The 57,671-nt window shown below is 44.7% G+C and carries 54 protein-coding genes (2 of these 54 running past the window's edge); 23 read left to right on the forward strand and 31 right to left on the reverse strand.

Annotated elements, in window-relative coordinates; genetic code table 11:
* The 7 genes from G6R11_RS08145 to G6R11_RS08175 form a co-directional block, all read right to left on the reverse strand.
* On the reverse strand, positions 1-810 hold the 5' portion of the coding sequence (locus tag G6R11_RS08145) for a hypothetical protein (RefSeq protein ID WP_163132583.1). The gene continues 534 nt to the left of window position 1, outside the view; the window shows 810 of its 1,344 coding nt (coding positions 1-810); it begins with the start codon at positions 808-810; the stop codon falls past the left edge of the window.
* Positions 811-1,259: 449 nt separating this feature from the next.
* Positions 1,260-2,219 (reverse strand): sensor domain-containing diguanylate cyclase, encoded by a 960-nt coding sequence (locus G6R11_RS08150; RefSeq protein ID WP_163132584.1) that lies wholly within the window; start codon positions 2,217-2,219, stop codon positions 1,260-1,262.
* Between the two features lie 219 nt (positions 2,220-2,438).
* Positions 2,439-3,374 carry an alpha/beta fold hydrolase gene (locus G6R11_RS08155; protein WP_163132585.1) on the reverse strand — a complete coding sequence of 312 codons (936 nt, stop codon included), beginning with the start codon at positions 3,372-3,374 and terminating at the stop codon, positions 2,439-2,441.
* Between the two features lie 160 nt (positions 3,375-3,534).
* Positions 3,535-4,218: a tetratricopeptide repeat protein gene (locus G6R11_RS08160; RefSeq protein WP_163132586.1), complete on the reverse strand. Its 684-nt coding sequence runs from the start codon at positions 4,216-4,218 to the stop codon at positions 3,535-3,537.
* Between the two features lie 202 nt (positions 4,219-4,420).
* The gene (locus G6R11_RS08165) at positions 4,421-5,593 is read right to left on the reverse strand and encodes a glycerophosphodiester phosphodiesterase family protein (protein WP_163132587.1); all 1,173 of its coding nucleotides are present in this window, start codon (positions 5,591-5,593) and stop codon (positions 4,421-4,423) included.
* Between the two features lie 182 nt (positions 5,594-5,775).
* Positions 5,776-6,417 carry a tetratricopeptide repeat protein gene (locus G6R11_RS08170; protein ID WP_163132588.1) on the reverse strand — a complete coding sequence of 214 codons (642 nt, stop codon included), beginning with the start codon at positions 6,415-6,417 and terminating at the stop codon, positions 5,776-5,778.
* Positions 6,418-6,629: 212 nt separating this feature from the next.
* Positions 6,630-7,625, reverse strand: a complete 996-nt coding sequence (locus tag G6R11_RS08175) for an AraC family transcriptional regulator (protein ID WP_163132589.1) — start codon at positions 7,623-7,625, stop codon at positions 6,630-6,632.
* A gap of 165 nt (positions 7,626-7,790) precedes the next feature.
* Between G6R11_RS08175 and G6R11_RS08180 the strand changes: the two genes are divergently transcribed.
* The gene (locus G6R11_RS08180; protein WP_163132590.1) at positions 7,791-8,360 is read left to right on the forward strand and encodes a YSC84-related protein; all 570 of its coding nucleotides are present in this window, start codon (positions 7,791-7,793) and stop codon (positions 8,358-8,360) included.
* Between the two features lie 232 nt (positions 8,361-8,592).
* Here G6R11_RS08180 and G6R11_RS08185 read toward each other — a convergent pair whose 3' ends face one another.
* From G6R11_RS08185 to G6R11_RS08195, 3 genes are all read right to left on the reverse strand, one after another.
* Positions 8,593-9,018, reverse strand: a complete 426-nt coding sequence (locus G6R11_RS08185; protein WP_163132591.1) for an N-acetyltransferase — start codon at positions 9,016-9,018, stop codon at positions 8,593-8,595.
* 160 nt (positions 9,019-9,178) lie between these two features.
* Positions 9,179-9,859 (reverse strand): YafY family protein, encoded by a 681-nt coding sequence (locus G6R11_RS08190; protein ID WP_163132592.1) that lies wholly within the window; start codon positions 9,857-9,859, stop codon positions 9,179-9,181.
* Positions 9,860-9,946: 87 nt separating this feature from the next.
* Complete coding sequence (locus tag G6R11_RS08195; protein WP_163132593.1) at positions 9,947-10,330, reverse strand: VOC family protein; 384 nt, start codon at positions 10,328-10,330, stop codon at positions 9,947-9,949.
* Positions 10,331-10,579: 249 nt separating this feature from the next.
* Here G6R11_RS08195 and G6R11_RS08200 point away from each other — a divergent pair, with 249 nt between their 5' ends.
* The 4 genes from G6R11_RS08200 to G6R11_RS08215 all read left to right on the forward strand — a co-directional run bounded on the left by G6R11_RS08200 (position 10,580) and on the right by G6R11_RS08215 (position 15,017).
* Positions 10,580-12,985 (forward strand): M48 family metallopeptidase, encoded by a 2,406-nt coding sequence (locus G6R11_RS08200; RefSeq protein WP_163132594.1) that lies wholly within the window; start codon positions 10,580-10,582, stop codon positions 12,983-12,985.
* Positions 12,986-13,140: 155 nt separating this feature from the next.
* On the forward strand, positions 13,141-13,965 hold the full coding sequence (locus G6R11_RS08205; RefSeq protein WP_163132595.1) for an AraC family transcriptional regulator: 825 nt from the start codon (positions 13,141-13,143) through the stop codon (positions 13,963-13,965).
* Positions 13,966-13,995: 30 nt separating this feature from the next.
* Positions 13,996-14,718, forward strand: a complete 723-nt coding sequence (locus tag G6R11_RS08210; protein WP_163132596.1) for an AzlC family ABC transporter permease — start codon at positions 13,996-13,998, stop codon at positions 14,716-14,718.
* Entirely contained in the window at positions 14,715-15,017 is a 303-nt protein-coding gene (locus G6R11_RS08215; RefSeq protein ID WP_163132597.1) for an AzlD domain-containing protein, read from the forward strand. The genes G6R11_RS08210 and G6R11_RS08215 overlap by 4 nt, the downstream gene beginning before the upstream one ends.
* On the opposite strand, the gene G6R11_RS08220 is transcribed toward G6R11_RS08215, so the two are convergent.
* Positions 15,014-15,394: an STAS/SEC14 domain-containing protein gene (locus G6R11_RS08220; protein WP_163132598.1), complete on the reverse strand. Its 381-nt coding sequence runs from the start codon at positions 15,392-15,394 to the stop codon at positions 15,014-15,016. The two genes, G6R11_RS08215 and G6R11_RS08220, sit on opposite strands and share 4 nt — an antisense overlap.
* A gap of 121 nt (positions 15,395-15,515) precedes the next feature.
* Between G6R11_RS08220 and G6R11_RS08225 the strand changes: the two genes are divergently transcribed.
* The gene (locus G6R11_RS08225; RefSeq protein WP_205472708.1) at positions 15,516-15,920 is read left to right on the forward strand and encodes a ribosome recycling factor family protein; all 405 of its coding nucleotides are present in this window, start codon (positions 15,516-15,518) and stop codon (positions 15,918-15,920) included.
* Positions 15,921-15,981: 61 nt separating this feature from the next.
* Here G6R11_RS08225 and G6R11_RS08230 read toward each other — a convergent pair whose 3' ends face one another.
* From G6R11_RS08230 to G6R11_RS08245, 4 genes are all read right to left on the reverse strand, one after another.
* Positions 15,982-18,939 carry a carbohydrate-binding protein gene (locus G6R11_RS08230; protein ID WP_163132599.1) on the reverse strand — a complete coding sequence of 986 codons (2,958 nt, stop codon included), beginning with the start codon at positions 18,937-18,939 and terminating at the stop codon, positions 15,982-15,984.
* 442 nt (positions 18,940-19,381) lie between these two features.
* On the reverse strand, positions 19,382-21,331 hold the full coding sequence (locus G6R11_RS08235; protein WP_163132600.1) for an ATP-dependent DNA helicase RecQ: 1,950 nt from the start codon (positions 21,329-21,331) through the stop codon (positions 19,382-19,384).
* 33 nt (positions 21,332-21,364) lie between these two features.
* On the reverse strand, positions 21,365-22,105 hold the full coding sequence (locus G6R11_RS08240; protein ID WP_163132601.1) for a hypothetical protein: 741 nt from the start codon (positions 22,103-22,105) through the stop codon (positions 21,365-21,367).
* Positions 22,077-22,739, reverse strand: coding sequence for a hypothetical protein (locus G6R11_RS08245; RefSeq protein ID WP_163132602.1), 663 nt, complete (start codon positions 22,737-22,739; stop codon positions 22,077-22,079). The genes G6R11_RS08240 and G6R11_RS08245 overlap by 29 nt, the downstream gene beginning before the upstream one ends.
* A 576-nt stretch (positions 22,740-23,315) precedes the next feature.
* Between G6R11_RS08245 and G6R11_RS08250 the strand changes: the two genes are divergently transcribed.
* The 4 genes from G6R11_RS08250 to G6R11_RS08265 all read left to right on the forward strand — a co-directional run bounded on the left by G6R11_RS08250 (position 23,316) and on the right by G6R11_RS08265 (position 29,270).
* A complete protein-coding gene (locus G6R11_RS08250; protein WP_240352427.1) occupies positions 23,316-24,773 on the forward strand; it encodes a polysaccharide lyase family 7 protein in 1,458 nt (485 codons plus the stop codon).
* Positions 24,774-25,246: 473 nt separating this feature from the next.
* Entirely contained in the window at positions 25,247-27,640 is a 2,394-nt protein-coding gene (locus G6R11_RS08255; RefSeq protein WP_163132603.1) for a hypothetical protein, read from the forward strand.
* A gap of 2 nt (positions 27,641-27,642) precedes the next feature.
* Positions 27,643-28,449, forward strand: a complete 807-nt coding sequence (locus G6R11_RS08260) for a MotA/TolQ/ExbB proton channel family protein (RefSeq protein WP_163132604.1) — start codon at positions 27,643-27,645, stop codon at positions 28,447-28,449.
* The gene (locus G6R11_RS08265) at positions 28,446-29,270 is read left to right on the forward strand and encodes a vWA domain-containing protein (RefSeq protein WP_163132605.1); all 825 of its coding nucleotides are present in this window, start codon (positions 28,446-28,448) and stop codon (positions 29,268-29,270) included. Before G6R11_RS08260 ends, G6R11_RS08265 begins: the two co-directional genes overlap by 4 nt.
* A 179-nt stretch (positions 29,271-29,449) precedes the next feature.
* Here the strand turns inward: G6R11_RS08265 and G6R11_RS08270 are convergent, their stop codons facing one another.
* From G6R11_RS08270 to G6R11_RS08290, 5 genes are all read right to left on the reverse strand, one after another.
* Positions 29,450-30,658, reverse strand: coding sequence for an MFS transporter (locus G6R11_RS08270; RefSeq protein WP_163132606.1), 1,209 nt, complete (start codon positions 30,656-30,658; stop codon positions 29,450-29,452).
* A gap of 399 nt (positions 30,659-31,057) precedes the next feature.
* The gene (locus G6R11_RS08275) at positions 31,058-32,551 is read right to left on the reverse strand and encodes a cell wall metabolism sensor histidine kinase WalK (RefSeq protein WP_163132607.1); all 1,494 of its coding nucleotides are present in this window, start codon (positions 32,549-32,551) and stop codon (positions 31,058-31,060) included.
* Positions 32,541-33,242: a response regulator transcription factor gene (locus G6R11_RS08280; protein ID WP_163132608.1), complete on the reverse strand. Its 702-nt coding sequence runs from the start codon at positions 33,240-33,242 to the stop codon at positions 32,541-32,543. The genes G6R11_RS08275 and G6R11_RS08280 overlap by 11 nt, the downstream gene beginning before the upstream one ends.
* A gap of 83 nt (positions 33,243-33,325) precedes the next feature.
* Positions 33,326-34,033, reverse strand: coding sequence for a spondin domain-containing protein (locus G6R11_RS08285; RefSeq protein ID WP_163132609.1), 708 nt, complete (start codon positions 34,031-34,033; stop codon positions 33,326-33,328).
* 13 nt (positions 34,034-34,046) lie between these two features.
* Entirely contained in the window at positions 34,047-34,745 is a 699-nt protein-coding gene (locus G6R11_RS08290) for a spondin domain-containing protein (protein WP_163132610.1), read from the reverse strand.
* Between the two features lie 437 nt (positions 34,746-35,182).
* Between G6R11_RS08290 and G6R11_RS08295 the strand changes: the two genes are divergently transcribed.
* The 7 genes from G6R11_RS08295 (at position 35,183) to G6R11_RS08325 (ending at position 40,532) form a co-directional block, all read left to right on the forward strand.
* On the forward strand, positions 35,183-35,971 hold the full coding sequence (locus G6R11_RS08295; protein ID WP_163132611.1) for a transporter substrate-binding domain-containing protein: 789 nt from the start codon (positions 35,183-35,185) through the stop codon (positions 35,969-35,971).
* Positions 35,972-35,982: 11 nt separating this feature from the next.
* Positions 35,983-36,651: an amino acid ABC transporter permease gene (locus G6R11_RS08300; RefSeq protein WP_163132612.1), complete on the forward strand. Its 669-nt coding sequence runs from the start codon at positions 35,983-35,985 to the stop codon at positions 36,649-36,651.
* A gap of 12 nt (positions 36,652-36,663) precedes the next feature.
* Positions 36,664-37,314, forward strand: coding sequence for an amino acid ABC transporter permease (locus tag G6R11_RS08305; protein ID WP_163132613.1), 651 nt, complete (start codon positions 36,664-36,666; stop codon positions 37,312-37,314).
* Positions 37,301-38,029: an amino acid ABC transporter ATP-binding protein gene (locus G6R11_RS08310; protein ID WP_163132614.1), complete on the forward strand. Its 729-nt coding sequence runs from the start codon at positions 37,301-37,303 to the stop codon at positions 38,027-38,029. Before G6R11_RS08305 ends, G6R11_RS08310 begins: the two co-directional genes overlap by 14 nt.
* Before the next feature lie 40 nt (positions 38,030-38,069).
* Positions 38,070-38,897: a MurR/RpiR family transcriptional regulator gene (locus G6R11_RS08315; RefSeq protein ID WP_163132615.1), complete on the forward strand. Its 828-nt coding sequence runs from the start codon at positions 38,070-38,072 to the stop codon at positions 38,895-38,897.
* A gap of 126 nt (positions 38,898-39,023) precedes the next feature.
* The gene (gene alc, locus G6R11_RS08320; protein ID WP_163132616.1) at positions 39,024-40,031 is read left to right on the forward strand and encodes an allantoicase; all 1,008 of its coding nucleotides are present in this window, start codon (positions 39,024-39,026) and stop codon (positions 40,029-40,031) included.
* A 9-nt stretch (positions 40,032-40,040) separates the two neighbouring features.
* The gene (locus tag G6R11_RS08325) at positions 40,041-40,532 is read left to right on the forward strand and encodes an ureidoglycolate lyase (RefSeq protein WP_163132617.1); all 492 of its coding nucleotides are present in this window, start codon (positions 40,041-40,043) and stop codon (positions 40,530-40,532) included.
* On the opposite strand, the gene G6R11_RS08330 is transcribed toward G6R11_RS08325, so the two are convergent.
* Positions 40,524-41,408, reverse strand: a complete 885-nt coding sequence (locus G6R11_RS08330; RefSeq protein ID WP_163132618.1) for a LysR family transcriptional regulator — start codon at positions 41,406-41,408, stop codon at positions 40,524-40,526. The genes G6R11_RS08325 and G6R11_RS08330 overlap by 9 nt on opposite strands.
* A 106-nt stretch (positions 41,409-41,514) precedes the next feature.
* Here G6R11_RS08330 and G6R11_RS08335 point away from each other — a divergent pair, with 106 nt between their 5' ends.
* The gene (locus G6R11_RS08335) at positions 41,515-42,129 is read left to right on the forward strand and encodes a class I SAM-dependent methyltransferase (RefSeq protein ID WP_163132619.1); all 615 of its coding nucleotides are present in this window, start codon (positions 41,515-41,517) and stop codon (positions 42,127-42,129) included.
* Here the strand turns inward: G6R11_RS08335 and G6R11_RS08340 are convergent.
* The 3 genes from G6R11_RS08340 to G6R11_RS08350 all read right to left on the reverse strand — a co-directional run bounded on the left by G6R11_RS08340 (position 42,126) and on the right by G6R11_RS08350 (position 44,649).
* On the reverse strand, positions 42,126-42,668 hold the full coding sequence (locus G6R11_RS08340) for an NUDIX hydrolase (protein WP_163132620.1): 543 nt from the start codon (positions 42,666-42,668) through the stop codon (positions 42,126-42,128). The genes G6R11_RS08335 and G6R11_RS08340 overlap by 4 nt on opposite strands.
* Positions 42,669-42,840: 172 nt before the next feature.
* Positions 42,841-43,929: an alkene reductase gene (locus G6R11_RS08345; RefSeq protein WP_163132621.1), complete on the reverse strand. Its 1,089-nt coding sequence runs from the start codon at positions 43,927-43,929 to the stop codon at positions 42,841-42,843.
* Between the two features lie 48 nt (positions 43,930-43,977).
* Positions 43,978-44,649 carry a glutathione S-transferase family protein gene (locus G6R11_RS08350; RefSeq protein ID WP_163132622.1) on the reverse strand — a complete coding sequence of 224 codons (672 nt, stop codon included), beginning with the start codon at positions 44,647-44,649 and terminating at the stop codon, positions 43,978-43,980.
* A 157-nt stretch (positions 44,650-44,806) separates the two neighbouring features.
* Between G6R11_RS08350 and G6R11_RS08355 the strand changes: the two genes are divergently transcribed.
* A complete protein-coding gene (locus tag G6R11_RS08355; protein ID WP_152779493.1) occupies positions 44,807-45,175 on the forward strand; it encodes a helix-turn-helix domain-containing protein in 369 nt (122 codons plus the stop codon).
* Between the two features lies 1 nt (position 45,176).
* Here G6R11_RS08355 and G6R11_RS08360 read toward each other — a convergent pair whose 3' ends face one another.
* Both G6R11_RS08360 and G6R11_RS08365 read right to left on the reverse strand, forming a co-directional pair.
* Positions 45,177-46,541, reverse strand: a complete 1,365-nt coding sequence (locus G6R11_RS08360) for a PLP-dependent aminotransferase family protein (protein WP_163132623.1) — start codon at positions 46,539-46,541, stop codon at positions 45,177-45,179.
* Between the two features lie 81 nt (positions 46,542-46,622).
* The gene (locus G6R11_RS08365) at positions 46,623-47,105 is read right to left on the reverse strand and encodes a pyrimidine dimer DNA glycosylase/endonuclease V (protein WP_163132624.1); all 483 of its coding nucleotides are present in this window, start codon (positions 47,103-47,105) and stop codon (positions 46,623-46,625) included.
* Between the two features lie 267 nt (positions 47,106-47,372).
* Here G6R11_RS08365 and G6R11_RS08370 point away from each other — a divergent pair, with 267 nt between their 5' ends.
* Entirely contained in the window at positions 47,373-48,263 is an 891-nt protein-coding gene (locus G6R11_RS08370) for an NAD(P)-dependent oxidoreductase (RefSeq protein WP_163132625.1), read from the forward strand.
* Between the two features lie 459 nt (positions 48,264-48,722).
* Positions 48,723-49,100, forward strand: coding sequence for a hypothetical protein (locus G6R11_RS08375; protein ID WP_163132626.1), 378 nt, complete (start codon positions 48,723-48,725; stop codon positions 49,098-49,100).
* An 82-nt stretch (positions 49,101-49,182) separates the two neighbouring features.
* Here G6R11_RS08375 and G6R11_RS08380 read toward each other — a convergent pair whose 3' ends face one another.
* The 3 genes from G6R11_RS08380 to G6R11_RS08390 all read right to left on the reverse strand — a co-directional run bounded on the left by G6R11_RS08380 (position 49,183) and on the right by G6R11_RS08390 (position 51,097).
* Positions 49,183-49,845, reverse strand: a complete 663-nt coding sequence (locus G6R11_RS08380) for a cation transporter (protein WP_163132627.1) — start codon at positions 49,843-49,845, stop codon at positions 49,183-49,185.
* 149 nt (positions 49,846-49,994) lie between these two features.
* Positions 49,995-50,213 (reverse strand): DUF6500 family protein, encoded by a 219-nt coding sequence (locus G6R11_RS08385; protein WP_163132628.1) that lies wholly within the window; start codon positions 50,211-50,213, stop codon positions 49,995-49,997.
* 8 nt (positions 50,214-50,221) lie between these two features.
* The gene (locus tag G6R11_RS08390; protein WP_163132629.1) at positions 50,222-51,097 is read right to left on the reverse strand and encodes a WYL domain-containing protein; all 876 of its coding nucleotides are present in this window, start codon (positions 51,095-51,097) and stop codon (positions 50,222-50,224) included.
* Positions 51,098-51,491: 394 nt separating this feature from the next.
* Here G6R11_RS08390 and G6R11_RS08395 point away from each other — a divergent pair, with 394 nt between their 5' ends.
* Complete coding sequence (locus G6R11_RS08395) at positions 51,492-52,871, forward strand: glycosyl hydrolase family 8 (protein WP_163132630.1); 1,380 nt, start codon at positions 51,492-51,494, stop codon at positions 52,869-52,871.
* 47 nt (positions 52,872-52,918) lie between these two features.
* On the opposite strand, the gene G6R11_RS08400 is transcribed toward G6R11_RS08395, so the two are convergent.
* Together G6R11_RS08400 and G6R11_RS08405 are read right to left on the reverse strand one after the other, a co-directional pair.
* A complete protein-coding gene (locus tag G6R11_RS08400) occupies positions 52,919-53,929 on the reverse strand; it encodes an MBL fold metallo-hydrolase (protein WP_163132631.1) in 1,011 nt (336 codons plus the stop codon).
* A 125-nt stretch (positions 53,930-54,054) separates the two neighbouring features.
* Positions 54,055-57,255, reverse strand: a complete 3,201-nt coding sequence (locus tag G6R11_RS08405) for a diguanylate cyclase (RefSeq protein WP_163132632.1) — start codon at positions 57,253-57,255, stop codon at positions 54,055-54,057.
* 273 nt (positions 57,256-57,528) lie between these two features.
* On the opposite strand from G6R11_RS08405, the gene G6R11_RS08410 reads away from it, so the two are divergent.
* Positions 57,529-57,671: the 5' end (the start) of a phosphotransferase gene (locus G6R11_RS08410; RefSeq protein ID WP_163132633.1), read on the forward strand. It continues 856 nt past the right edge of the window; 143 of the gene's 999 nt are visible here — the first part of the coding sequence; it begins with the start codon at positions 57,529-57,531; its stop codon lies beyond the right edge, outside the window.

Below are 57,671 nucleotides of genomic sequence, written 5' to 3' on the forward strand. Positions count from 1 at the left end.
CAACGCGATACCAAACTCGTTAGCCCCTTCAACGGTGTTTGAGTTAACCTGTGAACCATTGGCAAATACCACCGGCTTATCACTAAACTGGGCACGGGCTGCAGCGTCAAAAAACGGAATATTAGTGAAGCTTGGTGGCACATATACGCCATCGTTACCGGCATCTACCGAAATCCCCAAACGAACCCGGTTACCACGAATTCGGTTATTAGAAATATTTAAAGTGCCACCATTAAGTACCACATTATTGGCACTTACATTCCACACGTTGTAAACACGGCCTACGTCGCGCAATAGCTCTACACTGCGGTTTACTTTGATAAAGTCATTATTGGTGATAGTAAAATTACGCGGAATTAGGCCTGAAGATGCAATTCCAACGGCGGTATTTTCGAAGGTATTGTTGTCGATAGTGATATTAGCGATTTGATTGTAAGCGTCTTCGTAAGGGATGTTGATTAAACGGGCATTGGAGTGATCGTTGCCGGCTTCACTAGCCACTTGTGTATTGGTATTTTGGCCTAGTTGATCAATCAGCAACAAGTTGCGGATCGTTACATTTGAACTTTGAATATTAAACAAGGGTTGGAAACCGTCGTTTGAGGTGCGGATTACTCGGCTGGTACGAAACCCAGCAGCACCTTGAATAGTTACCGGCGTTTGAATATCGATTTGCTGATCGGTAAAAATGCTTCCTTGGATGGTGATTACATCTACGCTAGAGCCATTGTTTGCCGCATCTTGTAAGCGTGCACTTAGCTGTGCTGCATTACTGGCGGTAAAGTTGGCCGCGTGAACACTGCTTGCCATAGCAACGCTTGCAAGTACCGCAAGTGTGGCAGGCTTTAACAAAGCAACAAATTTTGATGAAGCTTTCCTTGAAGTGTGGTGGCACGTAAACATGAATTACATCTCCTTTGGTTAAATTCGAAGCAACGCTAACACCACACATCAACAAATAAAACACAATTGGATTACCAATTTGATCTTTTGTTAACCTATCTGCATATATTTTTATTTGTCTGTTGTATTTATAAATTTGAGAAGCCTATCACTATATAAATCTAGAATAGAGATATAGGGAAGGCACTAGCAGTAGGATAAACCTAGAGACCATCACTAGGCGATTGATAATACTTTAGGTTTTATCGAGGCAACGCAAAAAACCTAAGCAATAGCTCAAGTAAAAGACATGAAATCGCACTTTATTTGTGGACTTATTAGCTCAGAAACAGAGCTCTAAAATGGTTAACCAAAACTTAACGTTGGCAACTTTTGTTTTGATACATCAACTGATCAGCTTGCTCTAAGGCGCTGTCGATAGACTTAAATTGCTTAAAATCTACCTCGAGTAGCCCATAGCTAAAACACAAGGGGTAAGCTAATTGATGTTGCTTAGCGGCGGCAGCTAACTCTTTTGCAAAGCGCTGCAGTATGTCGGTAGCATCGGCGACATTAGTGTCGGTAAACAACACCACAAACTCATCTCCGCCCATGCGAGCAAATAAATCAGATTCTCTAAAAGTACTGCGCATTTGTTCGGCAAACAGCTGCAGGGCTTTGTCACCTTCGGCATGACCGTGTTCGTCGTTAATCGGCTTAAACTGGTCTAAATCCATGTAGGCAATGGCCAAGGAGATATTCTGCCTATGGCACATGGCGTAGGAATAGTTTGCCAGCTTCATAAAACCACGACGGTTAGAAATGCCAGTAAGCTCGTCGGTACTGGCCAACTGCAAGGCTGCTAGCTCTTGCTCTACCATTACCGCTAAATCATCAAGCGCGATTAAATCATCTTGGCTAAGGCTTTTTGGCTTAGTATCGATAATGCACAAAGTACCTATCTTTTCACCCTCTGGGGTAACGAGTGGGTGGCCTGCATAAAAGCGAATATGTGGGTAACCAGTGACCAATGGGTTGTCGGCAAAACGAGGGTCATTAAGGGCATCTTCAATTTGAAAGGTGTCGTCACCTAGTATGGCGTGACCGCAAAAAGAGATGTCGCGAGGGGTTTCGCTGGCATCTACACCAAAACAGGATTTAAACCACTGACGATTCTCATCCACCAAACTCACCAAGGCAATGGGTACATCAAATAGCCGTTTGGCCATTCGAGTGATGCGATCAAAGCGCTCTTCTGGCTGAGTATCCAGAATATCGAGATCTTTTAGTGCTTTAAGGCGACTTGCCTCGCCAATAGGTGTACTTGGTGCTTGCATAGATAACTTATAGTGGGGCTACAAACTTAACTATAGTTCGAAAAATCAACACTCTAGAAACTTTGTCGCCGTTAACAATCATTCAAATTTAGTATCTACGGCAACTCTGGAAATGGCAAGTTGATTAATAACAAATATATTTTTATTCGATAACAAAAGTATAAGGAAAGGCGCGTTAACATCGCCTCCCCGTTGCTAACAAGCTGCGAGAACCTGTGCTTAACTCACCTTTGAGCTAGAAGCTAAAAAGCTTGCGATGTGCTGGTTAACTTGCTCGCTGTATTCATACTGCAAAGCATGGCCTGCACCCTCAATAGTTTGTAACTGACAATGCTCGCCTAAGGCTTTTTGAACTCCCTGCGCTTGGCTATAGGGCAATATTTTGTCGGCACTGCCCCACAATACTAGGCTGGGAATATTAAGCTTTGCCACCGCCAAATAAGCATCTAGCATTGGCTCTTGCATTAAAGCTCTTACCGTTGCCAGCATTGCTTTTCGATAACCCTTGTAGCGAAGTTGCGGCTCAAACTGTGCCACCCAATCTAGAGCAAGCTCAGGGGCAGATAAATCCTCTAGCTGGCGCTTTGGCAAACTAGGGATCACAAAGCTGTAGGCAAAGTACTCGCCAATAATGGGTACAGGCAGCGGCGCAATTTTAGGGGTGCTACTTAACGGAGCCAGCAAGATAAGCCCGGCGACCCGTTCTGGATAGGTTTCGGCAAAGCGAACACTAATGGCCCCACCCATGGATAAGCCAGCCAGATACACCGGCTCATCAATTTGCTGGTCATCTAACAGCTCTTTTATTTGTTCTACAAACAGCTGTCTGGTGTAAGCAACATTGGGCCTTGCAGAATACCCGCGCCCATAAAGATCGAGGCTAATCACTTGGTAACCTTGGGCGAGTAAGCTATTTACGTTTCGTTCCCACACATAAGAAAACGCCGAGAAGCCATGAATTAACACAACAGTAGGCGCAGTGCTTTGTCCATCGCGATGAAAGTGAACCAAACCATGGCTAAGTTGAACATGTTGTCCGGGGAGATCGTCGGTATCAATATCGGCAATCTCAAAGGCTTCTTGATTGCGATAAAACGGTAAGGCAAGGGCTGCCAATAGCAGTAAAAATAACAAAAACTCTATTAAATATAGCATCGTCATTCCTCCACTTAAGGGGTAGTTCAACTATACAATAAAGCGCGCTAAAAAGGAGTTAGTATTGTCGAATGTTTGACCGACGTAACCTTCAATCAATACCAACTCATTATTAATGGGATGAAAGCAAATTCATCTAAGGTTTAGTAGCGATTTACGCCTACCAAGGTACCTCGATACCCATTTCTTTTATTAAACGATCGACTTCTTTCCAAGCCGCTTTTTTCTGCGTCATGTCTAGCTCTTCGCCAATCAAGAAGTCGCGATCGCCAGGTGCATTACCGTGGCCCAGTAGCGCAGCAATCGACATCCACACATAGGCTTGCTCTGGATCTTCATCCATGTTTTCGCCTTCGAAGTAATACAAACCTAATAGGTAAGCAGCTTCTTTGTGTTTGTTTAATGCAGCTTGGTTGTACCAAAACTCAGCTTGACCAAAGTCTTGCTCGGTGCCCACGCCATTCCAAAAGTTTTCGGCTAATAGAAATTGCGCTTCTGCATCTTGCTGTTTAGCGGCAACCATTAGCCACTCAACTGCTAGCTCAGGCTTCGCGCCTTGGCTAGTTAAACCGTCTTGGTATAACACTGCAGCTTGCGTCATGGCAGCTACATTGCCTGCTTTGGCAGCTTTTAAGTATTCTGCCAAGGCGGCATCGTAGTTTTGCTCTACGCTGTCACCGTGGTGTAGTTGCTGAGCACGAGTAAACTCTTGCTCACCACACACGCCATCACATACGATTGCTGGCGCTTCGATACCATTGGTATTTGTTTCACCAGTACTGCTACAACCCACGATAAACGCGGCTGCAATACAACTTGCTAAACAATAAACTGTTTTTTTCATTATTATTCCTTTGTTGACCACTGCCTAATGACCAAAGAAGGCAGCGGCAGCAACGCTACCACACAATGGCTCGAAGAAAATAGTGAATAATTATTTTGTTGCGATTAATCAATTGCAGGAGAAATACAGAAAAAAGTGCTATTGCGATCCCAAAGTTGCTGCTAATAGCCTTAGCAGCAACTGAATTAGTGAATAAACAAGCTTATTTGATGCAGTTATCGAAGAAGGTAACGGTGGCAGGCCAATCAGAAAACACGCCTACTAACGCAAGGTCTTTCTTAAGCACATTAAGCACTTCAAACTCGTGCATGTCGGTGTACTTGCGCTCAATGGTCCAGGTGATCAAATCTAAGCCAGCGTCTTTTAATTGCATGGCATAGTCGGTAGCCACTACTGCTCCGTTTTGCTCTTCCACAAGAGCGGTGTATATCGGAGCAACAATGTTGATGTTTTTAGCGGCAATTTCGGTAGGGCTAGGCACGCCATCAAGCAAGTAGATAAGGTAAACCGCTTGCTCGCCAAGCTCAGGCGTATTCGCAACCCAATACTCTACATCGTCAATTGAGAAAGATTGCGCATAAACATCGCTAGGCTCAATACCCGCTTCAATGTATTCATCAATCATCTTTTGGGCAAATTCTTGTTGGGTAATGCCTGCGGCTGCTAAATCTTGAGCTGCTGGTGTTTTAAGCTCTGGCGTCATCTTTACGCCTAGCTCTTTAAACAAGGCGATGCTTTCTTTATGCGACATTAAAGTGCCCGATGTTGCATAAAGGTCAGTACGAAAACTTGGCGTTGCATCCATGTATTCTTCAACGGTTGTGGCTTGTTTATTTGCCGCGTCCATTTTACCGGTTAATGATTTGTACTCCGCTAAGGTGAAATCTGAAGTACGACATTCGGCCGTCGCTTCTACACCATTGGCAGTGTCTGCCGGAGTGAATGGAACAGAGCACTTGGCGGCTAGCTCTGGCACTGCCAATACGTTGGTTGTGGTGTGTAAATCTGCATGTGAGTGGCGGCAAACTAATTCGCCATCTTTAGTGAAAGCAACATCACACTCCAGTACACCTGCACCCATGCGAGCTGCGGCTAAGTAACTCTCTTTAGTATGCTCTGGAAACATTAATGGCGCGCCACGGTGGCCAATAGAAAAGTCGCTAACACTGTAGGTACTCATGTCATCTACACAGGCCTGCAGGCTGGTTTTTAACTCGCCATCGGCCAGTTGATCAACCAAGAATGCAGGGCGTGGCCCTAACTGTACTTTTGAGATAGCACCAGCGTTGGCTGCTTGAATAGGATTGTCGTCGTCGCTACAGGCGCTTAAGAGTACAAGTGGGCAGAGCAATAGCCCTAAGTGAGAGAATTTCATTGGTTAACATCCTTTTTGTTAGTGAATAACATCGATTTAAGAGCTAACCAGTAAAGATTTCTCGGGTGACATTGTGATGAAAAATTGATGTTAGATTTATGTCACAAAGATGAACGATTGGTAAAAGCAACAAAGCCAGCGGTAACTCCGCTGGCTTTGTTAATTTTAGTCAATTGTAATTGCTATCGGTAGTCGGGAATGGCTCGATTCCAAGTCACTAGCTTTTTATCATTGGCTTTATTGCGCCAATAACTGGCTAAGCGCGGATTAGGCTCGGTGGCCAAACCAACTTTATAGTAGTAAGCCAAGGTGCTGGCTGCTGGTTTAGAGCCTTTATCGGCAGCTAAGCTAAACAATTCAAAGGCTTTGTTGTAGTTTTGCTCAACCCCACGGCCGTAATGGTACATACGAGCCAATGCCCAAATAGCTTGTGGGTTACCCTGCTCAATGGCTTGCTCAAATAAAAGCTGGGCTTTTTCGAAATCTCGCTCACCACTCACTCCGTGGTAATAAAGCAAACCTAGTTCACGGCTAGCTGCTGGGTGCATCTCTTGGCTGGCTACTTGGTAATAGGCTAAAGCCTTATTTAAATCGGCGGCCTCAAATACTCCACTTGCAGTGGCTTTACCTAACCAGTAAGCCGACTCTGGCCTGCCTTGCTCGGCTAACTGTTGGTGTAAGTTATAACATCCCTGCTGTTTTTTAAGCTGGGTGCACCAAGCACTTAAACGCTGATCTTCATTAGTAGTACTTGATTTAGCATAGGCCAAAAAGCTACTACTTAAGGCTAGTCCTGCTACACACCAAATAAGCAATTTTTTCATGATGTTCATCCTTGGCTTGTTACGACAACTCTGAAGTGACAACTTAATCACTTGTGATCTACGTCGCACTTTGTGTGCCAAATATAAAAGTCATATATTTCAAAGCAATGACAGGATGTAACTTCTTAATCAAACCAAAATAAAGCAATAATCACCAATATGAGTCACCAAATTGGTAATTATGAAAAACAATAATAGTAAAAATGGATTAGCTAATTAGCTTTTGCCGTTTTACGCCATTGCAAGGGAGTTTGCTTAAACCACTTTTTAAAGCTTCGAATAAAAATAGCCGGCTCTTGAAAACCCAACTGCAAAGAAATGTCGGCAATCGACAGCTGACTATCTAGCAGATAATCAACAGCCATGGTTTTTCTGGCTCCCTCTAACAAGTTTGAGTATGAGGTTCCTTTTGCCTTCAAACGCTTTTGCAATACACGAACATGAACCCCAAATAAAGCAGCTACATGCTCGATGCTAGTATTACCGTCGTAAATTAAGGCGGGCAAAATTTGATAAATAAGATCGTCAATATTCTCTAAGCGCTGCAAAGTCTCGCTACTTTGTTTTCGCAAAGCCTCTGCAGGAAATACTTGAGCACCAGTAACATGTGCCCAACGTTGTTCAAATACCAAGGCGTTATTCGGCTTATCGCAAAGTACTGGGCAGCCTATTAGTTGCGAGAGCTCTTTGGTGCAAGCAAAGGAATGGTCTAACCATACTTCCGTAGCTTGCCATTGCTCACCAAATAAGGTTTTAAAGGTGCCGAACAAATTAGTGACCATTGCCCGATGCATAGAGTCGCAATTAAGTTGGTCTGCAAAACGCAGGCTAAACTCGGCCCTAAGCAGCTCCCCGTGTTTCACCAACTCCAACTCGGTGCCACTAGACTGGGCATTTAAAAAGGCCTTAAGCATGTGAATCATCGCTTCTAAATTGGGCATGCTTTGCACTGCAATTGCCAACACCCCTTGTTTACGCAATGGCATCCCTAGGCCGCACAAGGCACTAGCCATGGGCTTTTCACTGTATTGATCGGCAACATCCAGTAACTTGGCCATCTTCACTTGGCTGATAAGCCCGCTTTCTGCATACAATTGACTGGGTGAAATACCTGCTGCGGCCAATACTCGGTGCTTGTCTAGACCTTGCTGCACTAATAGCTCTACCACGGTTTTTAGCGCGGGTAGCTGAAACTGATATTCCTGCACTGCTCACTTCCTTATGTGGCTACTTATCATGATTGTGGCTATTGTTCGCAAAATGTCAATTTAATCCCAAAGCTTGGTTAAAATAGCACCAAGTTGAAAGGCCGAGCAGTATTTCAGATTGTTAATTTTTGGCTGTCCATACACAGCGCATACTTAGGAACAATAATGACTAAATCTCTTAAAGCTATTTTCGCTATCGCACTGTTAAACATGACTATTAGCATGCCTGCATTCAGTAAAAGTGCAGCCGAAGAACGTGCCGAATCAGACCAAATGGTTCAAGAAAGCTTGGTCGACTTTAAAAAAGAAAACAGCGATATCGCCGGTAAAATAAACAACGCTGTGGGTTACGCTGTATTTAGCAACGCTGGCATCAACCTATTTGTTATTTCTGCAGGCGGCGGCCATGGTGTTGCCATAGATAATGCTTCTGGCAAGCGCACTTACATGAACATGGGTGAAGCGGGCGTAGGTTTTGGCGCAGGCGTTAAAGATTTTAGAGCCTTAATGGTGTTTAATACTCGCGAGTCTTACGACAAGTTTGTTGAGTCTGGCTGGTTATTTGGCGCTCAAGCTGATGCCTCTGCTAAAGCGGGTGACAAAGGTGGCTCGGCTGAAGGTGAAGGTGCTATTGGTGACGTAGACATCTACCAAATGACTGAAGCAGGTTTATCGCTAGAAGCTACCGTAAAAGGTACTAAGTTTTGGAAAGATAAAGACTTAAACCAAAGCTAGACTTAAACAAGTAACAAGAATAACAAAAAAGCTTGGCGCAATTGGCCAAGCTTTTTGCGTTCTACGGTGTTATACCAATCACACTAAGTAAGTGATCAGAAATAGCGCAGGAAAAACACTCGAGAATAAGGCGGAATTTTTCGATAAGTAGTTATTCTACAATCAAAAATTCTAACGCAGTTATCGAGTGTTTTAACCAGATAGAATGAACAGCTATTTAGTACGATTGGTATTAAATCCCCGTACTCATGGTGTACTCAGGCAGACCGGTATGTGGGTCTATTTGCTCTTTCACTAAACTAAAACCCTGTGACAAATAGAACTGATAGCTAGCAGTGTTCTGTTTGTAGACCGACAAAGTTAATACACTACGCTGCTGTTTAGCATGGGCAATTAACTGCTTACCAACGCCCAGCCCTTGCGAATTTGGCTCAACAAAAATGGCAGCGATATGCTTGTCATCCAGCGAATAAAACCCCACTACTTTACCTTCTTGCTGAAACACATAGGTTTCGGCATTCGGTAAATACTGAGTGCGCATTTTGTCTACTTGCGAATGCCAAAAGCTAGGGGCTACAAAGTCGTGCGCTTTTATCGAAGCGGCCAGCCATATAGCTAATACTGTTTCAGTATCACCAGATTGATAAGCTCGGATCATTGTGAATACACGTTTAGTAACAAGTTAAACAATGATACCGCAATCACCCAGAGAAAGGGCATGTCAGCAAAGTGATAGTTTGATGAAGATTAAGCTAAGTACGAATAATTTGAATCGAGCTAAAGTATATTGAGAGTCGAATGAACAATAAGGCATAAATCTAATGCCCCTCCCGCTCCATTTTCTCTACAAAGTCATCAAGCTCTTTACCGGGGCTGTGGCTAAATACCCGTTCTTGGTGATGCAGTTCGCTAATGCGATCCACTCGAAAGCTGCGAAAATCCTCTCGTAGCTCGCACCATGCTAGTAGTGTCCATGTGCCTCGCCAGAAGTAAATGGCTAAGGGACGAATTTCTCGTTTGGTGCAATCGGCCTTGGCATCTTGATAACAGATTTCTAGGAATTCTCGCTGCTGAGAGGCAACACGCAGTGGGTCTAAATATTTGAATTGGTCACTGTCGATATAAAAATCGGGAGCAAACATTAAAGATTGGTAGGCTTGCAGGCGCTGTGGCAATACCGCTTCTACTTTTATCATTGCTTGTTTGGCAGCAGAAGACAGCTCTTTACCTGCCCAGGTTTGTACCATGCGCATGCCAATTTGAATGGCTTCTAGCTCTACTTCATTAAACATTAGTGGCGGTACACTAACTTCTTGGCGAAGCAAATAGCCCACGCCGGCCTCCCCTTCAATAGGAATGCCGCTTAAACACAGATCTTGAACGTCGCGATAAATAGTGCGAGTAGACACCTCTAAACGCTCGGCTAACTCTTGGGCAGTGGTGAGTCGCCGCATACGCAGAATTTGTACAATCTGAAAAAGTCTGTCTGCCCGTCTCATAAACCATCCCTGCCTAAGTGCAGAGCAAACACTAGCCCAGCTTGAAAGGCTGAGCTAGCTAAATTTGCTTGCATAACTACTTCGATATTACTGGAACTTAGACCACAGACCTATTTTGTTACCCTCGCTGTCAACAATTAGCGAGAAATAACCATGCTCACCGTCTTTAATGCCAGTGACAGGCATTAAGATTTGCACGCCTGATTGAGTAATTTTATCCACCAAAGGGCTCAACTTTTCGCTTAAGTGCAGATAAATAGTGCAGCCGTCCATGCTTGGCTTCATCATTTCATGCTGACATAAACCAAAGCTGGCAGCCTCTGGATCTTCGGTTTCTAAAATGGCCATATCCATATCGCCCATATTCTCGCGGCGAAAGGTTAGATCAAAGTGCTCGGTGTAAAACGCCAATGCGCGGTCCATATTGGCTACGGCGATTTCGGCCCATACTAAGGGTGCTACTGCTAACATAACTATCTCCTTGCTGTTACCGGTTAGCCCCCATGGCCAGCCAGTGAGTTAACTATAATCCCCTGCTACTGACACCTACCTGTCAGTAGGGTTTCAGTAGTTGAAATTAATTTACTCAAATAAAGCTTGCTCTAGTTCCAAGAGTTTACAAGTAGTGGCGCATCCTTAGCACCAAGCTATTGAATATGATTAGCTTATTTGCAAAAATTCTGGCGACAAATTTATCACTATAAACACAAGGAAATGTGAGTGGCTAAATATGAACTAGTGAGTTTAGGCGCTCAAAATGGCAATAACCGCGACAACCATGTGGTAACGAATCTTTGTAAAGCCTTAGAGATCACCCCTGCAGCTGCTCAAAAATACTTAGTTGAAGGCCATGTTCTAAAAGAAGGCCTGTCCTTAAGTTTGGCTAAAAGCCTTGCCGAAGTATTTGGCGAACATGGCCTGCGCGTTGAACTTAGAGAAATGGCAGTGCTTGAAGTAAATTCTGCAGCCCCCGCTAGCTCACATGCCAAGGCTCAACAAAATAGCTCACCCAAGTTAAAAGCCGATTTCACTAAGCTACTCAGTGGAGAATTCCCACGCTCTAGTGTCAGCCGAGAGTACCGAATAGGCATGATATACACGCTGCTAATTAGCTTAATTGCGCCGCTTATTTACTCCCTGATGTTAGTGAGCTTAATCAGTTTTTCAGTATTTTATTTCTCGGTGCTAGTTGAAAACATCGGTGATTTCTCTGGTGGCGTTGTTAAGCAGTTACTCCTCATTGTTCCTTATTTTATTGTTGCTGTGCTATTTGTGTTTTTACTAAAACCCCTCTTTGCCAGCTACCAACAGCCTCAGCTATATCGCCTGCAGAAAAAAAGAGCACCGGCATTATTCAACCTAGTTTATGTAATGTGCGACAAACTAGAGGTTCCTCGCCCAACAGAAATTTGCCTAGATACAGAAGTAAACGCCTCTGCCGGAGGCCTAGACGGTTTGCTTAGCCTGCGTAAAGGCGAGTTGCGCCTAACTATTGGCATGCCCTTATTAACCGGCATGAATATGCGCCAGCTAAGTGGCATTTTAGCCCACGAGTTTGGCCACTTTGCCCAAGCTCAGGCCATGCAAACCCGCTACATTGTGCAAACCATTAACCACTGGTTTTATAGCCGAGCCTACGAGGCCGATGAATGGGATTTACGCCTACAAAACTGGGCTAAACAAGAACACCTGCCCTTTGTAATGAACATTGCGATTATTGCGGCTCAGCTTTCAATTGGCCTCACGCGATTGATATTTAAAGGCTTGTTTAAACTCAATTTTAGGCTCACTCAATATATGTCTCGAGCAATGGAGTTTGATGCCGACAGCTACGAAAGCCGCTTTGTGGGCAGTGAGCAGTTTGAGAACACCGCCATCGAACTACGTAAACTGGCTTTAGCCGCGCAAAAAGTAACTGACATCAATAAACTGGCATGGAATGACAACAAACTACTGGCGAATATACCGCTAGCGGTGGCTAATTTAGCCAAGCAAACCAGTAAAGCGCAAATGAGTAAAATAGAACAGCAAATGCAGCGCAGTGACAGCTCCACCTGGGATAGTCACCCAGCGGATAAAGACCGCATTGCCTTTGTTACCTCGCGAGGCGACCAAGGTATTTTTAAGTCTGAATTAGCTGCTGCCACGCTAATTGGTGACATTGACACCTTAAGTGAGTCGGTAAGTGCTTTTTTCTATACGCTGCAAGGCATTAAGCAGCCAAGTAAATTTATGGTGAGTAACGACAGCTTAATTGAGAATGAACAGCAAAAACAACAAACTGCCGAGTACCTAAAACAGTTTTTTGGTGAGATCTACAGCGGACGTTTTTTCCACCTTTCAAACCTAGTAGACAATAAGCCCAGTGGTTTAAGTGATTGCATTACGCAGATTAATGCTCAGCATAAACAGATTCAAGATCAAGAACAGCACTACTTTAAGCAACTAGACACCTTGCGCGTCGCTTCCTTGGTAAAGCTTTACTACGAAGCCAACCTAAACATAGAACCCGAAGATTTTGACTTGCCCGCCAACAATCGGGTTGATGTAGGTAATTTAATCACCGAATCTACGGCGGCAATAAAGCAACATCAAAACGAGTTTAAGCCTTTTGATAAGCTGCTACATCACCGTATTTTTCTGTGTCGCTCGTTAATGTCTAGCCAACAAACAGCCCGTTTAGATAGCCTGTTAAACGCCCTTCAAGGCATGGCTAAGTTAGAACCTATTATCAATAACCTAGAGCGCTTTCACTTTATTCTCGATACGCTGATAAACCTAGACGATGAGTGGCAAGCCAAGATTCATTCTCGGCTATTAGCGCAAACTAACTTATGTGCCTTAGAAACCAAGCGACTAGCCATTGAAGCCAAAAACATTAGCCTGCCAGATCCCAAATACCCTAACTTGGCTGAGTTTATCGAAGGCTGGAATGGCGGCGTACTGGACTTCTCACCTACCATTCAACCTTCGCAATATATGTTCATTTGTGAACAAAGTTATAAGGCTGCAAAGTACAAACACTATTGGTTATGTGCCGAACTAAGCCAGTTGTGTATGGAAGTTGAGAGCAGTATAGATACGCAAGCTCAGAGTGAACCCGCCGATGAGCCCGCCTTGGTATAGTCCAGTATTTCGCCTAGAACATATATTTCCACGACTTGCTGAGTAGCTAGCACTTACTCAGCAAATTAAGCTGCAAGTGAACAATTTTGTACAAAACCTTCTGCTAATTCTGCGCTATGATGACAGCATACTTAGGCCAGTAAGGAGGCAAGCCAATGGCAATAGAACAAGCACGTTATCAGCTTGCCGACGAGTTAGGCGGTATAGAAATACTGAATGCCCGTTACCAACACCAAAACTTTTCGCGCCATAGCCACGAAGGCTACACCATTGGCGTAATTGAAAGCGGCGCCCAACAATTTTACCGCACCGGCGGTAACCATATCGCTCCACAAGACAGTATTATTTTGGTGAATGCCGATGAAGTGCATACCGGATGCTCGGCCTCGGAAGGCGGCTGGTCTTATCAAGCCATGTACCCTACTCCTGACCAATTTGAACAACTAAGCCAAGAACTAGGCATTAAACAACAAGGCGCGCCTTACTTTGACCAAGCGGTGGTACAAGATGCTGTGGTAGCTAACTCACTGCGTGCGACCCTTGCTTTACTTGCTAGCTCTAATAACCGCTTACAACGAGAAAGCATGGTTTACGCAAGTTTGAGTTTATTAATGACTCGTCATGCTAAAACTGCGCCCAAGGCTAAGACACAAGCTGATGCAAGTAAGCAGCTAGGCTTAGTGAAACAGTTTTTGGATGAACAGCCGCAAGCTAATGTGTCGCTCAGCGAACTGGCTAATCTGGTTAATCTAAGCCCTTGTTATTTAGTAAAACAGTTTGTAAAACACTACGGTATTCCGCCACATGCTTACCAAATTCAAGCTAGATTACGCTTAGCCAAACAGCTACTGCGCCAAGGTAATAAGCAGTTGGATGTTGCCTTAGATTGTGGCTTTCATGATCAAAGCCATTTTAGCCGCCACTTTAAACGGGCTTTGGGTGTCTCGCCTGGCCGTTATGCTAAAGAGCTTGCTGCTTAAGCCTGCCATTTAACCCTCTCAAGGAAGACTGTGAACAGTATTAACACCATTAATCATGTGACTTGGTCGAGCAAACTGGCCGCCTTTGCGAAAGGCACGTTAGCGGTACTACCGCTTACTATTGCCGTGGTGCCTTGGGGCATATTAGCTGGCTCTTATGCCATGGAAGCGGGCCTTAGTCCTTTGCAAAGCCAAGCTATGTCGGCCATTTTATTTGCCGGCTCTGCCCAATTGGTGGCAACAGGCATGTTTAAGCTAGGTGCTGGTTTACTAAGCATGTTAGTCACTACTGTTCTGATCACCTCTCGCCACTTTTTGTACAGTATGGCGATGCGTCCAAAAATCAGCGGATTACCGCTTAAATGGCGACTACTACTGGGCTATTTACTTACCGATGAATTGTTTGCCATTGCTAATCAAAATAAGGCTGAACACTTTGATCGCTGGTATGCCTTAGGCGGAGGACTAAGCTTTTACCTTGGTTGGAACATTGCCTCGGCAGTAGGCATTGTAGCTGGTGCTAACATCGAAAACCTCGACAGCTGGGGCTTAGATTTTGCCATTGCAGCCACCTTCATCGCGATTGTGGTGCCTAACATAAAACATGGTTCGAGCTTGTTATGTGTACTAATCGCCTTGGTTAGCTCTGTAGCCTGCGAGTTATTTGCAGTGCCTGGTGGCCTGCTCATCTCAGCCTTACTGGCAATGGGTTTAGCCACCGCTTATGCCAAGTGGCGAGGAGGAGAACAATGATCTGGTTTACTATTTTCGCCATGGCCGCCATTGTATTTGCTAGCCGTTACTTGTTCTTAGAACCAAAGATTCCGCTGCGCTTAAACAAAACCACCTTGCAGTTTTTGAGCTACTCGGCGCCTGCGGTTCTCACTGCGATATTTGCTCCAATTGTTTTCATTCGCGATAAACAATTAGATCTATCCTTCGAGAATCCCTATCTGCTCGCCGCCCTGCTAGCCGCCCTGTTAGCCTACTTCACCCGCAACGCGCTGATTACTACAGTGGTGAGCATGGCAGTATTCTTCTTGATTCATTAATCTTCTAACCAAGCTAAGGCGCTTTGCTCATCTTCAAATACTTGCACTTCGCCAGCAATAAACCAATTGCCCACTTTAGAGGCCCACTCTAGCCATTGTTGATGGCCTAAAATAGCTACTTTCTCAAAGTCTTGGCCATGCTTTAAACCTAGCTTTAAGTCGTCCCACGCAGCTCTTAGCTCCCAGCCTTCTAATTCGCTAGCATCAAAAAACCCGCGAATTTGCGGGTGCTCAACCTCAGCTAAGGCTGATTCAATGATAGGTGTAATGGTTTGATAATCTTGATGAGTGAGTGTGCCGCAGGCTTTAAATGAAACCAATAAGCGGGTTTCTACTCGCTCAATGCCCACCGTAATGCCATGTCTGCGAATTGCCATACTGAGTTCCTTGTTAATTCAAACTTGCCCTACCAGTATGGTCGAGATTTGCTCACTCACAAGCTTAATTAAACACAATTCAATCTACCCTCATTTGGCGATTGTATTTAAGCTAGTTTGAATGCAAAATTCGCCTATGAAAGACTCAGAAATCATTACTCCCCTGCCTTCATTGATTCGCCGTATTGGTGGTGACAATGCCAAGCAAGCTAAACAATTAGCGTTAGAATCGGGTTGCCAACTAAAGCGAATTCGCCGTTCTAGAAACTGGCAATTGGTGGGAGAATTGGCAGACTTAAACGGCTTATTACAAGACTTAAAAAATCTAGAATCAGAGGACTTCAGGTATCTAACCACTAAGCTGGAACAAGGCTTAAGCCACTATCAAGATCTACTAGAACCTAAAGCACAACGCTTAAGCCGGATCTTAAAAGACAAACCAAATGCCACCTTAGCAGAGCTTATCGCCCTAACCGATTGCACCATGGCAGAAGCTCGCCAAGCGCGATTCGACGCAGAGATTTAATATGAAACAACAAAAAAGCCATAGCGTAATGCTATGGCTTAGTAACTAACAGGTATTTAGCTTATTGCTTGCTTAAGCTAAATTTATCGGCATTCCACTGCCAAGAGCCTTCCTCTCCCACTCCCATGATGCGAATAGTATGCTGCCCCTCACTCAAGGTAATACTGTCACTGATTGTATTGCTAGCAAATACATTCCATGAGCCAGTATTGCTGATGGCAGCACGAGCTTGCGACTGACCATCAACCAGTACTTCAATACCGGTATTGGCCATCGTTGTTGCTGCATCAATACTCATGGTGTAACTACCCGCTTGTTCAATGCTAACAACATAATCGGCGTAGTCACCAGCTTGGTTAAAGTTGATTGCAGAGCCACCATTAATCGAATAAACCTGAAAGCCATCGAAGATGCCACCAGTGCTAGCAAAGTTTTCTGCCTCAACATTAATAATCACCTCATCAGGGTTCGGTGTGGTATCAGGATTTCCGCTATCCGAATTTGGGGTAAATACCACTTTATCGGCATTCCATTGCCAAGCATTATCTGCCCCCACACTGATTAAGCGTAAGGCTTGCTCACCACCAGCAGTTACCACTAAGTTAGCGGTAATTAAATGGCTTTGGAAATTATCCCATCCACCTGTCGGACTAATACTGCTTACCGCAATAGATTCACCATTTAGTATTAGCTCTACTCCAGCATCATTCATAGGCGTAGCAACGTACATGCTTACGGTATAGCTACCGGCTGCAAGATTTACCGTATAATCGGCATAATCACCAGTTTGGTTAAAGTTAATGCCTTGCCCACCGGTAATATCATAAACTTCAAAACCACCATTGGCTCCGCCGGTAGCAACAAAGCTTTGAGCTTGTAGCGTTACAAGCGTTGGGTTGGTGCTGCCGTCACCTGGATCTGTACCGCCATCACCGGGGTCTGTACCGCCATCACCTGGATTGGTGCTGCCGTCACCTGGGTCTGTACCGCCGTCACCTGGGTCTGTGCCGCCGTCACCTGGGTCTGTACCGCCGTCACCTGGGTCTGTGTCGCCGTCACCTGGGTCTGTACCGCCGTCGCCTGGGTCTACGTCACCTTCTAATACTTGAACAAAGTGAGCTCGCGCTCCATTCCATTGCCAACCAGAACTGCCTGAACTCATGATACGCACAGTATGAGTACCCGGTTCTACTTCAAAAGAGCCCGCTAAATCAGTGCGTTTATTCACGTTCCAGTTTCCTGAAGCAGCAATATCACCACTGAGCACCTCAACACCATCAATGAAGATTGTTGCCCCGATCCCGCTGGCAATATCAGTACCGGCAGAAACGCCAGCAAGGTAAGTACCGCCGCTGCCAAAATCTACCTCGAAGAAATCGCCATAATCGCCACGTGTATTGAAGGTAATTACACCATTACCAACTCCCCAACCATAAACATTGTCATTCTCGACCTCTTCCCCCTCTTTACCAGTAGCGCCGTAATTAACCAACTCTAGGTCAAAGCGCTTACCAATTTGCAGAATGTCGGCAGAAACACTGATGGTTTTACTTGGAAGATCTGGATGTGAACCGCTAAACGTTACACTACCAGCTGCTTTCGCACTTACCATGCCAGAACGATTAATATCAGCGATGCTTGGGTCACTTGATACCCAGTTCATTTGCTTATTAGTAACATTACTCGGAGTAAACTCAGGCACCAATACATAAGGAACGTCGCTTTGTATTTCAATATGGCTTTGTTTGGCTGCAATATCTTGCAGAGTTACAAGCTCTGGCGAGCCACTAATCGGGTTCCCCCATTTCTCACGATACGCTTCGCTACCGCCATACTCCGCCGCCACCCGGTTTTCACCCGGTTTCCCATTAAGGCCATCTCCGGTTTTAATGGTTGGATCCATGAAGTAGCGACCTCGCCAGTTTTGCTCAGTCTCGTCATTGGTCCACACTCTCACGTATTCAATTTGGTGGGCAAAATCCAGTTCATTGGTACTTGGCATACCAAACCAATCGGGCATGGTTTCGGTATCAAGCAATAAGTAAAGGGGGGTATGGTAGTAACGGTTTTTCATCGAGCGGATTGGTTGCCCGTCAAAGTACCAAATAATTTCTTCTGGTCCCCAATAAAAACCGTAAACGTGGAATTCATCGGCAAAGTCGATATCAGCCTTCCAGTGACCACCGTTTTGATAAGCGGTGTATTCATTACCCTCTTCATTCACGTAGGACATTTCTTCACCTTGATGAATAAATACCCATGAGTTCATGTTGTAATACGGTGCCCACTCAGAGCGACGACCAGACTGCTCATAAACATCTAACTCAAGTTTACTTTTAACGTGGCCTGGTTCATTAAATTGAGATAAGTATTCTTTATCCTCTAAGGTTTCAGCGTATAACCAGAAACCGCTTGAGCCAATACCTACCTTAGACTTAACTTCAAAATAGCCATAGCGAATCGGGTTTACGTTTTGCACGCTGGCTGAGGTCCATCCGTAATACCACTCATTCCAAAAGCCATGCGGAGTATAAGACTCGTCATTATTAATGCTTAAATGAAGCTTGCCACCCTCTTGCTTAACGTTTTTAGGCGCAAAGACAGCTGGGGCACGTCCTCCCCAAATGTGGTTATTGGGTAGCCATTTACCACTTTCCTTGCCCATTAGGTTGTATTCGTTAAACTGCGGGCTATCAAACTCATCACTGAGCTCTTCTACCATTGTCCAACCGCCTTGGTTAGACAAATCTGACAATGGAAAATTTTGATGCTCTGGGCTAGTACGCTTAATAGCATCTGCTGGATCCCAAGGAGATAACCCATTTCCAGGCACTTGCTCAGGCTCTGGATAGGCTTCTTCAATGAGTTGCCCATCCGCATCGTGGTAACTGTCTGGGTACTGATGGAAAGAACCTTCCCATGGAGTATAAATTGCCTGTGCCGGAACACTGCCAAAGGCCAGCGCTAACGCACTCGACATTGCCAGAGCAATTGGCGATTTAGGCCATTTTGTAGACATGATTTTCGTCCTTAAATATCACCGCTTCTTTTATGCGGTATAAATGAATAGTGCACACTTACGCAGCACCGATTAGCTCACCACTAGAGTGAGATCAGTTAGCACTAAACCAGCAGCTCAAAGGGTAGCCGCCGAAGAACGTTTACTTAGGAAGAACTATGCAAATGCGGTGAATATTCACACGCCTTGAAATACTAGTTGACCCATTACTGTTATATTTTTGTTTTGGTTGTGGCTTATGGTTACGCTAAAAAGCAAGTTTGAAATCGCTACCAAAAAGCTACACTGCCCTTTTTATCAACAAATATTTATTTTACGAACAAAAATATTAATAGCAACTTTTAGAATAAATATTCAAATATAATATTAAATTAGCAGGATATATATGATGAGAATATGGCAATAAGCTATTGCCATATTTTATATGTTGAACTTGGGCCGCTTAGTTCAACTCAGGCCACAGCCGCTCTACTTGTTGCAGCGTATTTGCGTATGGCTGTTTTTCACATCGGGCAAAGCCAGCCAACTGGCGAAGTTTTAACTTGGTAGACCAAGGGCTGGTTACCCCAGTTAGAAATCGGCACGCCATTATTGGGCTTAACTGGACTTGCTGACTGGCCGACAAATGCTGCTTAAGCTCTTGCAGATATACGGCAATATCCTCGTCAGCTAAAGGCTTAGGTGGAGCGGAATAACTCAGCTTAGCTACTTGGCCGCGACATACGCTACAGTGGCCACATTGCTGGGGGGCATTTTGGTCATCAAAATAGCGGGCCAGTTGGAAACTTAAGCAGCTATCTAACTCAAAAAAGCGCACCAACTGAGCTGTTCGCTTAATCTCTTTAGTTTGGTTTTGGTTAAAGTAGTCACTTAAACGGCTTGCTAGTTGCGGGTCAGCTAAGGCCTGAGCATCAACTTGATACACTTCGGTAATCTTTTTGGTTTCCAGCTCTATGCAGCCTTGCTCGGCAAGATACTCTAGGGCCGCAACTACCCTAGAGCGCTCGGCTTGGTATTGCTGATACAGGCTATCGAAGTTAAGGCTGCCCCATATTTTTTTCATTTGAGTATGGGAGAAAATCGCTTCGATAAAGTGTAATCGTTCACCAGAAAAACGCGCGAGCACGGCGCTTTTATCTTCTAGGAACTTATATTTAAAATCAGCGTAATAGGCATATAGCGGCTTAATTAGGCCTTGGATCTCTAACTGCACTAACAAGGTTTTAAGCGGTAGCTGGCGAATGTTAGTGAGACTAGACAAGCTGTTGATTTGCACTTCCCATTGCTCGCCCTGGCGCTCCTCTTGAATGTTCGCCAATAAGGTTTGAATGCCACTTTGCTCTGGGGTATCACCATAGACGAAGTTTTCGACCGTGGTTAAGCCGTCTAAGTTAGCGAGGGTTAAGCATTGCGAAGGCTGGCCATCTCGCCCTGCCCGGCCAATCTCTTGGCTATAATTTTCTATGGATTTGGGTAAATCAAAATGCACAACGAAGCGAATATCACTTTTATCGACGCCCATGCCAAAGGCAATGGTGGCCACCACCACTTGCAGCTTACTCTGCATAAAATCATCTTGAGTTTGCTGGCGCTGCTCATTGGCAAAACCTGCATGGTAGGCACGCGCATTAATGCCTTGCTGTTGAAGAAACTCGGCCACCTGTTCAGCGCTGTTTTGCAAGGTGACATAAACAATGCCGGCACCATTTTGCTGGCGAATAAAGTCTAACAAAGCTTGCTGCTTATGGTCGCTGCTGCAGGCTTGCACACCTAAATCGAGGTTAGAACGGTAGAATCCAGTTTGTACAATATCGTCTTCGGCAATGTTAAAGCGCGCCGCCATGTCTAATTTTACTTTTTTGGTGGCCGTGGCAGTTAATAACAGCACTAAAGGAATGTTAAGTTCTTGACGATATTGCGGTAGCTTTAGGTAGTCGGGGCGAAAATTGTGGCCCCATTCTGAAATACAGTGGGCTTCGTCGACCACCAGCATTGATACCGGAACAGATTGAATAAACTGGCGAAAACGTTCGTTCTTAAAACGCTCTACCGAGACCATCAAAATTTTGGTTTTGCCGCTGCGCACCTCACCCATTACTTGCTTGCTTTGCTCGGCGTTAAGGGTTGAATCTAAACTGGCCGCTGCAATGCCTTTGGCCTGCAAGAACATCAGTTGATCTTTAATTAACGCTAATAGCGGCGATACCACCAAGGTAAGGTGCGGCAGCTGTAAAGCAGTAAACTGATAACACAGTGATTTTCCCGAGCCCGTTGGGAAAATCGCCAAACAAGAACGCTGCGCTAATAAACGCTCAACTACCGGAGCTTGGCCCTGACGAAAGCCGTCAAATCCAAAGCGTTGTTTTAATTGAGCAGATAAGTCTTGAGGCATGTAATTGGGCTCTTAGTGGTTGAATAAATTGATTTAAAGGGCGTGATATAAAGCATGTGCAGCTAAGCCAATAAAGACGCTGGCGGCAACACTTAACAACGTGCCAAGCATTACATATTCGGTGAGCTTGCGATCGCTATGATCTTTTAAATCACCAAAACGGAAAATAGATTTTGCCGTCACAATAAAACCAATAGCGGCAAATTGATGCAGCAGCACGCAAGTGAGCACTAAACTGCGCTCAACCATGCCAATGGCTTGGCCAGCCATGGGTAAGTTTTGTTTTGGCTGTTCAGTAAGTGGGCTCCAGCGCTGCAAGATTAATCCAAGTACCTTTGAACAAGGCCCCCAAATAAGAATGTAAGCCAATATAATCACTAATACTTTGGCTTGCATAACTTGCTCAACGAGCACACTCACCAGTGGCCAAGCTTGACTTAGTTCCACGACCAATAACATTAATACCGCCAGCTGGGCGAGTTGCTGACCCAGGTAATAACGGCCGCTATCGGGCAAGTAAGCACTTACCCCAGAAATTAACACACTGGCGATAAACAGTGCCGCTATTGCCACCAACAATGGCCCAAGAGCTGGCACAAACAACAAACTTATTCCTGCAAACAGCACCGTGATAAGCAGGGCGCGAAAATACAAACCCGCAGCGGCAAACTTACTTTGCCGAATAGCCACTAGCCAAGAGTTTGGTAAACAATAAAACTCTAGCAACAGATAAACTAAGCCAATACTAAGAGCGAATTGCGCCAGTGTTTCCATAATAAAACTCTTCCATAAGTTGTATAAAAAACAGTTTATATTCTTCTAGTAATTGATACTGAGACTGGTTGAGCAACTTGGTGGCATTAACCCGCGAGCTATTAAGTTGCTTAGCCAACGCTGCATGGCTTGGCTCAACAAGTCGCCAGTATATAGACAAAGCTTGGGCTTGTTTAATAGTAAGCTCTTGCACTTGATGATCGGCAAACTTGGTTAACAAACCAATACGTTGAGTAAATTGGCTATCATGGCTAAATATGCCTAGGAAGTGTCGCTTAAGGCTATCTAAGCCTCGCCCAGATAGGATGAAAGCTTCGCCATTTGAGCGTGACACAAATTCAGCCAAGGGATCGATCTCACCAATACCAATGCCAATACGTGCATCAAAGGCTAAGCTTTTGTCACCAGAGGCTTTTAGATCCAAACGAATGGCTAAGGCACATTCAAGTGCTTGACGAGGGTCGTTGAGCACCAACTGAAAAGCGTCTCCGCGAAAAATTTCGTAGCGGCATTGGTAACGCTCGCTGGCTAAAGCCAAACTGGCACTCAATCGCTGCAAAATTCTTGCAAAATCTTGGCTATTTAACTCACTTGAGCCAACTAAGTCTCCAGTAAGAACCGCTACTTGCTGCATAGTATTATCCTCTTCATCAGAAAAGGTAACTCAAATTAGTTACTATGTAAAATGTAACCTAATTTAGTTACATGTGACAAAGTAACTCACTTGTAAGCCACTCACCGCTTTGAATAGTTTCTAACGCCCTTAAATCATAAATAAGTCATACAATTTTAACATTTAGCATAAGCGATGCGTATTTCGCTAATTCACGAAAAACGCCAAATATGGCCAATAAAGGCTTAAAATCCACCAAATTCGGGAAAAATAGATCAAACACGCTTTAGCTCAAAAAACAACCAAAGCAACATTTAATTTCATATTTGTATGACCAGTTCACAAAATAACAACAATTGTATTATAAAAACACATTATTGCAGTGCGTCGCTGATTTTTTCATCTTCAACAACGCTAACATCAAATTTCATAAACAAATTATCAAGTTTATGAATGCTGTTGGCCATTCACTTTTAAGCAGTTGGTAAGCCGTGGCCTACAGAAGGCTGAGCAAACTAAGGATAAACCCGCTCGTCTTAGGTTGCCTCAATGTAATTTCACAATAGCAACAAGGTTTTACAAGTAAGGAAATGAGTAATGAAACCTATTGATAAACGCACTAATTCGAACAAGACTCTGGTTAATAATGCACTGAAGAAATCGGCTTTCGGTGTTGTTCTGGCCCTATCTTCTTCGTTAGCCACTGCTGCAACTTTCAACATGCAAAAGAATGAAACGGGCTATTCAATTGATGGTAACGGCGGCGCGGTTGAGGGACAGCAACTTTATCTGTGGACCACCAAAACCACCAATACTAACCAAAACTGGGTGCAGATTAGCCATGGAGATGGTTACTACTCCTACAAAAAAGAAGGCACTAGCCTATGTTGGGATGGCGGCTCAGGTGGTGCTAAGCGTCAAGCGGTTACCTTAGAGGTATGCGATTCAAGCAACTACGATCAACACTGGAAGAAAGTTAAAGTTACCAGTGGCACCGAGATTTACCGTATCGAAAAACGTAACGCGCCAGGCTACTCAATTGATGGCAATAGCGGTGCAGAATTGCGCCAATCGCTATACCTTTGGACATCAAGCAGCAGCAACATTAACCAGCAATGGGAGCTAACCAGAACCGATGATACATCTGGCGGAGGCTCAGGTGGCGGCACTGGTGGTGGTGACCACAACCTAGATGCTTCTAAAGCACCTTCTGGCAATTTTGACCTATTGGATTGGTACTTAAGCATTCCGGTAGATGAAGGCGACGGTTACGCAACTTCGGTAAAAGAAGTGGAGCTAGCGGCAAGTTATGAAGATAACTATTTCTACACCGGTAGTGACGGCGGCATGGTCTTCTATACACCCGTTAAAGGGGTAACCACCTCGAGCGGTACCAAATATGTACGCACCGAATTACGCGAAATGTTACGCCGCGGAAATACCTCGTATTCAACCAGCGGTAAAGACAACAACTGGGCGTTTTCAAGCATTCCAAGCAGTAGCCAAAGCGCCTTTGGCGGGATTGATGGTGTACTAGATGCCACCTTAGCGGTAAATCACGTAACCACAACAAGCTCAAACAACGAGCAAGTTGGTCGAATAGTAATTGGCCAAATTCATGCTGAAGGCAATGAACCTATCCGCCTTTACTACCACAAACTACCGGGTAACAGTAATGGTGCTCTTTACTTTGCCCACGAAACGTCGAAGTCAGACGGTGGTAACGAAACTTGGTACAACCTACTGGGTAGCATGGTGAGTTCAAACGGTGATTTAAGCAGCACCTCTAACCCATCTAACGGTATAGCCTTGAACGAAGAGTTCTCTTACACCATTACGGTGAATGGCGACTCACTTACTGCAAAAATTAGTCAAAATGGTAGCCAGTTGGCGAGCAAAACTATCAACATGTCTGGCAGCGGTTACGATGATTCCAGTAACTACATGTACTTTAAAGCCGGCATCTACCTGCAAGATAACAGCAGTAATGATAGCGACTACGCAAAAGTGACGTTCTACAAGTTGACCAATACCCACGATAACTACAACCCGTAAGTTGCATAATCAGGGTATTTAGTTAACCAACCAAAGGCCGCTGACTAAGCGGCCTTTTTAGTATCGGCGTATATTTTCGAGGAACAATGAAGCTTGATTGACCAATTTGCTTAAATGTTTTTGCCTCAACGCTAGTTAAACTAGCTCTCCAGATTGTCGGGGCATAGACTTTCTTATAGACGCGAGAATGCGACTCCGCCCCCATCCTCTTTGTTAACAGTTTTTCGTCAACAATTTCGATGACTCAACGCAGTTTTGGAAGTGGCTCAGCCATGTCAAAATCTTGATCTGGCTCTGTTTTTCCTTCAACCTGCTTACTATATGATTGTTGTACGTTTTTTGATACTTGCTGGTGTGGCGATACAAAGTCAACTGCTAGCTTGTAAGGTAGGCTAAGCTTGCAAGGACGCAATCCATAAATATTATCTTAACTAATTCAATAACTAAGCCAATTTAGGGGGCCCATGGTTAGCATGGAAAGTGCAGCAACGCCCGCTGCTTTAACTTTTGATACTGAAATCGCCAATTACCGTATTAAGCAATGCCTGGGTCGTTTTAGTTGTGGTTTCTACTACTGGGCAACCAACCAATTGGATCAAAAAGTTTACCTTATATTGGAATGGTGCCCTGAATATACCCAAAGGCAGAGTGACCAAAGTTTAATAGTGTCTAGTGAACATCAGCACAGCTTTAGTCAGAAAATTGTTGAGCTAAGTAAACCTGCGTTAATCAATGGATATTTGCAAACTCTTGCTGTGTTGAGTCATTTTAATACGGTGTATCAGGTTTACAGTGTTGAACAAATTGAGTCAAAAGTTGAAACCGCTGTAGAGTTAAAAGCGCTTTTAAAGGGGCTGACAATAGTCCCAAACCTTCACCAAGATATCGTTGATGGCTTTAGCTTTTATAGTCCATCCAAGGGCTGGCAGTTTATTCACCCTTGGAGTGTAAATAAGGGGGAATGTTTAAGTAAAAAACAACTATTACTCAGCCAACTATGCCGTAATAAGCAAGTTCGTGAGCAGTGGCCCCAATTTGACACCGAGCGACGTCAACAAGAGCTGGGTGCAATGGAGCCTGCATTGGTTGAACTAATTGCTGAAGCCGATGATGATTTACTAAGCTTATTTAAGTACTTCCAAATAGCGACTAGAAAGCGCAACAAATCGAAGTTGTGGCTCTGGGTGCTAGTACTTGGTGCAGTGATCGCAGCAGCGAGTTATTTTGCAATTAAACCGCAGCCCCTCCCCTGTATGGCTGATAACTCCTGCCCACCGCAAATTCAAAAGTTGGATGTCGCTGAGCAGTTATCGATTGCTACTGAATATCGTCAACAGTATTTGTTTTTACGCCAACAAATGCAGGCACTCACGAAGCAAATAGGTGAAGTGGACCTTCACTCTGAGGTGGAAGCGCTATTTATTGCCTTAAATTATCAAGTGAGACTAGATCAAGTGGCTGAACTGGAAAAACAAGCCACTCAAAAATTCCAACGAGATCAATATCAGCAAGCATTAAATCTATTTCATCGAGCAACTGCCCAATTGCAGCAAATGTTTGCTGAATTACAAGCATTGCCAGAGCTAAGCTCGCTCAAACAGCAAACCACTAACGCCAATACTTTGCTCGGCAATATTGATGCCCTTTACATGCCTAAAGGTTTGCTTGAGCTTGAAACCTATAATCAGCAGGCTTGGCAAAAATTAGAGAAGAACCCGGCCAGTTGGCTGGAACAATATCAAGCTCAGTTGCAGCAATATATTGCTGGGGTTGATACAATGAACGAGATTGTAAGTGCTAATCAAGTTATTAGAAATAGTTATGAACAAGCCTCAGCCTTACCTAAGGCTGCTACAAAAGACCTCATGGCGATAACTGAACTTAAAGCCCTAGAGGTTAGTATTAAGCAAACTTCGTCCATAGATAAATTAAAGGACTATGCACTACAGCTAGCTAAGCAAGCTGCACAATATCAAGATTTACTGGCTTTAACTCAAGGTGCTAAAGAGGCAACAAAGAAACTAAAGAACTCCGAGCAGGATTTAATAGTTGCTTTAAAACCACTAAAAATTAAAGAGTATAACAGCCAGTACCAAGCAGACTTAAAGTCGCTTTGGGATGATGGAAGCATTAATGCCTTTATCGAACACTCCGATAAATATACAGATGAAAATAGGCAGCTAACAAAACTGGCTAAGCAGCACTATAGCCATCAACAAAGCGTTAATTCTAAGCTTGAAGCGCTAAAAATGTGGCACCAGAAGGGCAAGCTCAGCAGTGCTGACTTTGAGCAATACCAACAAAATAGCCGTCGCCTCTATGCTAAAAAGGTGATTGACTTAGCTGGCTCAACACCAAAATTAAAAGTCATGTTAAAGACCATTACCGATAAGCTATTTTCCTTAGATAATCAGTATCAAGCCTATCAATTAGACTACCAAAATTGGTTGCTTGCTGTAGAGGCTAAGGAATTAGAATTAGAGTCTTTACAACGAGATATAGATGATGTCGTAGATGAATTAAGGGGAGTGGGCAGTACTGACTTTGATACATGCAAGCAAGGAGTTTGGTCAATGTTAGGGGATGCGGTGGAAATGGTTGCCTGTGATACCCAGTGTACTCGAACTGTGTATGTTTCAGGCTTCCCCTACCAACAAGTAGATCAATATTGTAAAAATCGTTGTGTATCTCAAGCTAAAGCTAAGCAGGCCAAGGCAGAGCGTCAGCGGCAAGCCTGCAACGATAAAGCGTCGAAAAACCAGCAGCAGGAATGGGAATTAGAAGAACGTTTAGAACAACTGCGCGATGAAAAACAGCGGGCTAAGACGCGTCTAAAAACATTACAGCAACAGCAACCGACTTGGTAAATATGGATATTAATAAAACAGAAAGGCAAATACTTATAAGTGCATTAGCAATTGCTGTCGTCATTGTTATTGCAGTAATAGTTTGGTTAGGGCAATTGCAACTAGCTTTAGTGTCTAAAACAGGGCTGTTAGCCATAGCTTTTGATGTTCATAGTCATGCATTCCCTTTTACTATCCAGAGCTTTATGTGGTGTGTGTTTGCTATTGCTTGTGGGCAAATTATCGCCCGAGCATGGCGAGCAAATCAGGAACGCCATGCCTGTGAAACCTCTATTTTAAGTGCTAATAATCAACAGCTTTATAGTACTGAGCATATTAACCAATTACGCCAAGAGATAGAGATGAGTCCATTGGCAAAGTCGTTGATGCTCTATCGACTGCTTGACGCCTTAGTATTGCAGTTACAAATTAATAAGCAGGCCAACAACGCCAATCAAATTCTTAACAGTAATTTGGAACTGATGCAGCATGAATTAGATTTAAAATATAATTTGTTAAAATATTGGTTATGGTTGCTGCCCACTCTAGGGTTTATTGGTACTGTTATTGGAGTAGCGAATGCCTTAGCCCAAGGGGCAAAAATGCCAGAGGTTTCAGATTCTACGGGCATGCAGCTATGGCTTGCGAATATTACCGATGAGCTGAGTTTAGCCTTTAATACCACATTGCTCGCCTTAGTTTTGGCGGCGGTGTTAATGTTGCTCATGCATATTGTACAAGGGATTGAAGAGAAAGCCTTAAATCGAGCGGGGTCGTACTGTTTAAACCGTTTGATCAATAAGCTGCTATTGCCGCCAGAGCGCCCATGAAGCGACGTAATAATAATGTAGAAGTTTTTTCAGTAGCGGCAATAGACCTATTTGCCTCGGCCATGGGCGCATTTATGTTATTGATGCTGATTTCTATTCCCTATTTTGGCAACTTATCAACTAATCCCATAAAAGAGTGCCCAGTGCAGCAAGTATGTCCGGTTTGCCCAGAGGTTCCTGCTTGTCCTGAACTACCCGATCCCAGCCCGCCAACACAGCCGCAATTAACAAAAATCCCTACCTTAGACTTGGTGTTAGTGCTCGACATTACAGGCTCTATGGGGAATGAAATTGAAGAATTAAAAAGTGAGATTATTGCTATCTCAAAGTTACTGGTGGAGTTAGCCGAGTCGCCAGCTATTGGTCTGGTAGTGTTTGGAGATGACGGTTTTACTAGGCCTACGAGAAGTTTTCCTATTCAGCCTTTAAATCAACTGCCTAAAATTTTAGCAAACTTCAGACGAATCGAGATTAATATGGGCATGGGTGAAGGAGAGAATAAATTCGATGGCGAGTCTGTTTATAAGGGATTTATAGCGGCGACTAAGTTAAATTGGCGAGCGGATGCAAAACAAAAAATGATTTTACTGATTGCTGATGATGTTCCTCATACCTCACAGCGCCAGCCCTTTTATGATGCAGTCAAAGATTTTAGTGACGCTGATGATCAGCTTTTTGCGGTATTAGTGCCCGAAGAAAAAGATTTGCAGCAATACTATGGCCGTATTACCAACTCTAAACGAAGAGTGCTGTTGACCGATTCGGATCACATACCGCTCAGCTCACAGGTAATTCTGGCGCTATTAAAAGGGCAAAATTAGAGTCGGTTGGCCTTTCATGTTTACTTTATGTGAACCTACGGACAGCTGTCGAAAGACAACAATGGTAAGGCCTGAGAACCCTAGATACTTTCTAGGTTCTCAATATACAGTTCACCCCTAACTTGAAATTGTCCAGATACATGTTTAAGCATGCCCATATTCTGTTGCTCCAGATAGGCTTAACTCGCAGTGGCTAAACGCATTACCGGTTTGTCATTTATCGGTAAATGAATCAGTGCTGCGATAAAGGCAAGCGCCACGGTAGACCACCAAATAGGCTCATAAGAGCCGTAATAATCATAAATACGCCCACCGACCCAAGCACCTAAAAAGCTACCAATTTGGTGAGTGAAAAATACCAAACCATACAAGGTAGATAAGTAGCGAGCACCAAATATTTGCCTAACTAAACCAGAGGTAAGCGGCACTGTGCCTAACCAACAAAAGCCAATTGCGCCACCAAACAATGCTGCGGTACTCTCGGTCACCGGCAAACTCACAAAACCTGCGATAACAACAGTTCTCATAAGATATAAGGCTGACATAACATGGCGCTTGCTATATTTGTCGCCCATTACGCCCCAAAAATACGAGCCAAAAATATTAAAGATCCCAACATAGGCCAAGGCCATGGCTCCGGTTGCGGCACTTAAGTTTTTATCAGCGAGGTAACTAGGCAGGTGAGTGGCAATAAACATCACATGAAATCCACACACAAAAAATCCGGCATGAATAAGCCAATAACCTTTATGAGAAAACGCCTCTTGTAGGGACTGCTTTAAGCTTTGCGAATCGTCGACTGAAGATGAGACATCCGCTTTTGGTTTTGCGGTTTTCATAAACATCGCAAACGCCACCATTAGCGCACATAGCAAAGCAAAAGCTTGCAGGGTTTGTTGCCAGCCCACTTGGCTTAGCATAAGTTGCGCGCCTGGAATCATCGCAAACATACCAAACGAGCCTGCCGCAGTAGTTAAACCAAAGGCCTTTGCGGCATGTTTCGCAGGCACTACTTTAGCAACAGCGCCTAATACAATTACATAGCTCGTGGCACTAAGCCCAAGCCCTACCAGTGCGCCTAAAGATAGATACAGCATGCTAGGCAGCGTGGCGATTGAGCTTAAATATAAACCCAGTGCATAAGCTAACGCGCCCAACACTATCACGCGCTTTGCGCCCCACTTATCCGCAGCCATACCCACAAAAGGCTGGAACACGCCAAACAGTAGGTTTTGCAAGGCAATGGCAAAGCTAAAAAACTCTCTGCCTAACTGAAAGTGCTCTGATACCGGCATCATGAAAATACCGAAAGATTGGCGAATGCCAAGCGAGATAACCAAAATGCCGATGCCTAGCCAAACCAATGCAGGAAAGCGAAAAATGCTCATGTAAGCCTCTTACTTAATGATGAGAATGGTGGTGAGAGTGATGCTGCGAAGCATCATCATTGATTTGATGACAGCCGCTATTCATAGCTTGTTCAGCCAACAGCTTTAATAAGCCTGGAGAGTGATGCACAACAAGCAGTGTTAAGCTCAATAACACCAGTATTCTCAGCATTTGAGCCAGAATAGATTGCGAAAACATAGGGTAATTTATTTGCTGGTAACCAAAAGAAGCGCGGAGTGTACGCAGTTCTTGTTCCGCAAACTAATGAATTTAACTCAGGAAATATATGCACAGAACGCATAGCTTTAAGAGGATAACAAAGCTTGCTAGGAGTAATGGCTGAGCCTAGTTACTCACTGGGCTAAACCGATAACAGCAAGCCCAGTGATAAACGTAGCTTACATGGGTTTATCTAAGGTAAAACAAAAGCGGGTGCCTTCGCCTAAGGTGGACTCAACGCTAATAGAAGAGCGATGCAGTTGAACAATACGCTTGGCAATGGCTAAACCTAAGCCGCCATGCGAGCTTTTATCTTTCGCTCGATTGGCTGCCCGATAATGAGCATCGAAGATATGTGGTAAGTCATCGCTGGGGATCCCAGTGCCGGTATCACTCACAGTAATAGCCAGCTTGCTACCCTGCTCCGCTTGGTCGATTGTTACTTTAATTTCATCGCCTTCGCTGCAGTGGCGAATTGAGTTCTCTAACAAGTTAGTAAATACCCGTTCAATTCGTTGAATATCGGCGCAAGCAACTAAGGAAGGATCTTGCGGCTCCACGCTCATAACTACCTGTTTTTTCTCGGCGGCTAATTGCAGTTTTTGAATCACGTCTTGGGCTAATTCAGCGATTGCGACCGACTCTTCGTTAATGGTGGCTGAATCACTATCTAAATGGGCAAGTTCGAACAGCTGCTCTACCAAACTAGAGGTTTTACGTGCGCTGCTTAAGGCAACTTTAATTAACTGCTCGCCTTCTTCCGCAGATAGGTCTCGGTGTTTTAACTGCCAGGTTTCTAAGTAACCTTGCAGCGACGCTAACGGTGTACGCAGATCGTGAGAAACGTAAGAAATAAGCTCTCGGCGCAATTGGTCGGTGTCTTTCACTTTTTGATATTGGCCCTTAATGGTAGTGGCCATATCACTAAATGCAGCGCCTAGCTTTTGTACTTCATCGTGAGAGTTGTTTTGCCAATGCCCGGCAATATTGGCACTTTGCTCCAGACCAACATGCTGAAACTGATCAATGTCTTTCGCCAAGCGGCGCAGTGGTTTAGTCAGCAAACCAAACATTAGAAACACCACCAGCAAGCTAAAGCCCAGAATAAAAAATAAGCCCAGCAAGCTTAGTTTCATAATGTGGCTGCTTTGCAGTAACTCGGCAACGCTGTCGTAGATTTCGCCGCCAATGATGATGTACAAATAACCTTTTAAACTATCGCCTTCGCGAATTTCGGCCACCGAAAAGATCTTACTTCGTGAAGGAGAGCGCGGGTCATCACCAATAATCGGCATGGCTCTAGCGCCTTCAATAAAATCTCGAATTGGTTTTAAGTCTAATTGCTTGCGTTTGATTTTGCTGGGATCGGCTGAGTAGGTCACCACCTTGCCGGCAGTATCTAAAATGTAAAACTCAAAGCTTGGGCCCAAAATCATCATCGAATGAAAAGCCTGCTTAATCGCTTTAGGATCGAGCTCTCCATCTTTAAATAACTGGCTGTCGTAGACTAAGTGTTCGGCTAGCTGTAAATGCAGTTTTTGTTCAATTTCGTTTTGGTATTGCTGCGAACTTTGATGAGCCAAACCCAGTAGCAAGCCACCGGCTAAAATAAAACACACCACCACTGCCAGCATTAGCTTGCTGTAAAAAGAATTAATAAATCTAAACATCATTAAACTTGTATCCTACTCCCCACACAGTTAGCACGTATTCAGGATTAGAAGGGTCGCTTTCTAATTTGGTGCGTAGTCGATTGATATGCGAATTTACTGTGTGCTCATAACCGCTGTGTTTATAGCCCCACACTTGGTCTAGTAGCTGGGCTCGGCTAAATACTAAACCCGGTGATTTGGCGAGATGCAGCAATAAATCAAACTCGGTAGAGGTAAGCTCCACTGCCTGATTACGCACCGAAACTTGGCGACGACCAATGTCTATGGATAAGTCTTTCCATTGCATGGTGCTGGCATCAGTTTGCTGTTGGCTTTGTACAAGCATATCAACGCGGCGCAACATGGCTTTAACCCTTGCTTGCAACTCGCGAACACTAAAGGGCTTGGTGAGGTAATCATCGGCACCCATTTCTAAACCCACCACTCGGTCGGCTTCGGAGTCGCGTGCGGTAAGCATTAAAATTGGGGTATTGTGTTGCTGAGCGCGAAGTTGCCGACAAATGTCTAAACCGTCCATTCCCGGTAACATTAAATCAAGCACGATTAAATCGAAGGTGTCACTGCTGGCTTTGGCGTAACCTTGCGCGCCATCTTCACAGCTTTCTACTTGATACATCATGTCGTTTAGATTCATGGTGATCAGGTTATTAATATCGTGGTCGTCTTCAATGACCAGGATCCGCGGGGACATATAGGCTCCTTTCCTTGTAATGAACGACCACGATGAATCAGATACACACCCGTACTATAAGTACGGGTGTTGTCACCTAAGCGCTAGTTGGTACGAGTAATCACTACTCTTCCCACTGTGCCAGACAATCGATGATCTGGTAGCAATACTGACGCAGGGTCGTCGGCTTGTGTAACTAGACCGGGATGACGCGAAACTTTATTCATTACATCATCACGTGCCGCGTTAAACCCTTCACCGCCGTCTGCTGGGCCAGGAATAGTTCCCACCGCTTCGCTGTTTTGCTCGGTACCTGCATCGTAGGCTGGCAAGCTGTAGGTCATGCTATCACCCACCATTAAGCCACCAATATCGATAGCATTTAACCCAGTGAAGGCATCGTTTGTATTCACCATCATGGTGGCTAATGATAATTGCATGTCGCTGCGCTCGGCTGCACTAATCATTAAGGTTTCGTAGGCGCCTGGGCCAATCGCCCCAGCTCCACTAACCGCCACATTGTCTCCGGTAAACATAGCAGCAATATCGCTTGCGTCACCACCTTCGGCCATGGTTTCTAAAGGAACACTGGCCGAGGTGCCTAGGGTCCATAAACTCATGGTTGCACTATGAATCCCCACTACTGCGGGAGATAAAGGCTGAGCCGAAGTATCGTTGTAAATGGTTACTTCATACTCTAGCGTATCTGGCGGAAGAATAACGATTTGCTCATCATCACTGCCACACGCACTTAGTCCTGCCGCCATTACCGCTACGGCCAAGGCTCTCTTACTAAAACTTGAGATAGCCATAGATCCTCCTTAATTACTTAACGGTAACAACCACTTTTGCTACTGGGTTTAACCAGCGGTGAATACGGCTGTCTAGGTCACTCATGCCGCCAGTTGCATCTTGGTCACCCACATTACCAGGGTGAATATGAATGTTGGTATTACTTGAGGCTGTGGCTACACCACTACCACCCGTTCCGCCATTCATGCCAGGGTTAGCAGGGATACCAGGAACACCAGACATTCCGCCGCCATTTACGATCTCGTCGTTGGCTTCGGTACCAGCGTCATAACCATTCATGTAGAAGGTGTAAGTGCCTGCTTCGCTTGGAATTTCCCAGCTATCTTTACCTACAAAACCATCGTTAGTAGGTAGCAGCATGGCCACAATGCTCAAGTGAGTGTTGCTGCCAGTATCAAGGTCGCTCACCATCACGTAATCGGTAGGCGCTAATAAACCAGCGGCTGGGTTTGCTGATGACACAGCTCCGATACCATCGGCAATGGTGACTAAACCAGAGATGTCTCCGCCCTCTGCCATCATTTGCAGAGATGGCGATGCCGCTTTACCTACCTCAAATAGGTGAGCGTCAGAAGTATGTGCAGTTACTAATAAAGGGGTGTAGTAAATACCTTGCGTTAAGTTAGTAATTTTAACGTCTACTACCGCGGCTTGGCTTAATGTACTTACAGCAATAAACGGCATTGCTAACAGAGATGACTTGAGATCCATGGTTCGCTCCTTTTGCGGTCCTTATTTAACAGTCAAATCCAGTATAAGAAGCACATGTCCCAACCAATTCACGAACTTATCACTTTTCTATCACAGTAAGTAAAATCCCATTAAAACATAAACTTAAAACTATAAATTTGTTTGAATTATTCGATATTTCAATTAAAACAGGCAAATTATTTCAAACAAAGACACAAATACCTCTTTAGTAGTAATTCGTGCACCAATCAGATCCCAATCAGCACCAATATGGGTAAATATTAAACTCTGTCCGCTAGAACATTTCGAATAATCCATCAAACAAAAACTCATAAGCACATGTATTTAAAGGTTTTACTAAATACTAACTCCACAGTTCGCTTAATGGCTCGCACGTTGCAAACACAAACAAAAAGATTCATTCGTTTCACGATAAGTAAACTTGCTAAGGAAGCTTTATGTATACCTTCAAAAAACTATTTGCTAGCGCAGCCATTTTACTTTGCGCACTAAGCAGCACCGTAAGCCATGCCGATCAACTATCTACTTTAATGGAGCGCGGCGTATTAAAAGTAGCAGTGCCGCAAGACTTTCCACCGTTTGGCTCGGTAGGCAGTGATTTACAACCCATGGGTTACGACATCGATATGGCGCGCTACTTAGCCGAGCAGCTGGATGTAAAACTAGAATTGGTTCCAGTAACCAGCGCTAACCGCATCCCTTATCTACAAACCCGCAAAGTAGACTTGGTTATCTCTAGCCTAGGTAAAAACGCCGAACGTGAAAAAGCCATCGATTTTAGTGAAGCCTACGCGCCATTCTTCCTCGGTGTATTTGGCGCCGAAGAGGTAAGCGTAGATTCTGCAGAGCAGCTTTCAGGTAAAACGGTGGGGGTAACTCGTGGCGCGGTTGAAGACATTGAGCTAAGCAAATTAGTGGATAGTTCTACCACCATTAAGCGCTTTGAAGACAACAACACCACTTTGTCAGCTTACTTATCAGGCCAATTAGAACTGATTGCCACTGGTAACTTAGTTGCCACAGAAATTGCCAAGCGCGTTCCAACACGTAAACCAGAGACTAAGTTTTTACTTAAAAACTCTCCTTGTTATGTAGGTGTGCTTAAAGGCGAGCCAGCACTTGTTGCCAAGGTAAACGAGCTAATTGCTAAAGCAAAACAAAGTGGTGAGTTAGAAAAGCTCTCGCTTGCATGGTTTAAAACATCGTTACCTAAAGAGTTGTACTAAAGGAGCGCGCCATGAGCTACCAACTAGACTTTAGTGGCTTACTGCCCTACACGCCCGAGCTCGCCAAGGGTTTACTCACCACCGCCGAGCTTACCTTGTATTCAACCTTTGCAGGGATCTTACTAGGCACCGCGGGGGCAGCAGGAAAAATAAGTAACAAAGCTTGGTTGCGCTGGCTCATTAGCGCCTATGTCGAAGTCATTCGTAATACACCGTTTATTGTGCAGTTATTTTTCATCTTTTTTGGCTTGCCAGCTTTAGGTGTAAAACTAAGTGCTTGGCAAGCAGGCTGCTTAGCCATGGTTATTAACCTCGGAGCCTACCTCACCGAAATTATTCGTGCAGGTATAGAAGCCACGCCTAAAGGCCAATGGGAGGCGGGTAAAACCTTGGGCTTAAGCCACTGGCATATTTTTAGCCGCATTGTACTGCCCACGGCATTTCAACGTATTTATCCAGCGCTGGTAAGCCAATGCATTATCGTGATGCTGGGCTCGGCGGTGGTCTCGCAAATCTCCGTAGAAGAACTCACCTTCTCTGCTAACTTTATTCAGTCGCGCAACTTTTTAAGCTTTGAGTCTTACTTGCTCACTGCATTTATTTACTTGTTGCTGGCGATTGCTATGCGCCAACTCTTTGCGCTAGCAGCACGCCGACTCTTTAAAAATCCAGCATTGTAGGAGTACAGCAATATGATGCAATTTACCGATTGGGACATTTTACGTAACTTACTGCTAGCAGCACGCTGGACGGTTTTGTTATCACTGATTGCCTTTGCCAGCGGCGGCTTAGTTGCCATGCTGCTAACCTTTATGCGCATGAGTAAAAGCCCGGTGCTGAATGCAATAGTTAAAGGCTATGTGGAGCTATTTCAAGGCACTCCATTGTTAATGCAACTGTTTGTCACCTTTTTTGGTTTATCGCTAATTGGCATTGACGTGAGCGCCTGGAGCGCCGCCATAATCGGTTTAACCTTATTCACCAGTGCCTTTTTATGTGAAATCTGGCGCGGCTGTATTGAATCTTTACCTAAGGGCCAATGGGAAGCTTCTCGCACCTTAGGCTTGAGTTTCTTTCAAACCATGCGCTACGTAATTTTGCCGCAAGCCCTCACCGTGGCCATTGCCCCAACCGTAGGCTTTTCGGTTCAAGTAGTGAAAGGCACTGCGCTCACATCCATTATTGGTTTTGTGGAGCTAACTAAAGCCGGCACCATGCTTAACAACGCCACCTTCCAACCCTTTAAAGTGTTTGCCTTAGTGGCAGCGCTGTACTTTTTACTGTGTTTCCCGCTGTCTTTATACAGCAAGCATTTGGAGAAGAAGCTCAATGTCACTGGTTAGTATTGAACAAATTCATAAATATTATGGCCAACACCACGTGCTAAAAGGCATAGACTTAAAAATTAAGGCTGGCGAAGTTATCTCAATTATTGGCCGTAGCGGCTCTGGCAAGAGTACCTTACTGCGTTGTATAAATGGCCTAGAGCCCTTTCAAAGTGGTGCCATTATTGTAGATAAACAAGCGGTAAGCGAAGACGAAAAGCAGCTTAGGCAACTTAGCCGCAGTGTAGGCATGGTATTTCAAAACTTTAACCTCTTCCCCCACATGACCGCTGGCGAAAACATTATGTTAGCGCCCAAGTTAGTACTGGGTAAAAACCAGCAAGAATGCCGCGAGCTAGCGCAAGAAGTGCTGGAAAAAGTGGGTTTAGCCGACAAGTTTGATCAATACCCCACCAGCATGTCGGGCGGCCAGCAGCAACGAGTAGCCATTGCCCGTTCGTTAGCGATGTCGCCTAAAGTATTGCTGTGTGACGAAATCACCTCGGCCCTCGATCCTGAGTTAGTAGGCGAAGTACTCAAAGTATTAGAGCAACTGGCCGCCGAAGGCATGACCCTCATTTTAGTCACCCACGAAATGAACTTTGCTCGCGACGTTGGTGATAGAGTGGTCTTTATGCACCAAGGAAAGGTGTGGGAAACCGGCGATAGCAAACAGGTGTTTGCCCAGCCCCAAACCACCGAGTTACAAAGCTTTATTTCTGCAGTGTTATAAGCTGTAAGCAATAATGAAATTAAAAGGACTTTAATTAATCATGACAAAATCGGCCTGTGCATTTAATCAACGTATTGTTGAACACTACCCGCAGCTTTCGGCCAAAGCGCGTGTAGTAGCAGATTACTTGCAGCATCACCCCGATAAAGTACTGATTCTATCAACTGCTGAAATCGCCAGCGCTTGCCAAGTTTCTAAAGCCAGTGTGAGTCGGTTTTTCCGCCAACTGGGTTATCAAGACCATCAACAAGTCTGTGAGCTGTTACGCCAAGAGCGCGAATGGGGACAACCACTTTTAACCAGCGAAGCAAGCGATACTAGTGAACACAGTGACTTAGCCGCCATTAGCCAAGTATTTAAGCAGCTAGAACAGATAGACTGTGAGGCTTTAGTTAAGCAAATTAGCCAAGCTAAACGAATAACGATTATTGGCTATCGCAACAGCTATCCACTGGCGTTGCACTTTCGCCAGCAATTAATGCAGTGTCGTAAACAGGTGTATTTGTTGCCAGTTCCAGGCCAAAGCATGGGTGAGGAGCTAGCGCAACTCAACGATAAAGACTTAGTGATCATAATAGGTATTCGCCGCAGACCTAAGTTATTTACAGCGCTTATAGAGCAATTACAAAACCTGAATTGCCTGCTAATTACCGACCAAAGTGGCCAATGCTATCGCACTCAAGTAAGCCAATTATTAGTCTGTCCAATGAGCAATCATTCTGCCTTAGACAGCTATGCCGCGCCGATGAGCCTGCTCGCCCATTTGAGCAACAAGGTCTACGATTACTTAGCGCATTCAGCCCAAACCCATAGCAACCAAGTAAGCAATAATTATCAATTGCTTGATGAGCTAGAAGCTCACAACTAAACATTTACCTCACTGTTGCTTAAAGAACCCAATAAGGGTAACAACTAAGCCGCAGTGAAACAATTGAAGCAAACAAGTAGAAAATGAGCCAATCAGCGCATTTCCTCAACAAATTTAAGGATAACTATGAGCCAAGCTATAACTGCCCCAGCCGCCACCGATGCGCCAGCCTTTAGCCAACAGTGCGTGAATTTAGCCGACAGCCGCTTAGGCAGCCAAATTATCGCCGTTAGTGATGACTTTTTTGCCAAAGCTGAGCGCATGCTTAACCACTTGCCGGCCCTGTTTTATCCAGACAAATATGATGATAACGGCAAATGGATGGACGGATGGGAAAGTCGCCGCCGCCGTGATGCAGGTCACGACTGGTGCATAGTTAAACTAGGCGTTGCAGGCACCGTAAAAGGACTACAACTAGACACTAGCTTTTTTACCGGTAACTTTGCCCCAGCCGCCAGCGTAGAAGCCTGCTACTGCGAGCAAGATACACCGCCAAGTGATGCACAATGGCACAGTATTCTGTCTGCCAGCGCTTTAAGTGCCGACAACCACCACTTTTTTGAAGTGAGCGCCGAGCAGCCTATTAGTCATTTAAAAATTAATATTTTCCCCGATGGTGGTATTGCCCGTTTGCGGGTATTTGGCCACCCTATTCCACAGCATTCAAGCGAGCAAAGCATTGATTTAGTGGCTCTTAAAAACGGTGGCAGAGTCATTGGATACAATGACGCGCATTATGGCACGCCCAGCAATCTACTTGCGCCAGGCAAAGGCGTTAACATGGGCGATGGTTGGGAGACTCGCCGCCGTCGAGAACCGGGCAACGATTGGTGCATTATCGCTTTAGGCCAAGCCGGGGACGTAGATGAAATTGAAGTGGCCACCACTCACTTTAAAGGTAACTTCCCCGATAAGCTGTCGATACAAGCTGCCAATATTCAAGATCCTAACGACTTGAGCCTAATTAGCCAAAGCATGTTCTGGCAAGAGTTATTGCCCGTCCAGTCACTTAGCGCCGACAATGATCATCACTTTAGCCAGCTAAACCCACTAGGCACAATCACCCATATTCGGGTGAATATTTACCCTGATGGCGGCATTAGTCGCCTGCGCTTATGGGGTAAATCCGTTTAAGGAAATGCGATGAAAAAACTCAGCTTACAGCCGCTTAGCCAAGCGGCCTTTGAGCCCTTTGGTGACGTAGTGGCTTGCGACAGTGTCTCGCCTTTTGCCATCAATGGCGGAACCACTAGTCGCTTCCATGATTTGGCCGAATTACAAGCCAGTGGCAGCCAGGCCAAGCTCATTGTCTCGATATTTCGCGGCCAAGCCTTTCAGCTACCACTCGCCATAAATATGCTGGAACACCACCCCTATGGCAGCCAGTTATTTATGCCCTTGTCCCAACGCCCTTATGTGGTGGTGGTGGCAAAACCTGGTGAGCTAGATGAAGATAGCATTTGCGCCTTTTGGGCGCAGCCTGATCAAGGGGTTAACTACCACAGCGGGGTATGGCATCACCCCTTGATTAGCTTGCAGCAAACTAGCGACTTTTTGGTGATTGATCGAAGCGGCGAAGAAGCAAACTGTGTGGAGCAGCAGCTAAGTGAACGTATCGAGTTGCAGCTAGCTTAGTTGCTCGGCCAAAAAGTCATACACCATGCGCAGTCGTCGGCTGGTATTTAACTCTCGATGAACCACCAGCCATGAGGGTGTGGCAATCGCCGCTAGAGAAGGAAAGGCACGCTCGACCAGCGGCTCATTATCGCCCACCTGCTCGAGCATAAAGCCAATACCTATGCCTTGCTTAACCAATTCCCACTGCACTAAATGGTTGCTCACCACGGTAGGGAAGTTACTTTGCTTAAGCGAGAAGCCTAATTTAGCTAGCTCATTAATCAACTCATCGTCTTTATGAAACGCGAGAAATTTTGCATCCGCTAGGCTTTGAATGGTGCGAGGCTGCGGCCACTTAGCCAAGTAGCTTTTAGCCGCGTACAGATGCACATCAATATCTGCAAGGCGGCGAGCAATCAAGTCCAATTCCGTAGGCTGATACGCCCTAATGGCAATATCTGCTTCTCGGCGTAATAAGTCGCTAGAATCATTGCTGGCGACAATTTCTACTCGAACTCCGGGGGCGTGTAGTCGAAGTTTTTCAACAATACTCGGCAGAACAAAGGCAGCCACAGCTTCCGAAGCCGAAATACATACCTCACCTTCGATGGCTTCTGCTCTGCCAGAAGCGGATAAAGACAAGTTATTAGCCGCTTGGCCCATGGCTTGAGCGTGTGACAATAACTCAACACCACTGGCGGTTAAGCTTAGCCTGCCGCCCACTCGCTCAAACAAGGAAACACCCAGCTCCTGCTCTAAGGCCGTTACTTGCCGGCTTAAGGTAGGTTGAGTCATCGCCAATGCTCGTGCAGCGGCAGATAAAGAGCCCTCTTCAGCGGTGACCAAAAAAGCCCGTGCTCTGTTCCAGTCAAAGTTTATAGAACGCCTATCCATACAAATACGTATACCTATGATGCATTAATGATTATTGCTACCTGTTTTTAGCATGGTTACTATTCACTCAATCGCCGCTAAAGGCAACTCATTAGGGAAAATGTTGATGGATACACGCACCAAGTTTTGGGACAAACATGCCAGCTCTTACGCTAAACGCGCTATTTCAGATATTCCCAGCTATGAGAAAAAACTAGCACTTAGCCGCGAGTACTTTTCTAAAGATGCTACGGCCATTGAAGTGGGATGTGGCACTGGCTCAACCGCTTTACTGCATGCCCCATATCTAAAGCAGATACTCGCCACCGATATCTCAGCTGGCATGCTAGATATCGCGGAGCGAAAACGCCAAGAACAGCAAATAGAAAACCTGAGTTTTCAGCAAGCAACAGTCGAAGAGTTAGTGGTAGATGAACCGGTAGACATTGTCTTTGCGCTTAACCTGATTCACCTATTGGAAGACCAAGAAGCCGCCATTGCAACTATGAAAAGCTGGCTAAAACCAGGTGGAGTGCTCATTAGTAGCACTGCTTGTTTAGGTGACAGAATGAAGTTTTTTAAGCTTATTGGCCCAATCGGTAAAGCCTTAGGCCTGATGCCATTAGTAAGGGTGTTTACCGAGCAAGCGCTGTTAGACAGCTTTCAACAGCAAGGCTTTAGCATCGACACCAAGTGGCGCCCAGAAAAAGCCCTATCGGTGTTCTTGGTGGCGCGAGCTTAAACAGCCTGCTTAAGCGGCGAGTTTATCAAACATTCAGCCACCACTTTTTGCAGCAAGTAGGTCTCACGGGCTACCGACATTCCCGCTTTTGGGTTATTGGCGATAGTCTCTTGGTTATGCGCGATGGCGCTATGAATGTTCAACCAAACCGGCTTCATACCATTGTTGATTTCATAGTCTTCTAAAGCATTGTCGGCAAGCTCGTCATCAATCTGGCACAAATAGCAGTAGGACAACATATGCATATAATCAGCATCATCCTTATACCAGGGGCGATATTCTTCATAGCAGCCAAAGGCCTGAATATCGCGTATATTCTGAGCACCAGTTTCTTCACTCAGCTCCCGCTTTAGGCCTTCAATTAGGTTTTCGCCTTGATCAACACCACCGCCAGGCAAGGTGTAATCATGGTAACGCTCGGTATACATCAATAAAATCTCTTCACCTTTTAAAACGATAGCTCTTGCAGCAATCCGCTCTAAAGCCTTGCCATCAAGAGAGCCAAGATCAGGGTGAACTGTAGATTTTAATAAACGCATAAGATAACAACAGTAGAAAAACGGCTGGCGAATTTAGCAACAAAGCGAGCTACAAGCAAACTGAGTTACAGATAAAATAAAAAAAGGCCTCGCACGCGAGGCCAAACACCACAGGGAATGTGGACTTGCACAAACATTTCTTGCTTCAGCTTTTTCGCAAAGAAATGAAAACTTAAGAGCTTACACTCATTAGAAAGGGGTAATCGGTATAACCTTTCGCGTCGCCACCATATAAGGTGTCTTGATCTAGTTCATTTAGCTCAGCATCTTGCTTAAAGCGCTCGGGTAGGTCGGGGTTAGCAATAAACGGCGAACCAAACGACACCACGTCGGCGTTATCTTCTGCAATGGCTTGCTCAGCACTATTGGCACTGTAGCCTCCATTAGCCATGTAAGCGCCAGCGAAACGGCTGCGTAGTTGGCCAAAATCAAAGCCTTCACTACTCGCACCTGCAAAATTTTCTACCACGTGAAGATAAGCAAGCTTCATTGGACTGAGCTGCTCAACTAAGTAGTTAAACAAAGCTTGAGGATTACTCTCGGACATAGAATTAAAAGTGCCAGTTGGAGAGATTCTAATCCCCACTCTGCCCGCTCCCCATACCTCTGCCACCGCTTGAGTGACTTCTAAGCTTAGGCGCGCTCGATTTTCGATAGAGCCGCCGTAAATGTCGTCGCGCTGGTTAGTTCCGTCTTTAAGAAACTGATCCAGCAAGTAGCCGTTGGCGGCGTGAATTTCTACGCCGTCGAAGCCTGCTTTTTTAGCGTTAATCGCACCTTGTTTAAACTGCTCAACAATTGAAGCTAGCTCTTCTGTTTCTAGCGCTCGCGGCGTTTCAAAATCTAGAAATCCCTGTTCAGTAAAGGCTTGCCCTTCAGCGGCTATCGCCGATGGCGCTACCGGCAAGCTGCCATCTTGCTGAATCACCGAATGAGAAATGCGCCCAACATGCCATAGCTGCAGCACAATTTTAGAGCCCTTGGCATGCACAGCATCGGTAATTTTTTTCCACCCAGCGATTTGTTGTTCGCTATGAATACCCGGTGTAAACGCATAGCCTTTAGCTTGCGCAGAAACCTGAGTAGCTTCGCTAATAATCAGCGCTGCACTCGAACGTTGAGAATAGTATTCCACATTAAGCTCGTGGGGGTAGTCGCCTGGTTGAGCGGAGCGAGAGCGGGTAAGTGGCGCCATAACAACACGATGTTTCAGTTCAATATCGCCCAGTTTAATTGGCGAAAATAGTGTACTTAAAGACATATCTCTATCCTTTGGGTCATTAAAAGTAACAAATAAAACTTGAGCGAATTACTTAGTCAGTATGCTGTCCGCATTGCGTAAGTAGTCGGCAAACAGCGAGTTAAAATCTTCAACTACCGAGCCCGACACTTCCGGCAAAGCCAGTAAGCGTTGCCCTAGTGCTTTTAACTTGGGAAAGTCTGCAAGTAAATCGCGCTCAAACAAGCGTTCTATAGCCGTAAAACGAGTAAACAATGGTGCTAATGCGGTGTCGATTAAGGCTAAATCCTTGCCGTTAAAAAAGTCCTTATCACTGCTTAGGCCTTCAAGGCGCGAGAGCTTGTCGTTAAGCCCTACCTGCGCTTGGTCAAAGTCTTGTTGGGTTTTAGCCAATGAAGTTTGATACTGCGCCATTAATACTTGGCTAGAGAACTCTATCCATGCGCGATCTTTGGCTTTTTGAAGCGGGTCACTTGGCATTAAAGAGCCTTCGGTAATTTCATCCAAGAATTCATTTATCACCGCAGATTCAAACAAGACATCATCGCCATACTTCAGCACTGGCACTTTGCCTAAAGGAGATAGTGCTAAAAACCAGTCTGGTTTGTTGGCCAAATCAATGTACTTAATCTCAAAGTCGATGCCTTTGTGTAATAAGGTAATCACCGAGCGTTGTACAAAGGGGCAAAGCTTAAAACTTATCAGTTCAATGGTTTGATCCGGCTTATAAATGGCTGACATCGAGTGATTCCTTGTATAAATTAACAAATATGCGCTTGGCCAATCGATATAACTTTTGTATCCAAACGAAACATAGTATCTTTTGGTAACTATAAGAAGGCTTGTAGCGATCTACAAGTACGCACTAATTAGATATTTAGTTTCCTCGAGGTGCCTAATGTTGGATTCAGCGGCTTCTAGCCCAGAAAAAAATTGTGAAGTTTCTTTGACAGAGCAAAAGCATGAATGCCCTGTTTCTACCGCCATTGAAGTGATAGGTGGAAAATGGAAGGTGATTATCTTGTATCAGCTACGTGGTAAAACGCTGCGTTTTGGTGAGCTAAAGCGAGAAATCCCTAAAATCACCCAAAAAACCTTAACTCAACAATTGCGTGATTTAGAAAAAGATAAGCTGATAGAGCGCAAAGTATTTGCCGAAGTGCCGCCAAGAGTGGAGTACACCCCAACCGCCTTAGCCGAGCAGTTAAACCCTGCTTTAGACTTGCTGTGTGGCTGGGGAAAAGCCTATCAAAAGGCCCACGAGTAACTTAAGTACGCCGCAACAAAACATCGCGAATTAAGCCCAGCGCCTGTTTGAGTTTATTTAGATCAGGAGTGGCCATTAAGCTAATGCGCACTGCCGAACGTTGTGGCTTATCAATAGAAAAGTGGTGATCAGCGCTTAGGTGAACCCCTTGTTTTCGCATTACTTCGACAAAGGCCTTACTCGTCCAGCCATCTGGTAGATATAGCCAAAGATGAAAAGCGCTATGCCGTTCATGATCTTGGTTAACAAACTCTAACTCACTAAGCAGCTGCTTTGCTAAGTGCTGTCGTCGAGTAGCTTGGGCTTTTTGCCACTGAGCTATTTTAGCTACATCTCCAGCTTTAATTAACTGGCATGCCAACTGCACCAGCAAAGGAGACGGTAACCACAAGGTTGTTCTTACCAAATTGATGTAATCTTCGCGCAACTCATTGGGGACCACCAACACGCCCAAACGCAAACTAGGTGACACTGATTTAGACAAACTATTTAAGTACACCGTTTGTTTTGGAGCAAAATGGTAGAAGGGTTTAATCTCTTGCTCAGTTAAAAAACCATAAATATCATCATCTATCACCGTGATGGGGCTGCCTTTAACCACTTTAGCAAGCTGCTCTCTTCGCTGATTAGGCATCACGCTGGCAGTGGGATTTTGGCAAGAAGCCACCAACACCAAGGCGCTAATTGGCTGCGCCTGTTGCTGCTGGCTTAAAGATTGAGGCAGGATACCAAATTCATCCATTTCGATGGCAACAGGCACCCTGCCCGTTTGTCTTAATATCGACAAAATACCTGGGTAGCAGAGCCGCTCTACCGCTACCCTATCTCCTACTTGAGTGGTGGCAAGAATCGCCACTAACAACGCGTGTTGAGCACCATGACATATTATGAGCTGCTCTTGGTTACATCGAATGCCTTGAGCTTCCACCCACTGATGTAGCACCGCTAATTGTTCTGGATTGCCTTCGTCATCTTCGTAACCACAAAATGCAGGTAAGTTAGAGGCAGATAGTTGCTGCAACTGAATACTTAATGGGGATATTAAAGGCGCATGTAAAGGCGCAATGAGAGACAAATTAAGTTCATCACCCGTACGTCCCTTAATGCCATCACTCAGGTTAACATTTAGTGATACAAAGCTGCCTTTGCCAACGCCAGAGCTTATTAGGCCTTTGCGCTCTAAATCTTGGTAGGCCTGACGTACTGTAACAGCGCTGCTTCCTAGCGTTCTTGCCAACACTCGATGGGCGGGTAACTTAGCTTGATAACTGAGCTGGCCTTTTAAAATAGCATTTTCAATACAGCGGGCGATCTCTAGATATAAGGGACGAGCTTGCGGATTGAAACCCGCCAACAAGGCTTGCATAAAGGTAAAAGGCTTCCATCAACTCTAAGCTTTAATAAGTCCCTATTGTGCACGCCACTCTCTCTTTAGCAAGCTAAGCAATTAACTATCGATTGAGTTTTGCTCAAGCCAAGCTGGTGCAGAGCGCTTTGTCCACTTTGCGAATGCCATTTTTTCACCAAGGTAAAACTCTCTATAAGCACTCACCGCGTTGTTTGGCTTTTTATATTGCTCAGGCATGGCTTGAGCAAACTCACTTAGCCCCGCACTAGGGTACTTAAATTCACCTAATTTATTCAGTACCGCTATCGACTTGTGATCAACGCTCTTGTTGTAGCGAAACCGGTATTCTTGATTCAGGGCTAAAGTGAGTTGTTTGAGCCACAAATAGTTATCGTAAGATTGCTCCACCCACAATACGCAAGGATGGTTAACATGCGTGGATTTGTAAGGAGTAACAAAGCCCTTTTTATTTAATGCAGTGCACAACATTTGCACGCTTTCTAAAATCATTTTAACCACATGTTGATCGCAGTGGTATTCAGCACATCTTGTTATATCTTGGTCTAGGATAAAAATGTTCATCAGCAATCTCTTGTTAGCACTCACTGCACGCTGCTAAACGCAGCAAACCTTAATTTCCTAGGAATACGTAAGCAGAGCGTTAATCGATTTATCGCCCTCGGCTTTAATGTGCAAGCAAGCTGTAAAATGAACCAGTAAAACAAGTCAATTTGTTAGTGGCTTGAGCCCAAACTGATATTGGGTTTACATTGAACTAGTTCAATGTAAACCTCTTTGTCATATTGTGGTGTTAGCCACTTAACTGCTCTTAGGGTAAAGGAAGACATGATGACTACAGTAACTAAAGCCACCGTTGCATTTATTGGTCTTGGAACAATGGGCTTTCCAATGGCGGGTCACTTAAGCCAGCAAGGCTACCAAGTGGTGGTTTACAACCGTACCGGTGCCACTGCTAAAAAGTGGTTAGCCAAGTATCAAGGTAAACAAGCTTTTAGCCCGGCAGAAGCCGCTAGCCAAGCAGACCTAATATTAACTTGTGTTGGCAACGACCAAGACTTGCAGCAGGTTTACCTTGGCGAACAAGGCATTATTGGCGCAGCAAAGTCAGGCAGCATTTTAGTTGACCATACCACCGCTTCGGCAGAGATTGCCTGCGAGCTAGCTACTGCTGCCAAAGCCCATCAGCTAGAGTTTCTCGACGCACCGGTATCAGGTGGTGAAGCCGGTGCAGTAAACGGCTGCCTAACAGTAATGGTAGGCGGAGAACAATCGACCCTAAGCAAAGTAGCAGCCGTTTTTGATTGCTATGCCAAAGCCGTTAACTTAATAGGACCCGTAGGCTATGGTCAGCGCTGCAAAATGGTCAATCAACTTTGTATTACTGGTATCTTGCAAGGTTTATCAGAAGCGCTAAAGCTGGCAGGTGCCGCTAAGCTAGACATCAACAAAGTTGTAGAGGTGCTGCAGCACGGCGCAGCGGGAAGCTGGCAACTGAGCAATCGAGCCAGCAGCATGACAGCCAATGAGTTTGACTTTGGTTTTGCCATTGATTGGATGAGAAAAGACTTAGCAATATGCTTTGATGAAGCAGACAAACTGGGTGTTGCCTTACCATTAGCCAAACAAGTTGATAATGAATATGCCAAGTTACAACAGCGTGGCTATGCTCGCGCCGATACTTCTGTACTTATCAAACAGTTCGACGACGAACAGCGCTAATTGCCCCCTCGTTGCTTAATCAAGCAGCAAACTGCAGATAAAAAAAACCTAAGGCCAGAGGCCTTAGGTGGGAGTCACGCGAGAACGTGAATACTTAAAAACAATAGAAGTTCAAAAAACGAAAAAGAGCACGACAACACATACCCGCAACAGCACCAAGGGAGTAAGTATGGTGTCTACCAGCATGCTTGCATCTGTCTTGCCTAGCGCAGCGGCTCAAACTGACAACTTTTTCGCTAGCACTGTCTAATGTTAACCCATCTCAGGCAAAGCAAGCTCAATTGGCAAAACTTGACTGTAAGCTTTGATGTACAGTGATTTATGCTAGTACAAAAACAGCTAGATTTTCAGCTTTAGCTTGCGCCAATGCTGCAGCTAGACTAAGCTCGCGCTCAAACGGCATGGCATAAAAATATTGCCAAGCCGAGTCCAATTACTATTTTCCACTGGGTACTTAAAATGACTGTTATCTCTGTTCCTGATTTAGCCAAACCACAAGTTAAAAGCCACCATAAAGCCCGCCACTTAAAAAAGATGGCGATTGGACCATTCGCACAAACCTGTGCCGAAATCCGCTTCGTAGCAGACATTGAAAAATTTGATGAAGTAGATGCAGAGTTAGCTAATACTCAACAGCAGCAAGGCTGGGAGCTATTTATCGCCTACTTTAACGAGCAGTATCATGTAGCCATTAACTTCTTCACTGAGCAAGCAGAGCTAGACGCAGTGATTGAACTGGCCAATGCTGCCATTGTAAAAGTACTGGGTGAGGTTGAGTTGCAAGTACTTGCTGGCGACGCAAACTACGGTGATTGGGACAGCTGCTACAGCAACTAAGCCAATAAAAAAGGCGTAAGTAATAACTTTACGCCTTTTGCTTTCACTAGTGATTCGCTATGTATACATAGCGCAATCGTAGCTAGTAACTAAATTCAAGCTTTCTAATACTGTTCAACTGATTTAACGCACGAAGGGTCATTTTAAGCGGTACCCAGACAAAATAGGCTGAGGCAATAATCACCATTGCCGGATCGGCATATACTGCAAATGCGGCGTAAGCACTTTTACTTAATAGCATCGCCACAACAAAGCCAAGCAACACCGCCCCGCTTATTACACTGTCCATTAACCATTGTTTCGCTTCTGCATCCAGCAGCAGCGACTGTTTACTCGCTCTTGTGAGGATCAGATAAGTCGCTATACAGCCCACAACATTAATCAGCCCGAACACCAAGGCTAAACCGGTATCCACATCGCGGCCACCATTTACTATGGCCAATACTGCAGATCCAAATGAAAACAAACACATAGCACTAATCGCTAAACCTTTGAAGGCCACCACAGCCGGCTCTATCATTAGCGCTTTATTGGGCTGTTCTTCAAATACAGGGTGTTTTCTTAACGCTAGAGAGCCCAATGAAACTAGCGTTAACGCTAGACTCACCAAAGAATAGGCACCATCAAATACAATCACTAAAGAACCGGCCCAAAAACCAAGGCTGATACCGAGTAAAGCAAACAAAAAGGAGGAAAAACTAGAAAAACTTAACAGCGTTTTTTCTGATACAGCGGAGCGAAACATTTAACTACTTATGACGCCTTTTGGCATCATAACCTTCTATCAAATAATAAAAGTTCGCTATTGTAGTGGTTAAATAACCCACATTCAAGCCAAATTCTCCGCTGCAAAATCAGCAGTAGAGAGCCAAAACGCAAACCTAGTAATGTGCCTTAATTCTCTGACTCAACTAAGGCTTTAATCTTGTGGGCTTTTTCAAAATGATCGAGCTGGTGAGTTTCTATCCACCACCTGGCGGCTTCCATTAGCAACTCGGGCTTATCATTTTTATTGGCAAAAAACGCGTAGAAAGACAAACCTACATTACTACCTTTAGCCTCAATTTTGCTTTGGCATACCTTAATAATATGGGCGCGCAAGCTTGCTCTCATAATCTTTGTTATTCCTGCAACTGCCAACCTGGCGCAATGTTTAAGCCCGATACATTTGCCAGTACCTTGCTGTCTTTTAAGGCCAATTGGTATTCGCCACCACTCAAACTGTGTTGTTTGGAACAATCAACATTCCATTGGCGTAATAAATACCCCGCCAGCGCAGCGCGTACTTCAAGTTTAAGCGCCCCTTCATGCATCGCATAATCAAGTTCGATGGCTTGTGGGTAATGCAAGCTAGGGTGAGCCACCAGCTCCAACTCAACAATGTGATTCCATTGTTTGTCGTATTCGCGCGCTTCTAGCGTGGCAATTGACTGATCAAGAACTTCCAATTGGGTAAAGCGAGTACATACAAAATCTCTAAAGCTACCACTGACTCGGTCAAAAGCTCTAACATGCCAGCGGTGGCCATTATTGACTAAACTGTGAGGCACTATTTCCCGGCTGCTTTCGCCGGAAGATATAGACAGATAACTGCACTTTAGCGGTACGCGGTGATGAATAGCACGCATAATAGAGGCAATAAAATCAGCCTTAGGATGCACCAATCTAACCGCATCAAAGCAGGTATCACTAGGCTCTAGCGGAAATGATAAGCCGTCACCAAAACCATGAGACAGACCCGTTAATATCGCTTCTGGATTATGAGAAAACAAAGGAGAGAATTGATCCCTGCGTAAATACCTGCGTGCTTTATGATCTAAAAAAGCATTATTAGGCGCAAGTTGCTTATAGCTAGCGAGATCGCGGGTAGCAGCAGCAAGCCCTGTTTGAAATCGACTAATTAAGTCGGCTCTACTCACTTCGCCAAAATACTCTAGGCTAAAATCAATAAAGGCCAGTCGGCTTCTTTGTCCATGGTTCAGTTCATTCAAATCCATTTTGCTTCGCTCTATTCATCTCGAAAAGACAAATACTAACAAGCACCTTAGGCATAGGCAATCATTTTGATTAGGTATAAACATGCCTGTGACATTGGCCTATTTTAAGCTGTAAAAAGCATCATAAAGCGCGCTGAGCAATTACTATTTTTCACAAATTAGGTCGCTATTTTTCACCATAAAGCTTTCTGCCTCGCAAAATCAGCAAGCACCATGAAATAAACTAATTTATTTTTATCAAGAACTTAGCAAATTACCATCAACCAATGTCACACATCTAGATCACATTCACTAAGTCCAAAGCTGGTTCTGAGCATTTTTTGCCCAGCACAAAATATAAACTATCACTGTTAGCGCTAACAAAAATAATAATGATCAATTGTAAGGATGAACAATGACAGTTTTTTCAACTACGCGCCCATTGCTAAGCTGCGCAATAATCGGCTCAGCATTGATGTTAAATTGCGCCAGCTTTTCGGCCAGTGCCGCATTAAGCAAACAGAATTTAGCCAATTCTGGATATTGGGGAGGTATATTGCTTCCCAACGACACTGCGATTAATGCATCAGAACTGAACAGCATATATAACCGTTTTGTCGACAACTATATCGTTAATGCCGGTACCGACATGGCACGAGTTAAATGGGGTTCGGGCGGTGCGTTGCGGGATGGCAGTGGCAACGTAAGTAAAGATGCTTACGCAACCGCCTCTGAAGGTATGGGTTACGGAATGCTAGTTACCGCTTATGGCGATGACAAAACTCGCTTCGATAAACTCTTTCGGTTTTATAGAAAAGCCTTAGATGATAACAATGCTGATTTAATGCCTTGGTTAGTGTGGAGCAATGCCTCGCCAGTAACCAACGATATTTGTTATGGCATTGTTGGCCAAAGCCAAACCTGTTTTGGCGCGGGTGGTGGCGGCCCAGCCACCGATGGTGATATTGATATTGCCATGGCACTGTTTGTTGCCGCGGATAAATGGGACAACCCCGATATTGATTATCGCGCAGAGGCGATTCACATTGTAAACGAACTGCACGATAACTGGTTGCATTGGTGCGCTGATGACGGCGGTACTTGGGTGGTAAAACCTTATCAAAAGTCTAACTTCGACCCATGTAATGATGAAATTGATGCCTCTTATTCAATACCGGCATTCTTTCGTTACTTTGCGGAGGTAGCTGCGGTAGACAGCTCGGTAAAAAATGCTAATGACCGCTGGAACTCAGCTGCGCGCGATCTATACAGCAAGTTACTCGACAAACAAAAAGCTGGTCCAAATGGGGATAAAACCTTTGTTCCAGATTGGATGAAGTTAGATGGAAGCGCGGTTACCGGCAGAAGCACCAACTATGGCTCTGATGCTTCACGTATTCCTTGGCGCGTCACCATGGACTACGCCTGGTATGGAAGCAGTGAGTCGCAAGACTGGACACGCCGCTTAATCAATGACTTGGTAAATAATTCCAATAATGGCGGCATTGCCGATATTAACGCTGATATTTCCCAAGCCACTGGAAACTCTGCTGGTTATAACGGGCGTTCTTTCTCTGGAGGATTTGCGGTAGCCGCAATGCTCTATAACTGGTACCCAGACAATGCCAACGATTACACCGAGCATTGGGTGGATGAAACCTTAAATGGCAGCCTACCTTGGAACATTGGGGCTAACGGTTACGAAAACGCCAATAACGATTACTACGGCATGGCGCTTTCGGCTTTATATGCACTTACTCTCACCGGCAATGCCTATAAGCCAGCACTAAATTAGGCTTGAGTGTTAGGCTTGAATTCTAGGGTTAATTTAGCGGTATAACCCTAGTCCATGACCAAGGTCTCGCCAATTTTCATGGTAATAAACGGTGCCGACGCAGCTTCGGAGCTACTTAAATCTCCTAACAGCTCGGCGGGCTCCATCACCGGCTCTGCAGTAAGCGGGTAAGTTCCCCAGTGCATGCCAATAGACAGTTTGGCTTTTACATCTTGATGCACTTTTATCGCTTCGGGAACATTAACGTGCTGGTCTTTCATGAAGCCACGTGGTGAGTAAGCGCCAATAGGAATAAATGCCAGATCGATTTCTCCTGCTCGCTCGCCTATCTCTTTAAAATCATAAGGGTTATAGCCGGTATCTCCAGCAAACCAATAACGCTTGCCGTTAAACTCAATGAGCCAACTGGCCCAGTGGCTTTTATTGCGATCAAACAAGCCTCGTGCCGACCAATGTTGGCTAGGTGTAGCGGTTACCAAGGCCTCACCCTTTTGCTGCGAGCCCCACCAAGGTAGTTCGGTAATGTTGCTTGGTTCAATATCCATTTTTTCAAACCAAACGCCTAAGCCTTCTGGCACAAAATAATGGGTAGAATTTCCGAAGTGCTCAATGGCCTTTTTATCCAAGTGATCATAGTGATTATGAGAAATAACCACAAAGTCCACGCTAGGTAGTTCTTCTGGATTAAAGGTGAGTGGCACTAAACGTTTTGGTCCGGCAAAGCTTACTGGCGATACTCGCTCACTAAAAACCGGATCGGTAAGAAAAGTTAGCTCTGGCAATTGCACCAAAAAGCTGGAGTGACCTAACCAAGTCACCTTAGTGCCAGCATGACTATTATTAAGCAGTTCCACATCAACATCTTGGCGCGGCACGCGGTGAGCTTCGGCAGCTTGATCAGACCATTTCGTATCGCCAAAAAAGCGAACATAAAGAAACTTAAAGGGGTTTTTAGCGATCGGCTCAAGATGGTTATTTTGATACTCTTTATCCGAGGAACTACAGGCAATAACTAAGCCCACCGCGGCCAAAATCAACAATTTTACAAATAGCTTCACGCTTTACATCCCTTAAATCTTTTCCAAGAAAACTCACTCTAGTGTCTAGCCACAAGCTTTGGCAAGTTGCTAAACAATAAAAAAGCGCTGGGGTTTACCAGCGCTTTTTCGTGATACGGCTTTATTTAGTCCAACTCATATTCTTTACTTAAACTCATTACACTCACTCGCCCTTTGCCTTCAGCCTTAGCACGATATAAGGCGCGGTCAGCTTGTTTGAGTAACCAATCCTCGTTTAAGTCACTGTGCTCTACGCCACCACAATCGGTAATACCAATTGAGCAACTAAGATCGGGTAAATTATCCACCAAATCTGGTTTTTCAGCCCATGCGCGTAACTGATCTTTGAAGTAGTTTTTCTTGTGCAAATTGGCTAGTAAACGCTCAGCGGTAAGCTTTGCTTGATCGTGTTTAGCGCTGGGGAATACCACCACAAATTCGTCGCCTCCCCAGCGGGCAACAATGTCGCCAGCACGCATGGTATCTACTAACAAATCTGAGAAAGCCGACAGTACTTTGTCGCCAACATCGTGGCCGAGTAAGTCGTTTACAATCTTAAAGTTATCTAAATCGATATAGGCCAAAGAACAGTGATAAGTGCCAGCCTGTTGCTCAAACATCACCAGCTCTTGCTCTAAACGCGCCAACAATGCTTGTCTGTTGAGCAACCCAGTAAGCGAGTCGGTAGTAGACATCTTAAGCAGGTTTTCTCGGTGCTTAAGCTGCTGCAATTGGCTGCCTAACTGGCGGCTAATTAGGTTAAGCGTATCTTGGTCTTGGCGGTCAAAATATCGATTACTGTTAAAGTTACAAAGAGTTAAAGCGCCGTATAAATGCTCATCAACAAATATAGGCAAACAAGCGACCGAGTTATAGGTGGCACGTTTTCCATCTTCACCTTTGGAACTAAAACTATTGTTTATCCAAGTACTCTGGTTATCTTTCATATGTGCTAAGTATTGCTCTACTTGCTCTTTGCTAAGCAATTTACCTACATGTGCCCATTCTTGCCAACCTTCGCTATCTAAATGATGCACCATGCCTACTTGCACGGTAAAGTTACCACAAACCAGTTTTAAGCTTTCAACCGCTAAATCAATAGTGCTTTCAAAGCGCTCAGGCAGTGATTGCATGCGACTAATGAGCTGCATTTCTCTTAAACGCTGCTGCACTTGGCGGAGCTGAGTATCCTGTTTAGCACTGCGAACCAAATCATCAAGATTAAGGTGAATAGGCGCTAGCTGATAGCTATTAATATCTTTGGCATAAAACACTTCGCGCTTATCAATGGTGGTTTTTATGTCATTAAAAATTTCAGTGAATCGCGGCAAAATAAGCACTTCACACATGGCTAGGCTATTGTTCAGCAAGTTATCACAGGCTTCCCATTTACCGCGGCGGCTATACACTTCTAATAGCTCGGTGCTGCACTGCGGCAACAAACGGCTATCCATGTCGACTACTTCGCCAAGTAGCGCTGGTGCTTCTTCGAAAATCTCTTCGGCTTTATCTAAGCGACCATCTACCACCTCGAGCGCACCTTGTAACAAGGCTTTTAAAAATGCGCCAGTGCCAGAGGGCTTAAAAGGCAAACCTTGCATACGCTCTAAACATTGTTGGGCGCGAGCACGCTCGCCGAGTTTAGAATGACAAAAGCCTTTTAAGCTAAATACGTCGTAGAGGTTTCTAAAAGGGAAGTGAGTCATTTGTCTAATTCGACAAATTCTTACTAGCTGCTCCAATACATCACAAGCTTGTTGGTAATCGCGGGTGCAAAAATATAGCCAAGCGAAGTTATACAAAGTCACCACCAACTCAGAGTAGTCACCGGTGTGCCTAGCAATATCGTAAGCGGCCAAATACTGTTCTTGAGCTTCTGGGTATTTTTCTAAGAGGGTATTAAAGTAGCCGGTGCCGTTATACATTCGCACCCGTTCACTGGCTTCACCAAGTTCTTCGCGAATACGCGAGCTAACACCAAAACAGCGGAAGGTGGCATTGTAACGGCTAATATAAGAGTAAATAATGCCCTTGCTATGATAGCTTGCAGCGATACCTTGTCGATGGCCAATTCGGCGCGCTAGCTTTAGCGCTTTTTGAGTAAAATCTAAAGCAATCTTTGAATCTAAATCTTCATAAAAACGTAGGTAGGTATAGTAGTTACGCAGGGCATATAGCCGTGAGCAATCCATGTTGTATTGCTGTAACTCACTGTCTAAATGGGCAAACTCAGCCAACTTTAGCGGCGTAGATGATTTATCATGAGCGTAAAAGTTTACGAATAAGGATTGCGCGACCAAGTGACCATTGGTTGCTTGACCCGCCAGTTCTAAGGCTGCTTCTGAGCATTGCATTGCTTCTTCAAAGCTCTGCTGTTGCACCAAGGTAACGCTGAGCAAATTTAACAGCCGTACCTTGTCGTAAGTATTGTTTAAAGACTCTTGGAAAACTTGAAGAAGCTCTAATTCTGTTACCGCGGCATTCAGCTCACCTTGATACAACAGGGCTTCTGCCAAGAATAGCTGCAGCCTTACTTTTAAGCTGCTTTCTAAATCAGAGCTATCTAGCATTAAACGGGCAGCAACTTCCGCCTCTGGCCAGGCCATAAATGCGATGTTTTCTGCTACTAAGGTTTCAGCACTTTTTACACATTCTCGATATTGCCAGTGAACCTTTAGCGGAGATTGGCTAGCAGGCACCTTGTGCAATAAGGTGGTGTCATCTAACCAATCTAAGAAACCTTCCCAAGCTTCATCGTCTTGGCGATTAGCCAGTGCATATTGGGTATCTACGGAGGTAAGCACTAACACTGGAATACTCAGCTGATTAGCGACTAAAGCTTGCATTATTTTAATTGCAGAAGCAGAGGCAAAATGCCAGCCACTTACTACCACAATCGCAGGCTCAACAAATAACTTAGCGACCAACGCGATAATCGCGTTTTCAATAGACTGCTGTTCGAAATAAAGATCGTCAACTAACACCAGCTCGCTGCGCTCAAAACGCTCGCCTTTAAACATGGCACACAAATTTTGTTGTAGTGGAACAAAATCAGTAACACTAGCGGCTAGCTCTTCAGCACTATAGTTAGATTGCTCGAAACGGCGAATTAGCAGCGCAAATAACGCGCTGTAAGGAGAGTAAGCACTCAAATTGTTGAGGCTTATCATGTACAGAGGAACGCCTTGTTGTTCTGCAAAATCAGAGGTGCAACGGGCTAAATTATCGGAATCTGAGCTTTGGAAAAAACTAAAACTGGTTGATCCACCTAAGGTACGCTGCCAATCAATTGACAAACGTTTTGCAAAACTGTCCATCTGGGGCATGGTTGAAATCGCCCTCCTAGGCTAAATTTACCGCTGATATACTAATTTATTTACCTATTTATCGCTGCCAAGATGGTCACATAAAAAGGCGGGAAAATCGTTAACAAACAGGGATAAGGCAAAATCTGATAAGTTGGTCAATATTCTTATACTATAAATACCAACAAAGACCTGTTAAGCAAGGCTCTCTTGCTCAAAAATATCAGCGAATAGCTCGATATTATCCACTCGCATGTCGTACCATAAGCTCTCATACTAAGCAGCGCTATTTTAATGTCTTTAACTCACCAACAACAAGCAAAACTTAAGCAACTCAATCAAGCTAGCAGCATTTCTGATGTCGTAACTATTCAGTCACTTTGGGGTGGTTATGGCGAACTACTTAGAGTGAAGTTTGAACAGGGTATTCGCCCAAG

Source organism: Agarivorans sp. Alg241-V36, from assembly GCF_900537085.1.
Classification (GTDB): Bacteria; Pseudomonadota; Gammaproteobacteria; order Enterobacterales; family Celerinatantimonadaceae; genus Agarivorans.

Bases quoted from the DNA above. Each gene is read 5' to 3' on its own strand.
- G6R11_RS08375 (WP_163132626.1), top strand. From the start codon at position 48,723: ATGACTGTTATCTCTGTTCCTGATTTAGCCAAACCACAAGTTAAAAGC.
- G6R11_RS08295 (WP_163132611.1), top strand. From the start codon at position 35,183: ATGTATACCTTCAAAAAACTATTTGCTAGCGCAGCCATTTTACTTTGC.
- G6R11_RS08260 (WP_163132604.1), top strand. From the start codon at position 27,643: ATGGATATTAATAAAACAGAAAGGCAAATACTTATAAGTGCATTAGCA.
- G6R11_RS08215 (WP_163132597.1), top strand. From the start codon at position 14,715: ATGATCTGGTTTACTATTTTCGCCATGGCCGCCATTGTATTTGCTAGC.
- G6R11_RS08285 (WP_163132609.1), bottom strand. From the start codon at position 34,033: ATGGCTATCTCAAGTTTTAGTAAGAGAGCCTTGGCCGTAGCGGTAATG.
- G6R11_RS08165 (WP_163132587.1), bottom strand. From the start codon at position 5,593: ATGAAATTCTCTCACTTAGGGCTATTGCTCTGCCCACTTGTACTCTTA.
- G6R11_RS08235 (WP_163132600.1), bottom strand. From the start codon at position 21,331: ATGCCTCAAGACTTATCTGCTCAATTAAAACAACGCTTTGGATTTGAC.
- G6R11_RS08380 (WP_163132627.1), bottom strand. From the start codon at position 49,845: ATGTTTCGCTCCGCTGTATCAGAAAAAACGCTGTTAAGTTTTTCTAGT.
- G6R11_RS08305 (WP_163132613.1), top strand. From the start codon at position 36,664: ATGATGCAATTTACCGATTGGGACATTTTACGTAACTTACTGCTAGCA.
- G6R11_RS08370 (WP_163132625.1), top strand. From the start codon at position 47,373: ATGACTACAGTAACTAAAGCCACCGTTGCATTTATTGGTCTTGGAACA.
- G6R11_RS08250 (WP_240352427.1), top strand. From the start codon at position 23,316: ATGAAACCTATTGATAAACGCACTAATTCGAACAAGACTCTGGTTAAT.
- G6R11_RS08365 (WP_163132624.1), bottom strand. From the start codon at position 47,105: ATGAACATTTTTATCCTAGACCAAGATATAACAAGATGTGCTGAATAC.
- G6R11_RS08270 (WP_163132606.1), bottom strand. From the start codon at position 30,658: ATGAGCATTTTTCGCTTTCCTGCATTGGTTTGGCTAGGCATCGGCATT.
- G6R11_RS08230 (WP_163132599.1), bottom strand. From the start codon at position 18,939: ATGTCTACAAAATGGCCTAAATCGCCAATTGCTCTGGCAATGTCGAGT.
- G6R11_RS08170 (WP_163132588.1), bottom strand. From the start codon at position 6,417: ATGAAAAAATTGCTTATTTGGTGTGTAGCAGGACTAGCCTTAAGTAGT.
- G6R11_RS08330 (WP_163132618.1), bottom strand. From the start codon at position 41,408: ATGGATAGGCGTTCTATAAACTTTGACTGGAACAGAGCACGGGCTTTT.
- G6R11_RS08180 (WP_163132590.1), top strand. From the start codon at position 7,791: ATGACTAAATCTCTTAAAGCTATTTTCGCTATCGCACTGTTAAACATG.
- G6R11_RS08340 (WP_163132620.1), bottom strand. From the start codon at position 42,668: ATGCGTTTATTAAAATCTACAGTTCACCCTGATCTTGGCTCTCTTGAT.
- G6R11_RS08360 (WP_163132623.1), bottom strand. From the start codon at position 46,541: ATGCAAGCCTTGTTGGCGGGTTTCAATCCGCAAGCTCGTCCCTTATAT.
- G6R11_RS08290 (WP_163132610.1), bottom strand. From the start codon at position 34,745: ATGGATCTCAAGTCATCTCTGTTAGCAATGCCGTTTATTGCTGTAAGT.
- G6R11_RS08195 (WP_163132593.1), bottom strand. From the start codon at position 10,330: ATGTTAGCAGTAGCACCCTTAGTATGGGCCGAAATCGCCGTAGCCAAT.
- G6R11_RS08255 (WP_163132603.1), top strand. From the start codon at position 25,247: ATGGAAAGTGCAGCAACGCCCGCTGCTTTAACTTTTGATACTGAAATC.
- G6R11_RS08300 (WP_163132612.1), top strand. From the start codon at position 35,983: ATGAGCTACCAACTAGACTTTAGTGGCTTACTGCCCTACACGCCCGAG.
- G6R11_RS08325 (WP_163132617.1), top strand. From the start codon at position 40,041: ATGAAAAAACTCAGCTTACAGCCGCTTAGCCAAGCGGCCTTTGAGCCC.
- G6R11_RS08265 (WP_163132605.1), top strand. From the start codon at position 28,446: ATGAAGCGACGTAATAATAATGTAGAAGTTTTTTCAGTAGCGGCAATA.
- G6R11_RS08245 (WP_163132602.1), bottom strand. From the start codon at position 22,739: ATGCAGCAAGTAGCGGTTCTTACTGGAGACTTAGTTGGCTCAAGTGAG.
- G6R11_RS08225 (WP_205472708.1), top strand. From the start codon at position 15,516: ATGCAAAATTCGCCTATGAAAGACTCAGAAATCATTACTCCCCTGCCT.
- G6R11_RS08355 (WP_152779493.1), top strand. From the start codon at position 44,807: ATGTTGGATTCAGCGGCTTCTAGCCCAGAAAAAAATTGTGAAGTTTCT.
- G6R11_RS08240 (WP_163132601.1), bottom strand. From the start codon at position 22,105: ATGGAAACACTGGCGCAATTCGCTCTTAGTATTGGCTTAGTTTATCTG.
- G6R11_RS08390 (WP_163132629.1), bottom strand. From the start codon at position 51,097: ATGGATTTGAATGAACTGAACCATGGACAAAGAAGCCGACTGGCCTTT.
- G6R11_RS08220 (WP_163132598.1), bottom strand. From the start codon at position 15,394: ATGGCAATTCGCAGACATGGCATTACGGTGGGCATTGAGCGAGTAGAA.
- G6R11_RS08275 (WP_163132607.1), bottom strand. From the start codon at position 32,551: ATGATGTTTAGATTTATTAATTCTTTTTACAGCAAGCTAATGCTGGCA.
- G6R11_RS08350 (WP_163132622.1), bottom strand. From the start codon at position 44,649: ATGTCAGCCATTTATAAGCCGGATCAAACCATTGAACTGATAAGTTTT.
- G6R11_RS08385 (WP_163132628.1), bottom strand. From the start codon at position 50,213: ATGAGAGCAAGCTTGCGCGCCCATATTATTAAGGTATGCCAAAGCAAA.
- G6R11_RS08185 (WP_163132591.1), bottom strand. From the start codon at position 9,018: ATGATCCGAGCTTATCAATCTGGTGATACTGAAACAGTATTAGCTATA.
- G6R11_RS08150 (WP_163132584.1), bottom strand. From the start codon at position 2,219: ATGCAAGCACCAAGTACACCTATTGGCGAGGCAAGTCGCCTTAAAGCA.
- G6R11_RS08310 (WP_163132614.1), top strand. From the start codon at position 37,301: ATGTCACTGGTTAGTATTGAACAAATTCATAAATATTATGGCCAACAC.
- G6R11_RS08280 (WP_163132608.1), bottom strand. From the start codon at position 33,242: ATGTCCCCGCGGATCCTGGTCATTGAAGACGACCACGATATTAATAAC.
- G6R11_RS08395 (WP_163132630.1), top strand. From the start codon at position 51,492: ATGACAGTTTTTTCAACTACGCGCCCATTGCTAAGCTGCGCAATAATC.
- G6R11_RS08345 (WP_163132621.1), bottom strand. From the start codon at position 43,929: ATGTCTTTAAGTACACTATTTTCGCCAATTAAACTGGGCGATATTGAA.
- G6R11_RS08205 (WP_163132595.1), top strand. From the start codon at position 13,141: ATGGCAATAGAACAAGCACGTTATCAGCTTGCCGACGAGTTAGGCGGT.
- G6R11_RS08160 (WP_163132586.1), bottom strand. From the start codon at position 4,218: ATGAAAAAAACAGTTTATTGTTTAGCAAGTTGTATTGCAGCCGCGTTT.
- alc (WP_163132616.1), top strand. From the start codon at position 39,024: ATGAGCCAAGCTATAACTGCCCCAGCCGCCACCGATGCGCCAGCCTTT.
- G6R11_RS08155 (WP_163132585.1), bottom strand. From the start codon at position 3,374: ATGCTATATTTAATAGAGTTTTTGTTATTTTTACTGCTATTGGCAGCC.
- G6R11_RS08190 (WP_163132592.1), bottom strand. From the start codon at position 9,859: ATGAGACGGGCAGACAGACTTTTTCAGATTGTACAAATTCTGCGTATG.
- G6R11_RS08315 (WP_163132615.1), top strand. From the start codon at position 38,070: ATGACAAAATCGGCCTGTGCATTTAATCAACGTATTGTTGAACACTAC.
- G6R11_RS08405 (WP_163132632.1), bottom strand. From the start codon at position 57,255: ATGCCCCAGATGGACAGTTTTGCAAAACGTTTGTCAATTGATTGGCAG.
- G6R11_RS08335 (WP_163132619.1), top strand. From the start codon at position 41,515: ATGGATACACGCACCAAGTTTTGGGACAAACATGCCAGCTCTTACGCT.